This is a genomic window from Dongia sp. (genome assembly GCF_041906375.1).
Taxonomy (GTDB): Bacteria; Pseudomonadota; Alphaproteobacteria; order Dongiales; family Dongiaceae; genus Dongia.
This window is the reverse complement of sequence record NZ_JAYRJJ010000001.1, coordinates 1,370,253-1,426,209: the sequence shown is the minus strand read 5'-3', so window position 1 is coordinate 1,426,209 and position 55,957 is coordinate 1,370,253. Positions and strand designations below refer to the sequence as shown.

The window sequence follows — 55,957 nt, the reverse complement described above, 5'->3', positions numbered from 1 at the left end:
GATCGGCATCTTTCCATGTGTGTCGCAGGCCGCCATGATGGCGTTGACGGAGGCGTCGCAGGCGCGCTCGCTGGCCTCTCCATCCGTCGCATAATCGAGGATCAGCATGCCGGCATCGTAGTCGCCGCGCATAACGGTGCCGAAGCACTTGGTGAGCAGATCCTCATGGCTCCAGAGCGACGTGTTGTAGTCGAGCGGATTGGTGACAGAGGCAAAATTCGGCAGCTGCGCCTTGAGATCCGCGACTTGGTCGGAGCTGTGCGGATTGAGCGGCACGCCGAGCTCTTCCGCCAGATCCGCCGTCATCAGCCCGTCGCCACCTGAGCAGGTAAACACGGCGAGGCTCTTGCCCTTGGGCAGGCCGGCGATGGAGATGAGCTTCATCGTCTCGAGAAGATCCGGGATCGACTGCACCCGGATGACGCCCAGGCGCTCGAACAACGCGTCATACATGCGGTCGCTGCCGGCCAGGGACGAGGTGTGGCTCATGGCGAGCTGGCTGCCCAGTTCCGACTTGCCGGCCTTCAGGGCGATGAGCGGCTTGCCGTTCTGCAGGGCCTTGGCGGCGGCGCGACTGAAGGCTGCCACATCGCTGATCGCCTCGATATAGAGGCCGATCGCGGTCACTTTCGGATCTTCGGCCAGCGCATCGACAAAGTCGGCGACATTGAGCACCACCTGGTTGCCCGAGGTGATCACATAGGCGAACGGCACCGAGCGGTCGTTGCAGGTGAGATTGAGGGCGATATTGCCGCTCTGCGCCACCAGGGCGCAGCCGGTCTCGACCTTCTGCCCGTTATGGCCCGTCGGCCACAGCACGATGCCGTCGAGATAATTGAGGATGCCATAGCAATTGGGTCCCACGACGGCGAGATCCCCCGCCGCCTCAATGAGCTGCTTCTGCAGCCCGACGCCCTCGCCGCCCACTTCGGCAAAGCCCGCGGCGTAGCAAATGGCCCCACCGGCGCCGCGCGCGTTCAGTTCCTTCAGCATCTCGATCGTGGCTTCGCGCGGCACGGCGATGAAGGTCGCGTCCGGCGCCTCCGGCAGGCTCGCGATGGAGGGGTAGCATTTGCGCCCCCCCAGTTCCTCATACTTCGGATTGACCACCCAGACTTCGCCGGCAAAACCGGCCTGCGCGCAGCGGCGGATCGAATCCGCCATCGCCTGGCCGCCGATGATGCACACATGGCGCGGCTTCAAGAGGCGCCGGATGTTCTGCTGACGCTTGCTAAGGATATTCATCTAGGGGGATTCCAATTCCGTCGTGATCCGCTAGAAGTGCTGATACCAAACCTGATGGGCTTGAGACAAGTCGCCACAGACTTGATGAAATCCGACACAGCCGGGAGCGCCAGCATGCAGCACGACATCCTCATCCGCCATGGCCAGGTCATCGACGGCACCGGGGCCAAGCGCTTCCAGGCCGATCTGGCGGTGGACGGCGACCGCATCACGGCCATCGGCAACCTCGCGTCCCATCGCGGCCGCACCGAGATCGACGCCACCGGCTGCATCGTGGCGCCCGGCTTCATCGACGCCCACGCCCATGACGACATCGCCCTCCTGGCCGAGCCCGACATGCCATCCAAGGTCAGCCAAGGGTGCACCACCGTTGTCGTCGGCAATTGCGGCTTCAGCGCCGCCCCGCTCACCCCGCGCGCTTCCTACCCCCTGGATTTCCTGCTCGGCGACGAAAGCTATTACCGCTTCCCGCGCCTGGCCGATTATTTCGCAGCCCTCGAGCAGACTCCGGCCGCGGTGAATTCAGCGGCCCTGGTCGGCCATTCCGTGCTGCGCGTCGAATGCATGAAGGAACTCGACCGCCCGGCGTCGGAATCCGAGATCGCCGCCATGGCCCAGCGCCTGAAAGAAGCCCTGGCCGATGGGGGCCTCGGCTTCTCGACCGGCCTCGAATATCCCAGCAACAAGGCGGCCGACACCCGCGAAGTCGCGGCCCTCGCCCGCCTCGCCGGGGAAGCCGGCGCCGTCTTCACCACCCACGCGCGGAACTACGACCATCACTTCCGCGAAGCCCTCACCGAGGCCATCGAGATCGGCCGGATGGCCGAGGTGCCGGTGGTGCTGTCCCACCACCAGGGCGATGGGCCGGAGAATATCGGCCATACCGCCTGGTCGCTGCCGATGATCGACGAAGCCCGCTTGAGCCAGAAGGTGGGCCTCGACGTCTACCCTTACAACGCCGCCGCCACGATCATTGACCCGGCCTTCGTCATTTCGGCGTCCCGCATCCTCATCAGTTCCTCCCAGCCGCACCCGGAAATGGCCGGGCGCGAGCTTGACGACATAGCCGCCGAATGGGGTGTCGACCGCGACACCGCCGCGCTCCGGCTCATTCCCGGTGGGGCCATCTATTTCTGCCAGGACGAGGCGGACGTGCAGCGCATCCTCGCCTACCCGCCCACCATGATCGGCAGCGACGGCTTGCCCGGCGGGGAAATCAACCACCCCCGGCTTTGGGGCAGCTTTCCCCGAGTTCTGGGTCACTACAGCCGCGAACTCGGGCTTTTTGACCTTGAAACCGCCATCCATAAAATGACCGGGCTCACCGCCAACCGCTTTGGCATCATCGATCGCGGCAAACTGGCTGCGGGCGCGTTTGCCGATGTCACAGTCTTCGATCCGGCGACGGTGATCGATCGCGCGACGTTCACCGCGCCCAGCGAGCCCAGCCTCGGCATTCGATTTGTGCTTGTAAATGGGGCCTTGGTGTGGCGCGACGGGCATGCCACAGGGGCGCGGCCAGGACGCCCCTTGCCGCGCCGCGCCTCGGTTCCGTCACAATCGTTAAGCGCGCCTCAACCATTGTCGATCGCGAACTTTTGACGGAAACGCACACCTTTGTGCCGCCTTCGTATTGGCGACTCATTAACTCTCGTTCTATATCTTGATGGTGCTGCGCAAGAAGAAATTTGACGCAGCCTTGACCCCCAAGCGACGATCCAGAAGCGACCGGCACGGCAATGGACTTTTTGAAGGTCAGCAAGCACGCTATGCGTTCGATGATGTCATCGGACAGCTTGCGCGCGAACCTGGTCAGCCGGCGCAAGGTCCTGTTCGGCCTCGGCGGAGCGGCTTGTGCCGCAGGGGCGATCGGCTTCGGCCTGCCCCTCCTCAGCGCCCCGGTCCGGTCCAGCGCCCAGGAACTCAGCTATTTCCGCGTCGGCGCCGGTGCGCCGGGCACGCCCATCTATGAAATGGCCGGCCTCATTGGCGGCGCCATCAGCAACCCCCCAGGCGCCCGGACCTGCGAGGAAGGCGGCTCCTGCGGCATTCCCGGCATGATCGGCCTCGCCCAGACCAGTTCCGGCTCGGTCGACAATCTCAGCCAGCTGCGCGGTAAGATGATCGAATCCGCCGTCGCCCAGGCCGACATCGCCTATCTCGCCTATACCGGCAAGGACGTCTTCAAGACGGCCGGCAAGGACACCGAACTCCGCGCCATCGCTGGCCTCGGCCGCCTCAACGTCAAGATCATCGTCGGTCCGCAATCGGCCGCCAAATCGGTCGCCGGCCTCAAGGGGCTGCGGGTCAATCTCGGCGCCGAGAAGAGCGACAACGCCATTACCGCGCGCCAGATGCTGGGCTTCCACGGCCTGACGCCAAAGCGCATCAAGCCGAGCTATCTGGATTTCCCGGCTGCGGCCGAGGCGCTGGCTGCCGGCAAGATCGACGCCATGATCGTGGTCGACGCCCTGGACAGCCGCGACGTGACACAGCTTGCCGCCTCGATGCCGCTGCGCTTCCTCCCCATCGAGGGCGAACCGGTCAACAAGATGATGAAGAGCTTCGGCTTCATCTCCAGCGGCATCATCAAGGCCGACACCTTCCGCAATGTGCCCGACACGCCGACCATCGAGTTGGTTGCCGTCTGGCTGGTACCGGCGACGCTCGACCCCAACACCGCCTATGAACTGACCCGCGCCGTCTGGCAGGAAGCGACCCGCAAGAACCTCGATCAGGTCTCAGCTGCCGGCAAGGCGCTGGACCTGCAGCTCGCCATTGCCGGCGTCAGCGTCCCCTTCCATGCCGGCGCACTCAAATATTACGACGAGCACGGCGTCACCCGTTTCCTCCCCGCCGCCTTGCGCGCCGATCCGGCAATCAAGACGAACTGAGCGGCGGCGCCCTTCTCCCGCGCCTCGCCTTAGCTCCGCACCAAGAGGTCGACCTGCGGCCCCCAGGTGTCGGAAAGGGCAAAGCCCGTTTGAAATGGATCGGCGCCGTCGACCCGCAATTGCTCTTTGCCATAGATCCAAACCTGCCCCGTGATCCGCGGGCGAATGGCAGGGTAGGTTCCGACCTTGGTCTCCTCAATGATCTCGGCCAGAAACTCGCCGCCGATAATCGAGGCGCTCATCCGCCTGTCGCTCGAGGATCTGGTCGTCACGCTCCCGGACCGAAGCACCATCGTGGCGCCGATTGAAATCGTGACCTTCCCCGCCTATGTGGAGGCGCTGGACATCGCACAGCGCATGAACAGCCGCCTGGCTGCGGAGCTGAATTGAAGACGACGGCCAGCCGCCAGCGGAAGTTCGAGGCGGCTGTGAAATCAGGCGACCACCTCGCCATGTCGGAGGCCAACAACGATTTCCACATGGCGATTGCCCTTGCCGGCCGCTCTGGCGCTAACCCCTACCCCACCACCTCGACCCTGATCCGAAAAACGCCGGGCTGGGGTTCCGAGCCATCGAGCAATTTGTTGCCCGTCACTTCGCAGAAATGCGCGAAGTCCTTGGGGGCGCCTGGGTCGGTGGCGTCGACTTCGAGGATGTCGCCGGGCTGCAATTCCTTGATGAGCTTGCGCGCCTTCAAGACCGGGATCGGGCATTTGAGGCCACGCGCGTCGAATTGGCGGATCATGCGTTCGCTCCTTCGGCAGCGGCGGCCTGCGTTTCGCGGCGCGCCTGCCAGGTTTCCAACAAGCTGGCACCGACGATGAGGATGCCGCCAACGATCTTGTGCCAGCCGAGATCTTCGCCGGCGAGCCAGGCGGCCGAGCCGACGCCGACCACGACTTCGGACGTCATCAGGATACTGGCGCGGCCCGGTGACAGGCGGCCGGCGCCCCACAGGCTCAGCACCATCGCCGGCACGACCCAGATGAAGGCGGCGGCGATGATCCAAGGCAGAGCACCGACGAGCATCGACAATGCCGGCCAAGCCACGGGCGCGTAATAGTCACCGATCAGCACAAAGACCAGCAGGCCGATGGGCAGGGCGCAGCCGAACTGGGCGATGCTCTTGTCGAGCACGGTGATCCCCGACCACATGCGCGCCGTCAGCAAGGCGACCGCCCAGCAGAGGCCGGCACCCAGCCCCATCCATTCCGCGAGATCCGACGGCCAGGGCCAGCGTCCGCCGACGCCTTGCAGCACGACAAGGCCCAGCAGCGCCAAGCCGATGCCGATCCAGCGCACCGGCGTGAGAGGCGTCTTCATAAAGATGCGCTCCAGAACGGTCGACCAGATCGGGCTCAAATAGAACAGCAATATGATGATGCTGACCTCTCCCAGCACCACGGCAACGGCGAAGAGGATGTTGCAGCAGGCGAGCGACCCGCCGCACAGAAGCACGCGCCAGCCGCCCTGGGCCAGTTCGCGCCGGCGGGTGAACAGGAAAGGCAGCAGCGGAATGAGCGGCACACCGTAGCAGAGGGCTCCGGCAAGGGCTGCCGGAATCCCCGCCCCTTCCACGGCGCGCAACGGGTACCACATCGATCCCCAGAAGATGGAGGAACCGATCATGGCGAGGCTCGGCCACAGGATACCGCCGCCGGGGACCGTCGAGCTGTGCGCCATCATCGCGTTACGCCACCTGCGCCCAGCCGGAAAGCCTTGCCGCCATTTCCTGTTCGGGGATGACGTCATAGGCGGCTTCATCGAGCACCACGACGCCGTCGAGCAGCAGTCTGGCGCGGACGTCTTCCAGGTCGGGATCGCCGAATGCCGCGGCAAGACCGCTGCGCAGGGCCGCCACATCCTCGATCGGGCGGTCCAGGCCGGTGATGTAGGGGAGGCACGGCGCCGGCGCCGTCTGGTCCAGCACGCGCAGCTCCTCCACTTCATCCGGCGCAACGGCGGACAGCAACGTCCAGCTCACGCAATCGACCGCGCAGAAATCGGCAAGGCCGTGCTTCACCATCCTGACCGACTGGCGATGCGCGCCGCTTTCCAGCGCTTCCCGCAGCAGGCCGTTGGCGACCCCTTGGCCCGCCAGATAATGCTTCAGCACATTGCAGCCGGATTGCGAATCCTTGCTGTTGAACGCCGCAATCCGGCCGCTGAGATCGCTGCCCTTCGTGGCCGGGTCGTCGGCCCGTACGATGATGAAGGAACGATAGGTGCTACCCTCGCAGCCCGGCGCAGAGAAACAGGGCGTCGCCAGATAGCGCACCCGCCCTTTGAGATGATGGGTCAGCGGATAGCCGCAGGTCTGCGCAAAGACCAGGTCGCGCGACAGCCACAGCGGATAGGGGTCGCGGGGGCGGGTCAACTGCTCCGGCAGGTTGGTCATGCCGGCCGCGGAGAAATGGCCGCGCAAGCCTTGCCAGAAGGCATCGGTCGCGTCCTTGAGTTCAGGGAAATCATACATCGGCAGGGCCGCAATCATGGTCTTTTGACTCGTCTGTTTGGGGCCCGCGCTAGAACGGCAGCGAATTGCCGCCGGTCCCGGGAAATTGCGGCAGCTTGTCGGGGATGTCGTAGTAATCGCCCTTATCGGCGACGAAGATATGGTGGCGCTGGCGCGGTTCGATCGGCATATCGAAGGCACCGGCAGCGATGGAAACCGCGTCGGCCCCGGTGCGTTCCCAGAACAGCGACGACCCGCAGCGATCGCAGAATCCGCGCCGGGCCTCGGTCGACGATTTGTACCAGGCCAGATGCTCGCCCCCCTTGAGCGTGATATCCGCCCATTTCGCCTTGGTATAGGCCGGGGCATGGCCATGCCAGCGGCGGCACTGGCCGCAATGGCAGACGCTGATGTCGCGCATCTTGCCGGTGACGGTGAAGTCGACGGCGCCGCACAGGCAATGGCCGTGATGCCGGGGCGCATTGGCAGAATCCGCCACCGGCGCCGCTGGCGCGATCGGCGCCGCATTCGCGGAGGAATGGGCGTATTGGGGCAAACGGTCGGCGATATCGTAGTAATCGCCCTTGAAGGCCACCCAGATATGTTTGCTGACCTTGATGCCGGTCGGTCCGTCCAGGCTGCCCATGGTTATGTCGAGATCGGTGCCGCCCACTTTGCGCCAGAACAGCTTCGATCCACAGGTGCCGCAGAAACCGCGCTCGGCCCCGTCGCTGGACCCATACCATTTCAGATGTTCGGTGCCGCTCAGCGTCACCCGGTTGAGCGGCGCCGAGGTATAGACCCCGAGGGCCCCGTGGCTGCGCCGGCACATGGCGCAATGGCAGGCGGCCGGCGTCGCGAGCGCGCCCGCGATCTCAAAGCTTACGGCGCCGCACAGGCAGCTTCCCCGGTGAATTTCCAGCGACATTAACCATCCTCCCGCACCCGGGCGAGCATAGCTGCGCCGGCAGGCCCAACCAAGCGCCTACGCATGCCGGCATAAGTATTTCTTCATTGCTGGTGTTATACAATTTGGTTACGAATAACCCTAGTAACCGAACGCCCATTGAGGCACATGTCCGCGCAATTTGAGACCCCAGGAGCAACGATCGCCGCGCCCTGGCGGGAAAACAAAGGCGAGATTGGCCGCCACGCCTATGAGGCCGATATCCCGACTTTGCTGCTGGCAGCTGGGATATACGCCGCCTTTTTCCTCACCACATGGTTCTATCATGCCCTGCCCTGGTGGGCGGTGCTGCCGCTGGGCGCCTCGATTGTCTGCCTGCATGGGTCGCTGCAGCATGAGGCGGTGCACGGCTATCCCTTCAAGTCGCGCCGGTTGACCCGCTGGATCACGGGGTGGTCCCTCTGGCTATGGATCCCCTACGACGTCTATGTGAAGACCCATACCAGGCATCACATCGACCAGGATCTCACCGATCCCTTCCTCGACCCGGAATCGAACTATCTGACTGAGGAGCAATGGGCGCAAATGTCGGGCCTGCACCGTGCGGTGCGGCAGGCGATGCGGACCCTGGCCGGGCGCATGCTGCTCGGCCCCGGCTATTACACCGTGGCCTCAATCCGCGAAGCGGCGCGGGATCTCACCTCGGGCGATCGCTACCGCATCGTGCCCTGGGTCTGGCACGTCTTCACGGTGGCCATCATCCTCACTTGGGTGATCGGCGTGTGCCATATTCCGCTCTGGGCCTATGTCCTCTTCTTCGCCTATCCGGGCACGTCGATGGCGCTGGTGCGCTCCTACGCCGAGCATCGTGCCGCCCCTGACGAGAAGACCCGCTCGATCATCTGCGAGGCCGGGGCCTTCTGGGGCTTCATGTTCCTCTACAACAATCTCCACGCCCTGCACCACGCCGAGCCGGCCCTGGCCTGGTACAAGCGCCCAGGCCGGTACCGGCAATTGAAAGCGCGGCTGCTGTCCGAGAATGGCGGCTACTTCATGCCGGGTTATGGAGCGATTGCCCGGGCCTATCTGTTCCGGCCCAAGGAACCGATCTTCCACCCGTTCAAAAAGGCCAGCTAATCGATTAGCTAATCGATTAGCTGGCTCCCTTTTACGCCGAAATAGGCCCGTCGAAGGGCAGCGAGCGCAGGCGCTTGCCGGTGGCGGCGAAGATCGCATTGCCGATCGACGGCGCCAGGGGCGGCAGGCCGGGTTCGCCGATGCCGGTCGGCGCCTCGGCCGATTTCACCAGATGCACCTCGACCGCCGGCATCTCCTTGATCCGGGTTGGTTCGTAATCGTCGAAATTGCTCTGCTCGACGACACCCTCCTTGAAGGTGACCCGGTTGCGCAGCACTGCCGACAGGGCAAAGCCGATGGCGCCTTCGACCTGGGCCGCAATCACGTCGGGGTTGATGGCGATACCGCAATCGACTGCGGCGGTGATCCTCTCCACCTTCAACCCATCACCGCCCACCGTGACCACGGCCACCATGGCGACATAGCTGCCGAAGGAATGGTGGAAGGCGATCCCCTGCCCGCTCCCCTTCGGCATCTGCTTGCCCCATTGGCCTTTTTCGGCAGCGAGTTTGAGGACGCCGGCTTCGCGGGAACCTTCCTTGAGATACGCCAAGCGGAAGGCGAGCGGGTCCTGGCCGGCCTTGTGCGCCAGCTCGTCCATGGTCGTTTCCATGACATGGGCCGTATGGCTGTGCCCGACCGAGCGCCACCACAGGACCGGGACCGGCGTCTTGGCGTTGTGCACATCCACCGCGAAATTCTCGATCGTATAGGGCGTGTCGGAAACACCCTCGACCGTGGTGGCGTCGACGCCGTCCTTGACCATCATGCCCTCGAACGGCGTACCGGCCAGGATCGATTTGGCGACGATGGCATGCTGCCAGCCGGCGATGCGGCCATCCCGCAGGCCGGCCTTGACCCGGTGCAGGGCCATCGGCCGATAGAAGCCCCCTTTGATGTCATCCTCACGGGACCACAGCAGGTGCACCGGCGCCTTGCCGCCGATGGCCTTGGCGATCTGTGCTGCCTCGACCGCCCAATCCGCCGCCGCATTGGCGCGCCTGCCGAAACTGCCGCCACCCAGCAGCGTGTGGATCCTGATCTTGTCCGGCGTCGTGCCCAGCACCTGGGCGACGCTGTAATCGTCGATGCTCTGGAACTGGCTGCCGCCCCAGATCTCGGCGCCGTCGGCGGTGAGCTCGATGACGCAGTTCATCGGCTCCATCGGCGCATGGGCGAGGAAGGGGAAGAGGAATTCCGCCTCATGGCTGTCGGCACCGCTGAGCCCCGCCACCGCATCGCCCCGGCGGGCGGCGGCGAGGCCCGGCTTGGCCGCCAGATCGCGATATTCGGCCACGATGGCGTCAGTCGAACGCTTCTCCGCCTGATCGAGATTCCAGGTGATCTTAAGCGCCTCCCGCCCGCGCATGGCGGCCCATGTATCCTTGGCGAGGACAGCGACGCCGCTCGGCACCTGTACCACCTCGACCACACCGGGCATCTTGCGCGTTTCGGCATCGTCGAAGGAGGCAACCGTGCCGCCGAATTGCGGTGGCCGCGCCACCATGGCGGTGAGCATGCCGGGCCGGCGGAAATCGATGGCGAAGGTCGCCGTGCCGGTGGTCTTGCTCTTGGAATCGAGGCGCGGCAGGCGCGCCCCGATATATTTCCAGTCTTTGGGATCCTTGAGAGCAACCTCAGTCGGGACCGGCTCCTGCATGGCGGCGTCGACCAGTTCACCCAAGCGCGCCGATTTGCCGGAGGCATGGGAGAGCAAGCCGTCCGAGATGGTGATCTCGGCCGCCGGAACATTCCATTTCCTGGCAGCAGCCGCCACGAACATGGCGCGCGCCGCGGCGCCGACCTGGCGCATCTGGGTCCAGGAATTGGCCATCGAGGTGCTGCCGCCAGTGCCGATATAGGAACCGAAAAACAGGTTGTTGAAAACCTTCGGATCGTTCGGCGCGTGGTCGAAGCCGACCTTCGACCAATCGGCGTCGAGCTCCTCGGCAACCAGTGTCGCAAGCCCGGTGCTGACGCCCTGCCCCATTTCAAGATGCTTCAACAGGACGGTGACGGTGTCGTCGCTGCTGATGCGCAGGAAGAGGTTCGGGTCGAACACGGCTTTCGGCGCCGCGGCCTCCCCCTCGGCCGCCGCAAAACGCCCGAACGGCACGAAACTGCCGAGGACGAAGGTACCGGCGGTAGCGACAGCGCCTTTAAGGAAGCTGCGGCGCGATGACGGCATATCGGCTTGACGTAAATTCATCATGGTGGACCTCCGTTAAGCCAAGGATTTCGCAGCTTCGTGGATGGCCTGGCGAATACGGACATAGGTGCCGCAGCGACAGATATTGCCTTCCATGCTGGCATTGATGTCGTCATCAGTCGGCGCCTGATTGACGCTGAGCAGATTGATGGCCGACATGATCTGGCCCGACTGGCAGTAACCGCATTGCACCACGTCGAGCTTCTGCCAGGCGGCCTGGACGGCAGCCGCGACCTTACCGGACAGGCCTTCGATCGTGACAATGTCACGCCCGGCAAGATCGCCGACCATGGTTGTGCAGGAACGGTACGCCTCGCCATCGACATGGACCGTGCAGGCGCCGCATTGCGCGGCGCCACAGCCGAACTTGGTGCCGGTCAATTCGAGGCGGTCACGGATCACCCATAGCAAGGGCATTTCCGGATCGACGTCGAGATCGTGAGTCTTGCCGTTGATCGTCAGTGTAATCATGAGACTCTCCCTTTGCGCTCGATCGCTTGGCTGTAAATCATTGCGGGCATTTGCTGCCACCGGCGAGCCATGTCTTCACGTGGTCGGCAAGCTCGGCGCGCGGCATCGCGATGGGTGTGCGACCCGCGCCGGGGTTCCAACCCCAGCCGACCAACTCGTCCTCGGCAAAATGCGCGACCATCTGTTCGGCATTGCGATTGCCGTTCCGCGCCGGGTCGCGCAGCTGGCGGCAGATCTCGCCGGATGAAAGACCCTGCCAGTTCTGCTCCAGCGGCGCCAAGGACCAGCCCGGCGCGCCGGGGACACCCGAGGTCGGATTGTTGCCGGACTGGCTGTGGCAGGTGGTGCAACGCATGCCGGTCACACCCATATTGTCCTCGCCCCGCACGACCAACGGCACATGCAGGCGCGCCATGTCGCCCTGGCGCGGCGATTGCACCTGATGGCAATTCAGGCACCTGGGATTTTCAAGAACGGTGACGATCTTGTCCCATGCGGCAAGACTCTGGGCAGACGTCGGCTGGGTGTCGCCATAACTGGTATTGAAATTGGCCTGCCAGATGAACAGGGCCATACCCATGATGATCGCGAGGGGAAAGAAGACGAGGTATCGAAAGGGGTATTGCGCAGAGCGCATCGACATCTCCCAAAACGGCAACTGGCTGAGGCTCCAAGTGCAACACAATTCCGCCCGGACATGAATGCCCGTTCGTGTCAGTTGGTTGCACAAAACTACAAACGGTGAAGCCCCCTCACCCCACCTTTGCAGGGTGAGGGGTTTACAGTCAGTGGCGATCGGCATCGCCTTCCGGCGCCAAGGGCCATGGCTCCAAGGTGACACCGTTGACCGTGTTGCCGCCTTGCGCGGCCTGGACGACATATTCCAGGAAACGGGCTGGGAAGTTGAGCGTGGGTTCGCTCAAGCTATTCAGCTTCTGCACCAGCTCGACCGGCAATTTGACGTCGAGAGCGCCGAGATTGTCGTCAAGCTGCGCCATGGTGCGCGCGCCTACGATCGGCGACGAGACGCCGGGACGCCCGAGCAGCCACGCAAGGGCCACGCGCGAGACACTGGTGCCGAGCGATTGTGCACCGTCAGCCAGCGCGTCGACGATATCGTAGGTCCGCTCGGTCAGAGCCGTCGTTACCCGCGTGCCGCGTCCGGGCTCGGCATTGCCGCCACGGCGGTATTTGCCGCTGAGAGCGCCGCCCTTGAGCGGCGACCAGGGCGTGATACCCAGACCCATCTCGCGCGCCATCGGCACCAGATCGCCTTCGACCGAACGCTCCAGCAGGGAATATTCGATCTGCAGGGCGACGAGTGGCGCCCAGCCACGGAAGCGTGCGATGGTCTGCGCCTCGGCGCATTTCCAGGCCGGGGTGTCGGAGAAGCCGATATAGCGTACCTTGCCACTCTCCACGAGATCGTCGAGGGCGCGCATGGTTTCCTCGATCGGGGTCAGCGGATCCCAGGCATGCATCCAGTAAAGGTCGATGTAATCGGTCTGCAGGCGGCGCAGCGAGTTTTCGCAGGCGGCGATGATGCTCTTGCGGTTGGCGCCGCCGCCATTGGGGTCGCCGCGATAGAGATTACCGAAAAATTTCGTCGCGATGACGGCCTTGGCGCGCTTGGCGGCATGTCTCCCCAGATGGTCGCCGATGATCTTTTCGGAATGGCCCTTGGTATAGACATTGGCCGTATCAATGAAATTGCCGCCGCGGTCGAGATAGGCGTCGAGGACTTTGGTCGATTCCTCGACCGGCGATCCCCAACCCCAATCTTCACCAAACGTCATGGTGCCGAGGCAAAAGGGCGATACGCGCAAGCCGGAACGGCCGAGCGTCACGTAATGATCAAGCGGCATGGTGCATCCTTCAAAGATGAGATGGAAGGTGCACGCATATGATCACAAGGACGCCCCGAGCTTTAATACCTGTTCCTGGCTGATGCTTGCATGATCCTGCTGAATTGCGGCCGACGCGCCGTCAGATTTGCTTCACGCCGCCTTCGGCCTTGCGGCGGGCGATGAAATCCTTCATGGCATCGTCGATGGCGGGGTCGATGGCCGGCTGTTCGTATTCGGCGAGCGCCTGCTTCCAAAGCGTGTTGGCGCGTTGGGCAGCATCCTGGGCGCCGGCAAGGCGCCAGGTTTCAAAATTGCGCCAGTCAGAGACGAGCGGCGAATAGAAGGCCGTCTCGTAACGCGCCAAGGTATGCGCCGCGCCGAAGAAATGGCCGCCGGGGCCGACTTCCTTCATCGCCTCGAAGCCGAGTGCATCTTCGGAGACGTCGAGCGGCAGCAGGAACTCGCTCATCGACTGGATCATTTCGGCATCGATGATCATTTTCTCGAACGACGCGACGAGGCCGCCTTCCATCCAGCCGGCACCATGCAGGATGAGATTGGCGTGCCCCATGACGGCACCCCAGAGCGACATTTCCGATTCATAGGCCGCCTGGGCATCCACCGCGTTGGAAGCGCAGGCGTTGCTTGAGCGATAAGGGAAGCCGTACTTGCGCGCGAGTTGGCCCCCAGCCATGGCGGCGCGCGTGTATTCCGGCGTGCCGAAAGCCGGGGCACCGGTCTTCATGTCGACATTCGAGGTGAAGCCGCCATAGACGCAGGGGACACCCGGATTGACCATCTGCGTGAAGGCAAGACCCGCCAGCGCCTCGGCATTGGCCTGCGCGAGCGCGCCGGCGATGGTGGCGGGCGCCATGGCGCCGGAGAGGGTGAAGGGCGTCAAGACGATAGGCTGCCCCGCCTTCGCCATCGCCTGCAGGCCCTGCAGCATCGGCGTGTCCAGGCGCAAGGGCGAGTTGCTGTTGATGATCGAAAAGACGCTCGGTTCCTTGGTCAGCTGCTCCTTGGAAATGCCGCGCGCCATCGCCATCAACTCGATGGCGTCTTCGATGCGCTCATTGCCCAGCGAGTAAGGATGCCAGACCTTGTCGGTCAATGTCGCCGCCATATAGAGCGCGTCAAGATGGCGGGTGCTCGGCGGCAGATCGGCGGGCTCGACCGGATAGCCGCCGAGGAACTGCACGGAATTCAGCGACTGCGCCAGGCGCACGAGGTTGCAGTAATCCTCGAAATTGCCGGGGCGGCGGCCCTTGTCGAGATCGGAGACATTGGGCGCCGAAGCGACCGAGCCGAAATTGATGTGGTTGGCGCCGAAGGTCAGATTGTGCGCCGGGTTGCGGGCATGCAGCGTGAAGGTCTTCGGCACCGTCTTGATCTTTTCCATGATCAAGGCCGGATCGAAGCGCACGCGCTGGGTGCCCGGCACGATCTCGGCGCCATTCTCCTTGAGAATGCGCAGCGCGTTCTCTTCGAGGAATTCGATACCGAGTTCAGAAAGGATGCGCAGCGAGGTCCGGTGAATCGCCTCGATCTGGTCGTCGCTCAGGACCCGGACGGGATCGTAATTGTTGCGGTGGTTGCGCCAGGGCAGCTGCTTCAGTCCCCGCGCCGATCTGGTATTGCGGCGACCGCGCGCTTCCCGCGCTGCTTCCCGTGACATGTTGGGCCTCGTTCAGGTGTTAACTTCTGACCCAAGCTAGCAAAGATAGGCGCATTCCGGTGTGTTGAAAGTCTCATAGGGCGCATTCCGGCTTATCATCGGGGGCGCACAATGGAAAACGGCGCCCCTGGGGCGCCGTTCTAAGTGAGCAGTTGCAGCAGTGGATGCCCGGGTCAAGCCCGGGCATGACGATTTGAGCGCATGACGGTATTCCGTTCCCCGTCATCCCCGGGCGAAGACCCGGGGATCCACTCTTGCCGATCGCTCCCTCAGTTCGCGGCGGCCACTTCCGGGGCGCCGACGCCTTCCTTGAGGTTGACCTTCTTGCTGGTCGTTTCGCCGGCCGTGATCACGATCTGCTCGCTGCCCCACATCTTGTTGCCGAGGCGAGCCACCGCGATGTAGCGGCCTTCGCGCAGCATGACGGTCGGGTCCGGCTTCTCGCTGCTGGTGACCAGCTCATAGACGCCGGGCGCATTCGGGCGCAGGCGCAGGATCTGCCAGTTGAGTGCCTCGGCCGTCGTCTTCTGCTTCTTCGGCTTGAGGGCCGTGAGCTTCACATAACCGGCATAGAGGTTGAGCGTGTATTTCAGCGACTGGCCGGGTTCGATCGGAATGACAAGGTCCGCCTTGGTCCCCTTGTAATGGGCGCGCACGACATAGGAACCGCCGGGCAGGCTGAACTGGCCGGTGGCCGATTTCTGCTCGGCTACCTTCTCGCCGGAATCGGTGCCGCCTTTTTCATAGGTATAGACTTCCCAAAGCACCGCTTCCTTGAGCGGGCTCTTGCCCTTGCTGAGCTTCATATTGATGGAAAGCTGAGCGGGCGGTCCTGCTTCGGGCTTCTTCGCAGCGGTCTTCTTGGTGGGATCGCCGAGAACCAGTGAGCGGGTCGTGGCCGACTTGCCGACGATGATCGCCTGGCTGCTCTCGACCTTGCCGAGCTTGGCCGTCACCAGATACTGACCGGGTTCGAGCTGCGCCATCAGGCGCGGGCCGTTGCCGGCAATCGTCGCCTTGGCGTCCGGCTTGCCGGTATCCTTGTTCACCTTGACGACCGACCAGGCGATCGGCCCCTTCACTTCCGGACCACCGGCGCTTTCGATCGCCAGCAAGGTCACGTCGGCGGCTTTCGCCGCGGTGAAGGAAACACCTAGAACGACGGCGAGACTGGCACAGAAAGCTGCCAGCGAAAGAATGAGTGAGCGCAAAGCCCGCCCTCCAGCTGTTGGAGCAATTTTTGGAGAAATAGTAGATACCCCATCGACTCCCACAGGGACAAGCGTCATGGACGGAAGCGGGGTGCCGGCTCCCGACTTGTCACAAGCCCTTGCAGAGGCCTGCTTTTTCTCCACCCGGGGATTGCGGGCCGAATGGCTTATCCGCCAAAGGTGCCGCCGGCCAGGAGGCTTGCCAGAAGGGCACCGCCTACCATCAGAAAGGCCGCCAGGGCCAAGGTTCCAAATGCTTTAATTCCAGCGAGGTGTTTCATTCTTCTAATCTTCGGAAAAGGCGTCGTTTTTGGTGAGCCGGTCAGTCGTTTCCAGCCGTGTTAAGGTTCAAGCGGGTAAGGATCAGCGGCGCTTTGCCAGGAAGGCCTCCATGTGGAACGCCATCTGTGGCGGCGAATAAGAATATTCTCTGCCGACAGGGCAGGCCCGCCGCGCCAGGCAACCGCGATCCCGGCATTCAGCGCCGGCCGACCCGTCGACATGACGGGCGCAGGTGAGATCATCGAGGCCGTTTGGCCCGAAAGCGCCGACTGGGCAGGATGTGAGGCAAGGCTGTGCAGCACATGTTGTGCACGGGCTCGGGAGCGCTGCACGCGGCGGCAGGTCGACGGCCTCGGCAAAGAGGAAGGCCGCCCGATAGGCGTGCCACAGGCCGTAGGTCGGGTGGATGAAGATACGCAACGGCGAGACATGCACGGCTTCCGCCCGCGCGGCCCAACGCTGGAACGGGTGGTAAGGCGGTCCGGAAAACGGATACAGCGCGCTGGCCCGGAAATGCTCGGCGATCGGGTCCAGCACATCCTGCGTCCACCGGTCCATCGGATCCGCAGAGTAGGCGGCAGCAGCACCGGATTCGGCGAAGGCCGGCCACATGGCGCCACCGATATTGCCGACGAGCAGAACCGCGCGCGGCGGGCGGCCGCTGGCCAAAAGCGGCACGCCATCGTCGCTTTCGGGCACAAAGCCGCCGCGCAGCGCCATTCCTTTGGCGGCTAAGGCATCTTTGAGCGCGGCGAGCATGGGCAGTCCTGGACCGGGAAGTTCCTTGCTCCTAAACTGCACGCGATTTTGTCAAAATGATGTCGAGGAAGCGCCGCCATGGACTCTGAATCCGTCAACTTCATCCGCATGGAAGACGGCACTTTCGAGGAATACCAGCTCCTCGACACGATCTATCAGAAGCTGAACCACGGCCTTGCCGAGAATGTCCTGGCGAACCTCAAAAAACTTGAGGGCGACAAAATGGGCTACAAGATCGACCGCTATCAGCACTCATTGCAGTCGGCCACCCGGGCCATGCGCGATGGTGCCGACGAGGAACTGGTGGTCTGCGCCCTCCTCCACGACATCGGCGACCTGCTGGCGCCGGAGAACCATTCCGAACTCGCCGCCGCCATCCTGCGCCCCTATGTGTCGGAGGAGAATTACTGGCTGGTGAAACATCACGGCATCTTCCAGGGCTATTACTTCTTCCACCATATCGGCCTCGACCGCTATGAACGCGAACGCTATCGCGGCCACCCGATGTTCGAGAAGACCGCCCTCTTCTGCCAGAACTACGACCAGAACAGTTTCGACCCCGAATACGACACCGCACCGATCGAGGTGTTCGAACCCATGGTCCAGCGCCTCTTCGCCAAGCCGCCCTTCGGCCGAGTCCGGGCGGACTGAAGCGAAACTTGCCGCCTCGGAGACGATCCGGTTACGCCCAGCGGCTGTGCCGGACGTCACATTTTTCTATTTTTTAATTACATAACAATAGTTTAACTGCAATACCGGCTGTGCCCCCCGTCACAGACGCCGGATGGCAATGCGGATACCTTCTCAGCATCGATCGAGGCGCAAACAGACCGCGCCGCAAGTCGACGGCATCAAGAGGTTTCACCATGTTCCGCATCATGAGCATCGCCACGCTGGTTTTGATCGCGCTGTGCTTCTTCATCGGCGCCGGCTTCGCCTTCGCCGACGAGGGCCCGGTGATGACCGACCGGGAAGCCGCACCGATCAATGACGCCTCGCGTCCGGTCGAGACGCTCTATGAGGAAAATCTGGCGCAGAATGACCGCCAGGGCGACGTCTATGATTTCAGCGATTATTTCGCCCAGCCGGGTACTGCGAGCAGCACGCCGACGGTCGATTCTGAAGAGATCGAGGAACCCGACCTCCACAGCTTTGAGAAGATGGATTGCTAGGGGCTAGGGATTCGGGCCGACTGACTAAGAATTTGTTTACAATCCACATGGCCTAATCGCATCAATTCCTTGGAGTCGATGCGGATATGTTTCCTACTTCGGTCCCGGACGGGCCAGACGCTATCTGGGGTCGCTGCGCCCCGCGCCTTGAAGCCGTCACGGCCACCTGCCGCCGATGAGCATTCCCATTCCGACCAGCAATCGGCAGGCCCTGCTGGTGGCGGGCGCCACGTTACTGGTGTTGCCGCTGCTCCTGCTGCTCTTCCCCAGTCTCCAATTCCTGCACCAGCAGGACAATTACCTGCCGCTGCATACCTTCCTGGAGTTCTTCGCGATCGCCGTCGCCATTCTGGTGACCGGGATCGGCTGGAATGCGACGCATGGCGATCATTCCGGCCATATGACGGTGCTGGGTGCCGGCTTCCTGGCGGTAGCGCTGCTCGATATCGGGCATACGCTCTCCTTCGCGGGCATGCCGGACTTTGTGAGCCCGTCAGGCGTCGAGAAAGCAATCTGGTTCTGGGTGATGGCACGCATCGCCGGCGCGGTGACGTTGCTGACGGTTGCCGTTGCCCCGGCGATCTGGCACGTCACCGCCCGCTTGCGATTATGCGCGACCCTGGCTTCGATCTGCTTCACGGCACTTGCCTATTATCTCATCCTCTTTCATCAGGAATCGCTGCCGCACACCTTCATCCCGGGCCAGGGGCTGACCGGGCTGAAGATCGCGATGGAGTACCTGGTCTGCGGCCTGTTCGTGACCGGCGCCCTGCTGGTATGGCTGCGTCCGATCAGCGGTTCGGCCTTTCGCGGCCCGGTGCTGCTCGCCGCCCTGCTGATCATGGTCGCCAGCGAAGCGGCCTTTACTCTCTACGCCGCGGCGCATGACGCCTTCAATCTGCTGGGACATCTCTACAAGGTCGCCGCCACCTATCTGGTCTATCGCGCAGTCTTCGTCGGCGCGGTCACGGCGCCCTATGTCAGCCTGCATCGGTCCGAGGAGAAATACCGGGAGATCCTTGAGCAGGCCGCCGACGGCATCATCCGGGTCAATTCCCACGGACGCATCATCGACGCCAATCATCGCGCCGAGATGATGACCGGCGTGACGCACAATGCCCTGCTCGGCCGCCGGATCGACACGCTGATCGCAAACTGGCTGCCGTCGCCGCAGCCCGGCGATGAACAGGGCGATACCATCTTGTGGGAAAGCGAGATGAACGCCGCTTCCGGCACCACTCTGCCTGTCGAAATCAACGCGCGTCGGCTGAAAACCGGTGAAATCCAGGCGATCATCCGCGACATCACCCAGCGCCATGCCGATGCGGCGCAGTTGCGGGCCGCGATCGAACACGCCGAGCAGGCCAGCCGCGCCAAGAGCCAGTTTCTCGCCAATATGAGCCATGAACTGAGGACGCCGCTCAATGCCATCCTGGGGTTTTCCGAGGTTCTGCAGAGCCAGATGTATGGACCGCTCGGCAATTCACACTATCTGGACTATGCCAATGACATCCATAAGAGCGGCAAGCATCTCTACAGCATCATTGCGGACCTGCTCGACATCGCGCGCATCGAAAGCGGCCATGTGAAACTGAACGAGGTGGAGATTGACGTCGCCACCGTCATCGGCGATTGCCTGCGGCTGGTGGAGCCGACGGCGCAGCATGTGAGACTGTCGGCAACGACCTCGCTCGGGGCGCTCACGATCCGCGCCGACGAGCGCTCGATCCGCCAGATCCTGATTAATCTGTTGTCCAACGCGATCAAGTTCACGCCCGAAGGCGGCACGATCGAGGTATCCAGCCAGGTGACGCCGGTCGGCGAAGTGGCGATCGAGGTGCGCGACAGCGGTATCGGCATCGCCGCTGCCGATCTACCGCGGATTACCGGCGCCTTCGTGCAGGTCGAAACCGCCTATTCGCGCAAGCACCAAGGCGTCGGCCTCGGCCTTGCCATCGCCAAGGCACTCACCGAATTGCATGGTGGCCGGCTGCAGATCGACAGCGAGCCCGGCAAGGGCACCAAAGTATCGGTCATTCTGCCGGGCTGGCGCATCGCGGCGCCATCCCTCGCCGCCTTGGGTTGATCGGTCAGGCGGCGACGCTGCCCAGTTGCACGCGCGGTGCGGCATTGGGCGTCGCCCGCTCGCGGCGCGGCGTCTTGCCGAAGAAATCCCGATAGCATTTCGAGAAATGCGAAGCCGAAACGAAGCCACAGGCCAGCGCCACGTCGATCACCGACATGTTGGTCTGCAGCAGCAGCAGGCGCGCCCGGTGCAGGCGCAATTCGACATAGTATCGCGCTGGCGAGCGATGCAGGTATTTGGCGAACAACCTCTCCATCTGCCGGCTGGAGAGGCCGGCCGCATCGGCCAGCTCCGCCCGGTCAAGCGGTTCTTCCAGATTGGCTTCCATCTGCTGGATGACCTGGATGAGCTTGGGGTGCCGCACGCCGAGGCGCGCCGTCAGCGCCATGCGCTGATGGTCGTGGCGGTCGCGAATACGCTCATGGATGAACTGTTCTGAAACCGCCGCCGCCAGTTCATGGCCGTGCTGCTGGGAAATCAGGTTGAGCATCATGTCGAGAGCCGCCGTGCCGCCTGAACAGGTGAAACGATTGCGGTCGATCTCGAAGAGTTCGGATGTCGTTTCGATCTCGGGGAAGTTCTCGGCAAAGCTGGCGAGGTTTTCCCAATGGATGGTGCAGCGATAGCCGTTGAGCATGTTGGCTTTGGCGAGGATATGCGCCCCGGTGCAAAGCGCCCCGATGTCGGCGCCTTGCCGGTCGGCACGCCGCAAATGGGCAAAGACGTTCTTGTCCTCGTAAAGATGGCCATCGACGCCGCTGCACAGCACGATGGTCTCGTATTTGACGATCAGCTCGACCGGGCCTTCGGGCGTCAGGGGGATGCCGTTCGAGGCGGCGACAGCCTTGCCGTCGGACGAGAAGAGATGCCAGCGATAGAGTTCCTTGCCGGCTACACGGTTGGCGAGCCGCAACGGTTCGACCGCCGAGGTAAAAGCGATCATCGAGAAGTTGGGCACCAGCAGGAAGGCGATTTCCTGGGGCAGTTTCACCGGCAAATCACCGAACACGTCAGCATTCCCCCTATTGAGTGAGTTCAGCGAAAATCGAAGCGAGGGAAATATCTTATTTCCGACATGTCGTCCACAGGCAAAATGGCGCGCATGCGACATTGATTGAACCTGTCGGTCAGGAAATCAGTCATTTCCGCCAATACGCCAATTTCTTGTAATGACGTACGAATAATAGCTGCAACCCTAGCGGCCCTGAGGTTTTGTGGGCGAAAATGTCAAAAGGCTATGAAATGTGGCAGCTTGACCCAGGGCGTTAACGCGACATTAGATGGCGCGCGATCGGCGGATTCGGGCGTGTTGCCCTGGCATCATCCGGCACCGTAAGAAGGCGCACGACCCCATTTGCGCGACAGCTTTTCGGGGAAACCCCCAAATCGGGATTGCTATGAAGCAGAACTATTCGATTTTCAGCCTGGTCCGGAACGCCCTCAGCTACCACCAGGGCTGGCAGGAGGCCTGGCGCAGCCCGGCGCCGAAGCCGGAATACGATGTCATCATCATCGGCGGCGGCGGCCATGGTTTGGCGACAGCCTATTACCTGGCCAAGGAACACGGCATCACCAATGTCGCTGTGGTGGAAAAGGGCTGGCTCGGCGGCGGCAATACCGGCCGCAACACGACCATCGTGCGATCGAACTATCTCTGGGATGAATCGGCGCATCTCTACGAACATTCGCTGAAACTGTTCGAAGGCCTGACGCAGGATCTCAACTACAACGTCATGTTCAGCCAGCGCGGCCTGATGAACCTCGCGCATACGCAGCATGACATGCAGGCCCTGCGCCGCCGCGTCTACGCCATCCAATTGAACGGCATCGACAGCGAAATCCTGACGCCGGAGCAGATCAAGGAAATGGTGCCGATCCTCGATTGTTCGGCGAAGGCACGCTATCCGATCATGGGCGCTTCGCTGCAGCGCCGCGGCGGTGTCGCCCGCCATGACGCCGTCGCCTGGGGCTTTGCCCGCAAGGCCGATGAGCGCGGCGTCGACATCCTGCAGAATACCGAAGTGACCGGGTTCAAGATCGTCAACGGTGTCGTGAAGGGCGTCGAGACGACACGCGGCTTCATCGGCGGCAAGAAGGTCGGCATTGTCGTGGCCGGCCATTCCGGCGTGATGGCGGGCCTGGCCGGCTTCCGCCTGCCGGTCGAGAGCCACCCGCTGCAGGCGCTCGTCTCCGAGCCGATCAAGCCAGTCCTCAACACGGTGGTCATGTCGCCGCAGGTCCACGTCTATGTCAGCCAGTCCGACAAGGGCGAATTGGTACTGGGGGCCGGCATCGACGCCTATACGTCCTACGCGCAGGTCGGTTCGCCCTTCATCATCGAGAACCAGCTCAACGCGCTGACGGACCTCTTCCCCTGCTTCGGCCGCCTGCGCATGCTGCGCCAGTGGGGCGGCATCGTCGACACCTGCCCCGACGCCTCGCCCATCATCGGCAAGACGCCGGTCGAGAACCTGTTCATCAACTGCGGCTGGGGTACCGGCGGCTTCAAGGCGACGCCGGGGTCCGGCAACGTCTTTGCGCACACCATCGCGCGCGGCGAGCCGCATCCCTTGGCCCTGCCGTTTGCGCTGGAGCGCTTCACGACGGGCTATCTCATCGACGAACACGGCGCCGCCGGCGTCGCGCACTAATTCAAGCAGACGAGACAATCAGATGCTTCTCATCTCCTGCCCCTATTGCGGTCCCCGCGACGAGCATGAGTTCGCTTACGGCCACGAGGCGCATATCGCGCGCCCGACGCTCGAACAGCAGAACACCATGACCGACGCCGAATGGGCCGATTACCTGTTCATGCGCAAGAACCCGAAGGGCGTCCATTTCGAACGCTGGGTGCACAGCCGCGGCTGCCGCCAATGGTTCAACGTCGCGCGCCATACGGTGACGCACGAAATCATCAAGGTTTACAAGATGGGCGAGCCTGCCCCGAAGCTGGAGCAGAAGTAACATGAGCGCGCAGAAGAACCGCGTCGCCACCGGTGGCCGCATCGACCGCTCGAAACCCGTCCGCTTCACCTTCGACGGCAAGACTTATTATGGCTATCAGGGCGACAGCCTGGCCTCCGCCCTCCTCGCCAATGGCGTGACGCTGGTCGGGCGGTCGTTCAAGTACCACCGTCCGCGCGGCATCCTGACCGCGGGTGCCGAAGAGCCCAATGCGCTGGTCGAAGTCGGTACCGGCGCCTATCGCGAACCCAACACGCGGGCGCCGCAGGTCGAACTCTATGACGGCCTCGTCACCACCAGCCAGAATCGCTGGCCGAGCCTCGATTTCGATATCGGCGCCATCAATTCCATCGGCAGCCGTTTCATTCCGTCGGGCTTCTATTACAAGACCTTCAAATGGCCGAAAGACGGCTGGATGTTCTATGAAAAGTTCATCCGCCGCGCTGCCGGTCTTGGCACCGGGTCGACCGAGACCGATCCCGATCGCTATGACAAGGTCTATGGCCATTGCGACGTGATGGTCGTCGGCGGCGGTCCCGCCGGTCTTGCCGCGGCCCTGGCTGCCGGCCGCGCCGGCGCGCGCGTCGTGCTCTGCGACGAGCAATCGGAACTGGGTGGCTCGCTGCTTTCCGAACGCGACCGCACCATCGACGGCAAGCCGGCGGCGGAATGGGTCGAGGCCGCGAAGGCCGAGCTCGCTTCGATGCCGGAAGTCCGCGTGCTGACCCGCACCACGGCGTTCGCCTATCTCGACGCCAACATGCTGAGCCTCGTCGAACGAGTGACCGATCATCTCGGCCCCACCGCGACCGGCCCGCGCCAGCGCCTGTGGCGCATCCGCGCCAAGGAAGTGATCCTGGCGACCGGCGCCATCGAACGGCCGCTGGTCTACAGCGACAATGACCGCCCGGGCTGCATGCTGGCCTCGGCCGCGCGCACCTATGTCAACCGCTATGGTGCGGCCCCCGGCCAGCGCGTCGTCATCATGACCAACAACGACACCGCTTATCAGGTGGCGCTCGACCTCAGCGCTGCCGGCGTGTCGGTTGCCGCGGTCGTCGATCTGCGCGCCAACCCGACCGGTGCATTGCCGCAGGCGGCCCGCGCCAAGGGCATCGAGGTCATCGACAATTCGGCGATCACCCAGGTCAAGGGCACCAAGCAGGTGCGCGAGGTCGAGGTCCAATCGCTGACCAGCGATGGCAACGGCGTGGTGGGTTCCGCCCGCCACCTCTATTGCGACACGGTGCTGAGCTCGGGCGGCTGGCAGCCGACCGTGCATCTCCATTCGCAGACCCGCGCCAAGGTCGTTTGGGATGATGGCATCCAGGCCTTCATCCCGGGTCCGATCATGCCGGGTCAGAACAATCGTTCGGTCGGTGCGGCGCGCGGTCTCTTCGGCCTTGATGCAGGCCTCAGGGAAGGCCATCAGGCCGGCGCCGAGGCGGCGGCCAAGTTCGGCTTCAGCAACGTCACCGGCAATGCGCCGAGCGCGGAGGCCGAACCGGAATCCCAGCCGCTGCGGTCGCTGTGGATCGTGCCGTCCAATGTGCCGGTGGGCCAGGGCGGCAAGCATTTCGTCGACTACCAGAACGACGTCACCGCCGCTGACGTGAAGCTGGCGCACCGCGAAGGCTATCAGTCGGTCGAGCATCTGAAGCGCTATACCACAATGGGCATGGCGACCGACCAGGGCAAGACCAGCAACGTCAATGCGCTGGCCATCATGGCGGGCCTCAAGAACGTCACGATCCCGGAAGTCGGCACCACGACTTTCCGCCCGCCCTACACGCCGGTCACCTTCGGCGTGTTCGCGGGTTCGGACAAGGGCGACTTCCTCGACCCCATCCGCAAGACGCCGCTGCATCAATGGCACGCTGATCATGGTGCGCCGTTCGAATGCGTCGGCCAATGGCACCGCGCCTGGTACTATCCCAAGGCCGGCGAGGACATGCACGCCGCCGTCAATCGCGAGGTGAAGGCGACCCGTGATTCCGTAGGCATCGTCGATGCCTCGACACTGGGCAAGATCGACATCCAGGGCCCCGACGCCGCCTGGTTCCTCAACATGGTCTATACCAACGCCTGGACCAAGCTGGAGCCCGGCAAATGCCGCTACGGCTTCATGTGCGGCGAAGACGGCATGGTGTTCGATGACGGCGTCACCAGCCGCATTTCGGAAAACCATTTCCACATGACCACCACCACCGGCGGCGCGCCCCGCGTGCTGAGCTGGCTGGAGGAATGGCACCAGTGCGAATGGCCGGACAAGAAGGTCTATTTCACCAGCGTCACCGAACAATGGGCGGTGATCGCACTCAACGGCCCGAACTCGCGTAAAGTTCTGGAGAAGGTCGTCGAAGGAACGGATCTTTCCGAAGAAGCCTTCCCCTTCATGACCTGGCGCGATTGCACCGTGGCCGGCGTCAAGGCCCGCATCTTCCGCATCAGCTTCACGGGCGAACTGTCCTACGAAGTCAACGTACCGCCGAGCTTTGCGCTGCATGTGTGGCGGGCACTGATGACGGCGGGTGAGGAATTCAACATCACCCCCTATGGCACCGAAGCGCTGCACGTGCTGCGCGCCGAGAAGGGCTTCGTCATCGTCGGCCAGGAAACCGACGGCACCATGACGCCGCAGGATCTGGGCTTCGAATGGATCATCGGCAAGGCCAAGCCCGACTTCATCGGCCGCCGCTCGCATCTCCGCTCGGACACCAAGCGGCCGGACCGCAAGCATCTCGTCGGTCTCCTCACCGAGAACCCGAAGGATGTGCTGGCCGAAGGCGCCCAGGTCGTCGAGCATGTCAAAGACAAGCCGCCGATGACCATGATCGGGCATGTGACGTCGAGCTATTGGAGCCCGAACGCCAATCGCTCGATCGCGATGGCGGTCATCAAGAACGGCCGCAACCGCATGGGCCAGACGGTCTACCTGCCCTATGAAGGCAAGGTGATCGCGGCCAAGATCACGAAACCGACCTTCCTTGAGGATGGAGCCCCCGCCAATGGCTGATGCCTATACCCGCCGCAGCGCGCTGCAGCATTTCGGCCTGACCGCCGCCGCCGCCAAAAGCGACGCTGCCGGCGCCGACCTCGTCATCGGCGAATCCGCCCACCGCGCCATCGTGAACATCCGTGGCGATGGCGGCGAGGCCTTCAAGGCCGCGGTCAAATCGGTGACCGGTGTCGACCTGCCGGTGACGCCGAACACGACCGCCAAGGCCGGCGATTTCCGCATCCTGTGGTTGGGTCCGACCGAATGGTGGGTCGTCACCACGGGCGGCACGGAAGAGAAGCTGGTGGCCGATCTGCGCCAAGCCTTCAACGGCCAGCATGCCGCCGTGATCGACGTTTCGGAAAGCCGCACCGTCATCACGCTGTCCGGGCCCGCCGCCCGCGACGTGCTGGCGCGTGGGTGCAGTCTCGATCTCCATCCGCGCGCCTTCGGCCCCGGCCAATGCGCGCAGACCGGCCTGACCAAGGCCAACATCATGCTGGACCAGATCGACGGGACGCCGAGCTTCGACGTCTATGTGCTGAAAAGCTTTGCCGATTATCTGTGGCAATGGCTGGGCCTCATCGGCCGCGACTTCAAATTCGCCATCCGCGCCCACTGACCTTCGGGCGAAATATGACGGAACGAGGGCCGCTGCAACAGCGGCCCTTTTTCTTTGTTGCTGCAGGGGCGAAGGAAAGCGCCGCATGAGGGGGACGCGTTAATAGGGGGCCTCGCGCGCGCTTGCCCATGTTATCCAATTGGGCAATTCGTGCAGAAATTACCCTCGCGTGTCCCCGATGACCCCGCCAACCACCAAGGCCCTCTATCGCGCCATGCTGTTCATGGCCTTCGGCGTGTTCTGGTTCTCCGTGCTGGACGCGGTGACCAAGCAGCTGACGGAGGGGTACGGCACCTGGCAGATCAGCGCCACCTCGCGCATCATCACCCTCGCCGTGATGACGGTCATGGTCCTGCAGCGCCATCGCAGCGTCTTGGTGCTGCGCAGCAGTTTCATCAAGACACACATGCTGCGCTCGCTGTTCATCGTCGCCACCACCTGGACCTTCTTTGAGTGCCTCCGCTACCTGGAACTTGCCGACGCCATCGCCATCGCCTTTGCGGCCCCGCTCTTCATCACCGCGATGTCCGGCCCGGTCCTGGGTGAAAATGTCGGCTGGCGCCGCTGGACGGCTGTCGTCGTCGGTTTTGTCGGTGTGATCGTGGCGGTTGAGCCGGGACGTCATGGCGTCAGCTGGGGCGCCCTGCTCGCCCTCATCGCCGCCATCACCTACGCCATCGGTCAGCTGTGGCTGAGGCCGCTTGCCGGGCGCGAACAGGGTCACAATATCGTCTTCTACGGCACGCTGTTCAGCGGCCTCATCGTCCTCGGCCCGGCCATTTATGAATGGAAGTGGCCGGTCAATGCCTTCGACTGGATGCTGTTCTTGGTGCAGGGCAGCTGCAGCACGCTCGGCCAGATCTGCATGGTGCGCGCCTTTCGCGTTGGCGAGGCCTCGCTGCTGGCTCCTTTGGAATATACCGCCCTCGTCTGGGCCGGGCTCTTCGGCTATCTCTTCTGGGGCGACCTGCCGACCCTGCAGGTCCTTGTCGGCGCCGTGATCATCATCGGCGCCAGCCTCTATATCGCGCGCCGCGAAGCCATCAAGCGCGGCGCAGCTTCATGACAGCTGGTGCACCAAAGCATCTCTCCGCCGCCGGCGCCATGTTCTTCATGGCGCTGGGCGTCCTGCTGTTCGGCGTCGCGGATGCCAGCGTCAAATGGCTGACCAGCGGCTACGGCACCTGGCAGATCCTGGCCGTCGGGCGCATGCCGGCATTGATCGTCGCCATCGGCCTCACCTGGCGCGCGACCGGCAGCCCGTTCAAGGTGAAGACCGCGCATTTCCGTTTCCATGCCATGCGCAGCATCCTCATCATGCTGACGGGCTACACGTTCTTTGAAGGGCTGCGGTTTCTGCCGCTCGTCGATTGCATCGCCATCGCCTTTGCCGCCCCGCTGTTCGTCACCGCTCTCTCCGGACCGCTGATCGGCGAAAGTGTGGGATTTCGGCGCTGGATGGCGGTCGGCGTCGGTTTTGTCGGCGTTGTCATCGCCCTCATCGCGGCGCCGCGCAGCGATGGCAGCTTCATCAGCCATCTCAATTTCGGCGCCGTCCTGGTGCTGATTTCGGCCTTCTTCTACTCCCTCACCCTCATCACGCTGCGGCGCATATCGGGCAAGGACAGTTCGCACAACATCCTGTTCCATACCTCGACCGCGACGCTGATCGTCGTCTGCCCGTTGGCTGCCATGGACTGGCATTGGCCGACCGGAGCCGACTGGGCCGTACTGCTGCTGCAGGGCGGCAGTTCGGCGGTGGCGCAACTGTGCATGATCAAGGCCTTCCGCAGCGGCGAAGCATCGATGCTGGCCCCGATCGAGTACACCGCTCTCATCTGGGCAGCTTTCTTCGGCTGGTCGATCTGGAACGAAATTCCGACCTTACAGACCCTGGCCGGTGCGGCGATCATCATCGCCGCCAACTTCTACATCGCCCAGCGCGAAGTGCACCATGCCAGGAAGAAGGATATCGTGCCGGAAAATCCCGTGCTCCCGGAATAGCAGGAGCTAAAAGCTCGGCGTCTCTTCGAAAGAGAGCATCTGGTAGATGGCGTCGAGATCGTGGACGCCGTCGGCCCAGAAATCGAGGTCGCGCAGACGCCCGTCGCGGACCGAATAGGCCCAGCCGTGGACGCTCAAAGGCTGGCCGGATTTCCAGGCGCTCTGCACGATGGTCGTGTGGCAGATGTTGCGCACCTGCTGGCGCACATTCATCTCGCACAGCATGTTGAGGCGCTTCTCGACATTGGGCTCCGCTTCCAGCATGTCGGAATTGGCGGAATAGATATCCTTGATTTGCCGCAGCCAGTTGTCGATGAGGCCAAGCTCGGTATTGCCCATGGCCGCCCGGACACCGCCGCAGCCGTAATGGCCGCAGACGATGATGTGCTCGACCTTCAGCACGTTGACCGCGAACTCGAGCACCGACAGGCAATTGGTGTCGATGTGATAGACGAGGTTGGCGATGTTACGGTGGACGAAAATCTCGCCCGGCGGCAGGTCGAGAATCTGGTTCGCCGGGACGCGTGCATCCGAACAGCCGATCCAGAAATATTTGGGCGCCTGCTGCTCGGCGAGGCGGTTGAAATAGTCGGGGTCCGCCGCGACCTGGCGTTCGGCCCACCTACGGTTGCGCTGGAAGATCTCGTTATGGGTCTTTTCGGACATGAGCTGGCCCTGGACGTGAAAATTGCCTGGGACTAGGCAGAATGCTGGACCTCGCATACCATGCCGCACTGCATCAGAACAATAGGACCAACTCGTCTCATGGCCGGCGCATCCTCCCCTAAAGGTATCAAATATCTGGTCGATTTCGGCCCGCTAGCGGTCTTTTTCGTGGCTTACAAGCTCGATGGCCTGATGACCGCCACCTTGGCCCTGGTGGTCGCCACGGTGATTGCCCTGGCGCTGGCCTATGCCGCCACGCGCCGCATTGCGTTGATGCCGCTCATCACCGCCATCGTCGTGGTCATTTTCGGCGGCCTCACCCTGTGGCTGCAGGACAAGACCTTCATCAAGATGAAGCCCACCATCGTGCAGGGGATATTTGCCATCGTCCTCTTCGGCGGCCTGATCCTGAAGCGCCCGACGCTGCAATATGTGATGGGCGAGGCCCTGAAACTCACCGACACCGGCTGGCGGCAACTGACCTTCCGCTTCGCCCTCTTCTTCACGTTCATGGCGATCCTCAACGAGATCGTCTGGCGCAACGTGTCCGAAGACCTTTGGATCGACTTCAAGGTGTTCGGCATTTTCGGCCTCACCATCCTCTTCAGCCTCAGCCAAATGCCGCTCATGAAGCGGCACATGGTCGAGACGACCGAGCAGGCCTGACCGGCCCCGTGACCGCCGCAGCCCTTATGGCCCTGCTGCCGGATATGAGTGCCGGCGCTGCCGCCTTGGTTTTCGGCACGGTCTTCCTCGCCGGCTTCCTGCGCGGCTTCACCGGATTCGGCTTCGCCCTCGCCGCCGTGCCGGTGATCACGCTGTTTGTCGAACCCGCCGCCGTCGTCCCTTCCATTCCGATCGTCGCCATGGTGGCGGGGGCCGAGCAATTGCGCCGCGCCTGGAAGACCGCCAATTGGCATGCAATTCAGCGCCTGCTAATTGGCGCCGTGCTGGGCGCCCCCTTTGGCGTCCTCGCCCTCACTTATCTGCCGGCCAATGCCATGCGTGTGATGATCGGCCTGGTCCTGCTTTTCGCCGTACTCGCCCTCTGGCGCGGCTACCGTTTCAAGCAACGACCAGCGACCAGCGCGCAGGTCGGCATCGGCTTTGCCTCTGGCCTCCTCAACGGCGCCACCGCCATGGGCGGGCCGCCGGTCATCCTCTTTTTCCTCGCCTCACCGGAAGGCGTTGCCATCGGCCGCGCCTCCCTGCTGGTCTATTTCTTCTTCATTTCCGCCTGGAGCATCGTCACGCAGACAGTCGCGGGACTGATCGACCTCAAGGTCGTGGTGCTGGCCCTGCTCATGATTCCCGTCATGGCCGTCGGCAATCTGATCGGCGATCGGCTGTTCGCCCGCGCCAAGGCGGGGACCTATCAGCGCATCGCGCTCGGTTTCCTGCTGCTGATCGCGGTTCTCGCCATCCTGCGCGCATTTCTTGGATGACATTGCCCCAAGGTGGACGGCTCATCCTGGAGTTGGTAGCCTTCGCAGCGTCATCAGGAGTGCATGCGTGACAGAGCGCAAGGACAGGATCATCGGGCCGGAAGGCAATATCTTGGGCGCCGGCGACAAGCTGCCTTGCGAGCTGGCCATGGCCCGCGCCAGCAATGAATCCCGCCAGGTCTATGATGCCTGGTACGCCCTCTGCCGCGGCGACCGATTGCCGAGCCTCGCGGATTGGGATGCGGCTGAGCTGGTGACGGAGCTGCAATCCAGCCTCCTGGTCGTCGAAATCCTGCCCGAGACGGAGAATTATCGCTACCTGCGCCTCGGCCCCAGGGCAGCAAAGCTCCGCGGTTACGACCCCACCGGCAAGACCGTCCGCGACATCTATCAAGGCGACGCACTCGACTTCGTTCTCGAGAATTACGCGCTCGCCATTGCCAATCCCAGCGGTATCGTCGACTTCTCCATCGACGTCGTACCCGACGCCCATTCGATGGAACTGGAGACCCTTTTTCTACCCCTGGCCGACGATCACAAGACGCCGAGCCATGTGCTGGTCTATGGCCACTACATTACGAAATGATCTCCGCGTGAGAACGTGACGTTCGCGCGTTCAAGGCACGATTGTCACGGCGGTGCCGTCCGGCACCAGGCGCCACACTTCCTCGATCTCGGCATCGTCGAGCGCTACACAGCCTAACGTCCAATCGACCTTCGGCGCGATCCTGAACGGGTAGTAGTTGGGCAAACCATGGATAAAGATATCGCCGCCCGTCGGCACGCCCAGCGCGGCGCTTGCCATCCGGTCCGCTGCATTCGGATAGCTGATGTGAAGAGCGAGGTGATAGGCGCTGTCGGCCTTGCGGAAATCGATCACGTAATGGCCCTCCGGCGTCCGCTGATCGCCTTCCTGCCGCTTGGCGCCCTCGGGATTTCCGCCTAGGGCAACTTGATAACTCCGGATGACAACACCCTCGCGGCGCAATTCAAGGCGCCGTTCCGACTTGTCGATGAAGACGAGATCAGCAACCTTCTCTTCAGCCCCACCAGCCATCGGGCAAAGGCAGATCGCGATAGAGATGGAGAAGGTGAAGATGCGCATGCGCCAGGGATAGGCGGCGCCTGTGGCTCGGTGATGGCGACATTGTGGCCGAAAATGGAAAGGGCGCCCCCCTTCATCAGATGAAACTGGGGCGCCCTTTCTACTTCTATGCTATCCGTTGATCAGACGTTGCTGTCCGGGGTCGCCGCCTTCTTCTTGGCGATGAACTCCTGCAGCGCCTCGTCGATCGCCGGATCGAGCGTCGGGGCCTCGTATTCCGACAGCATGCGCTTGTAGATCTTGTTGGCACGCTGGGCGGCGTCGAGGCCGCCTTCGGCTTCCCACTGCTCGAACGAGTTGTTGTCGGCGATGTTGGAGCGGTAGAACGCCGTCTCGAAATTGGCCTGGGTATGCGCGCAGCCCAGGAAATGGCTGCCCGGACCCACTTCGCGGATGGCGTCGAGCGCCTGGCCGTTCTCGGAGAGATCGATGCCTTTGGCCAGCGTCTGCATCATGCCGAGCTGGTCGGCATCCATGATGAACTTCTCGTAGCCGGCCGAGAGACCGCCTTCGAGCCAGCCCGCACCGTGCAGCACGAAGTTGGTGCCGGCCTGGAGGGTCGGCAGCAGCGTCTGGGCGCTCTCGTAAGCAGCCTGCGCATCGGCGATCTTCGAGCCGCAGAGCGAGCCGCCGGTCCGGAACGGAATGCCGAGGCGACGGGCGAGCTGTGCGGCGGCCAGCGACACCAGGGTCGGTTCCGGCGTGCCGAAGGTCGGCGCACCCGACTGCATGGAAATCGACGACGCGAACACGCCGAAGATGACCGGCGCACCCGGATTGTAGAGCTGCGAGGTGCCGGCACCTGCCAGCACTTCCGCGAGCACCTGTGCCAGCGTGCCCGCGGCGGTGACCGGGCTCATGGCGCCGGCGAGGATGAACGGCGTCGTGATGCAGGCCTGGTTGTTGCGCGCATAGACCTTCATGGCGCCCAGCATGGTGCCGTCCCAGACCATCGGCGAGTTGGCGTTGATGAGGCTGGTGATGACCGTGTTCTTGGCGACGAAATCGGCACCGAACAGGATCTTGGCCATCTCGACCGTATCCTCGGCGCGTTCCGGCGCCGTGACCGAGCCCATGAACGGCTTATCCGAGAGCTTCATATGGCTGTAGACCATGTCGAGGTGCCGCTTGTTCACCGGCAGATCGACCGGCTCGCACACCGTGCCACCCGAATGATGGATCGAGGGCGACATATAGGCGAGCTTCACGAAATTCTGGAAGTCGGCGATGGTCGCATAGCGGCGTCCATTGTCGAGGTCGCGCACGAAGGGCGGGCCATAGACCGGCGCGAAGACCGTGGCGTTGCCGCCGATCTGGACGTTCCGCTCCGGGTTGCGGGCATGCTGGATGTACTGCTTCGGCGCCGACTTCTGCACGATCGAGCGGGCCAGGCCGCGCGGGAAATGGATGCGCGTTCCCTTCACATCGGCGCCGGCCTTTTTCCACAATTCCAACGCTTCCGGCTCATCGCGGAACTCGATGCCGACTTCCTCGAGGATCGTGTCGGCATTGCGTTCGATGATGCTGAGGCCCTCTTCGTCCAGCACCGTCACCAGCGGGATGTTGCGCACGATATAAGGGTTCTGCACGATGGTCGGCTTCTGGCGCAGCGCGCGGCGGGCGTCCGCGCCGCCGCGGGTCCGGCGGCCGGTGACCGGCTGGCCTTCCACGGCTTCGGAAGTCGATGGTGAAGTGGACATTTTCAGGCGCCTTTCCCGTGAATCAAACTAATAGACCGATGACTTATTCGTCGCCCATATCGGCACCGGAAGGGCCTTTCCTCTAGCGAAAGTGCGACAACGCCTCACCTGATCCCGCCAAATGCGCCATTGCGGAATACGTTGATTTTGCGGCCCAATAGCGCGAATTATCCTGATTGCGCCATCGCGGGTCAAACCCCGCGATTCGCCTGGGCGGGCGAGGAAAACCACAGGGAAAACAGCCGCCTAGCCCCGCTATGGCAGGGTACTTGTCGCGCCGCATTTTGCTAATGTCGCAAACAGGCGGCAATCGCTTGGCGGCCCCGCCCTATAGTCTGGCAACAATACCACTTCGGAGTAGCGGGTTATGGCTGAATTTCCATCGAAGGCGCGGGTCGTCATCGTCGGTCTGGGCGGCATCGTGGGCGCCTCGGTTGCCCATCATCTGGTCGAGCGCGGCTGGGACGACATCGTCGGCATCGACAAGTCCGGCGTTCCCACCGATATCGGCTCGACCGCCCACGCCTCCGATTTCTGCTACATGACCAGCCACGACTTCCTGTCCTGCTGGTCGTCGCTCTACTCCATCGACTTCTACAGCAAGCTCGGCCATTACGAGCGCATCGGCGGGCTTGAAGTGGCCCGTGTCGGCGACGACGGCCGCATGGACGAAATCAAGCGCAAGGTCGCCTCCGCCAAGGCCTTCGGCACCCGCGCGCGCCTGGTGAGCCCGGCCGAGATCAAGAAGAAGTTCCCGCTCATCGAGGAAGACAAGGTCCAGGGCGGCCTCTGGGACCCCGATGCCGGCCTCGTCATCCCGCGCTCGCAGACCGTCGCCGGCAAGCTGGTCGAAAAGGCTGAAAGTCAGGGGAAGCTCAAGGTCTTCGCGTACACGGCTGCGAAGTCGCTGGTAATCGAGAATGGCCGCATCAAGGGCGTCGTCACCGACCGCAGCACCATCATGGCCGATTACGTCGTCGTCTGCGCCGGCCTCTGGGGCCGCCTCATCGCCGGCATGGCGGGCGAAGATCTGCCGGTGATGCCGGTCGACCATCCCTTGTGCTTCTTCGGGCCCTATAACGAGTTCGCGAATACCGGCAAGGAGATCGGCTGGCCGCTGCTGCGCGACCAGGGCAACTCCGCCTATATGCGCGATACCGGCGATCCCACCACGGCCGAAGGCGGCATGATCGAGTGGGGCTATTACGAAGAGAAGAACCCGCGCCTCGTCCACCCGCGCGACCTCCTCGAAAAGGAGCAGGCCCGCCTCTCGCCCTCGCAGCGCGACCTCGAGATGGACCAGATCCTCGAGCCGCTTGAGCGCGCGATCGAATTGACGCCGATCCTCGCCGAGCTCGGCTATGAGGAGAAGCGCTCCTTCAATGGCCTCTTGCAGGTGACGACCGATGGCGGCCCGTCGATCGGCGAAAGCCAGAAGGTGCGCGGCCTCTGGTATGCCGTGGGCATCTGGGTCAAGGACGGCCCCGGCATGGGCAAGCTGATCGCCGATTGGATGACCGATGGCCGCACGCCGATCGATCACAACCGCATCGACTTCGCCCGCTTCTACCCGCACATGCTGGAGGAGAAGTTCATCGAAGGCCGCTGCGGCGAAGCCGCGCGCAAGATCTACAACCCGGCGGTCCATCCGCGCGAACCCTATGACACCGGCCGCAACGTCAAGCGCTCGCCCTTCTACGAACGCGAAGTGGAACTCGGCGGCTATTTCATGGAACTCGGCGGCTGGGAACGTGCCCATGGCTACAAGGCCAACGAGCATCTCCTGGAAAAATACGGCGACCGCGTGCCGGTGCGCGCCAATGAATGGGACAACCGCCATTTCTGGCGCGTCTCCAATGCCGAGCACCTTGCGATGAGCGAGGATTGCGGCATCGTCAACCTCTCGCACTTTTACATGTTCGACGTCGAAGGCCCCGACCATGTCGACCTGATGGAATGGATCTGCGCCGCCAAGATCGGCGGCGACGCCAATATCGGCAAGGGCATCTACACCCACTTCCTCGATGACGAGGGCATGGTGCGCGCCGACTTGACCGTCATCCGCATGGCCGACCGCATCCGCGTCATCGACGGCGCCGATGCGGGCCCGCGCGACTTCCACTACATCCGCCGCATGGCCGAGGATAAGGGCTACAACGTCAAGGTCACCGACGTCGCCGCCCAATACGTCACCATCGGCATCTGGGGCCCCAACGCCCGCACGACCCTGCAGAAGGTCGTCGAGGACCCGGCCGGCTTAGAGCCCGCCGCCTTCCCCTTCGCCGCCATCAAGCAGATCAAGATCGGCGGCAAGCCGGTGACCGCCTTCCGCATCTCCTATGTCGGCGAGCAGGGCTGGGAATTGCACATGCGTTACGAAGACGGCCTCGCCGTCTGGGACGCCCTGCGCTCGACCGGTGTCATGGCCTTCGGCGTCGAGACCTACGCCAACAGCCGCCGCATGGAAAAGAGCCTCCGGCTGCAGAACGCCGATCTCCTGACCGAATACAACCTCATCGAGAGCGATTTGCAGCGCCCGAAGGTCAAGGAAGCCGACTTCCGCGGCAAGGCGGCGAACATCCGTCACCGTGCGCTGCCCAACCAGGTCGCGATGCTCTGTACACTGGTGATGACGGACAATATCGACAGCAAGGGTGTCGCCCGCTACCCCGTCGGCATCCTGCCGGTCATGGACCCGGAGACGAAGCAGACCCTGGTCGACGACCTCGGCCGCCGCTCCTTCACCACCTCCATCGCCTACGGCCCCACCATCGGCAAGAACATCGCGCTCGCTTACCTGCCCTGGTCCTACTGCCAGCAGGGCCGCAAGCTCATCGTCGAATATTTCGGCGAACAATACCCGGTCGAAGTCGCGGGTGTGGGCTACAAGCCCCTCTACGACCCGGAGAATCTGAAGCCGCGTACGTAATAGTCGACCGACCACAAACTTCAAGGCCCCGCTCTAACGGCTGGGGCCTTGGCCATTTTCAATCGAAAGGAATATTAACCTACGATTAATATATTTGAGATAGTCTGGTTTTTCGTAACCAGAGAGCAATCAGATGACTCACAATTCCGTCAACGCATCCTCAGGATTTAAGGTCTTCGTCGCTTTCTTCCTGATTTCTATCTCACCAATTTTAGCGTTGCTAATCGCTATGATTTTCTCGGTAGCTCCGCAGGATGCTGTCCGTTGCATGATGGTAACCGGAGCATTGGTTGCACTTGCTCGGGCAGCCCTTGCGCTGATGGCAACAGCCAGCAGCGCCGGAGCAAAGCGCCTTGAGTGCTTGCATAAATGGCTGACCGGACCTGACGCAGCTTCGATTGATAAGTTATTGGAGTTTGGATTAATCAGTTCAGCATTCGTCGCTGCTTGGGCCGGCTTCTCCTCATAAGCAGCGGCGCTCCAAAGGAAGCCAGAGAGTAAAGCGACGAGAGCGCTCGGTACATCTGATTGCGGGATATGATTCTTGCTTCCGTAACGGCAGTCTCGCCAGCCTAGCGCCTCATCGCCCGGGCACGAACATCCGCCGCAGCGTCTCGTCCTTCAGCTTGAAGTGATGGAACAAGGCGCCCAGCACATGCAGCACGATGAAGGCGATGAAGAGCGGCTTGCCGATCTCGTGGATCTCGCCGATCTCCTCATCAACATAGACCGCGAGCAAGCCCGTCACCGGCACGGCAATGAGGAGCAGATAGAAGATGCCGTGAATGGCCTTGGCGATGAGGAGCTGCGGGCCGCTGCCGATCGGCGCCGGTGCCCCTTGCGTCACGCGCAGGATCACGCGCAGGCCGACCAGCACCAGGATGGCGATGCCGACCCAGTAATGCGCGTCGGCGAGGAACTGCTCGCTCGCGTCCGGCGTCTCGCCATGTTCAAGCGCCTCGGCGACCTCGCCCATGCTTTCGCCGAAGATCAGCTGAAAGAGAACCAGGAGCGCGATCGTCCAATGCAGGAGAATCTGCAGCCCCGAATATCCCTGTCTCATACCCTGCGCCATGTTCCATCCCCTCTTCTATCAAGCCTTCCGGCGACTCGGAGTTGAGCCCGACTATCGCCGACACGCGCCCCATAACCTTACATAGCTTGCGGTTGTCTGTCGCCCCTGCACATTTTCCTGCGAACGGTCCGCAAGCCGGAAAGAGCTCCCAAATGACGGCTCCCACCTATCCCATCGAAACCCCGCGCCTTCTTGTCCGCCCCTTTGCCGATAAGGACCTTGCGGACATGATTGCGCTCTACGCCATCCCGGAAGTTCTGCGTTACCTCTATGTCGGGAAACGGCCGGATGCAGAGGTTGCGAAGTCGCTTGCCGAGCGGAAGGCAAAGACAGCGCTCAACACCGAGGGCGACAAGATGATCCTCGCCATCGAGGAGAAAGCCTCCGGCCAATTTGTCGGTGAGGTCGTGCTTGTGTGGCTCAGCGAAACGCATCGCTCGGCGGAAGCCGGCTTCATCATCCACCCCGCCTTCCAAGGGCAAGGCTTTGCGCGCGAGGCGATCCTGCCGCTGCTCCGCTTCGGCTTCGAGGTGATGAACTTCCACCGCATCATCGGCCGCTGCGACGGGCGCAACGCCGCCTCGGCCCGGTTGATGGCGAAGCTCGGCATGCGCCAGGAGGCACATCTCATCGAGAACGAGTTCATCAAAGGCGAATGGACCGACGAACTGGCCTTCGCCCTGCTCGACCGCGAATGGTGCGCCCTCCAGGGATGAAAAAATAGCGTGACGGCGATGCAACAGCGCATGGCTGGTGCGGCGCCGGCCGAGCCGGTTATGGGCTTACCTGGTAGCCACCTCGGCTAGGCCGGCAATTTTCCTTCCCATGCAGACAGTTGCCTCGTCCCTACTGCTCTTTGAATTTGCACTTGCGAACCATTCGCAATATTGATAGCCGGATGCCATCCGCTGAATTCACACTCCCCAGCGCGGGATAACCCCTTGCAGGCGATTGATATTCTGTCGTTTTCCGGTTAGACAGCGCAGCATCAGTGTTCAATGCTGCAACGCAAAACGGGCTTCCCCAGGCGGCCGCCCGACAGTTTTGGTGAAGAGAAGAGATCATGAGCAACCTGCTGCAGGCGGAAGTGACCGACGTCCACCACTGGACCGATCGCCTGTTCACCTTCAAGACCACCCGCGACCCCGCCTTCCGCTTCGCCAGCGGCCAGTTCACGATGATCGGCCTCGAAGTGAACGGCAAGCCGCTGCTGCGCGCCTATTCGATCGCAAGTGCTGCTTACGAGGACATGCTGGAATTCCTCAGCATCAAGGTGCCGGACGGGCCCCTCACCTCGCGCCTTCAGCATCTCAAAACCGGCGACAAGATCCTGGTCGGCCGCAAGGCCACCGGCACGCTGCTGCCGACCAATCTGCTGCCCGGCAAGCATCTCTATCTGCTCGGCACCGGCACAGGCCTCGCCCCCTTCCTCAGCCTGGTCAAGGACCCCGAAGTCTATGACCACTACGAGAAGATCGTCCTGGTCCATGGCGTGCGCCACATCAACGAGCTCGCCTATGCCGACTTCCTCGAAAAAGAACTGCCGGCGCATGAACTGATCGGCGATCTGGTGCGCGAGAAGATGATCTATTACCCGACCGTGACGCGCGAGCCGTTCAAGCATAACGGCCGCATCACGCATATCATCGAGAATGGCAAGCTGTTCTCGGATATCGGCCTGCCGCCGCTCAACGCGGCAGAGGACCGCATCATGCTGTGCGGCTCGCCCGCCATGCTGGCAGATCTCCGCCCGCTCTTTGAAGCGCGCGGCTTCTCCGAAGGCAGCGTCGCCCAGCCCGGCCACTATGTGATCGAAAAGGCCTTCGCCGAGCAGTAAGAACCGGTAAGAGATTAGTTTAACGCTTTTTCATCCTTCAGCGCTTCCTTCTGACGGATCAATTCGATCTGAGCCTTGATGGCTTCTGCCTCGGCCTTTGTCAGGCCTCCCTCGTCAGTGGCTTGCTTGATCTTGAGTGTCAGCAATTCCGCCGGGATAGAGGCAATCGTCTTCAGAATCTCGACCGGCAGGGTGACGGCCTGCAACACTTCGCTAGGCTTGTCGACCTCCAGGCCCGTCAGGACACCATCGGTCACGGCCATGTCGATACGTTTCTTCACCATAAACCCGCGACCGGTATCGGCGACAAACGTCTTCAATGGGTGCTGCGCCATAACGGTAACGGGTTCAGTATCGATAGCGACATCCGGAATGAGGCACGTCTCATTGCTTGGCGGCGCTGCGTCTTTCTGGATGCCTTCAATTAGTTCCTCCACCAGCCTTGCCGCTTCGGTATTCTTCTCGTCTTGCGCTTTCTTCAACTGCTCCTTTGCCCGAGCCAGTCGCACGTCATTCGCTTCTTGAACACGAAGGCCATTGGTGTTGAAAGCGAAAGACAACGTTACCGGGTCGGAGATACGAAAGAGAATACCTGCGTCCTTTACAGAGGACTCTGGAGCACCTTCTGAGACTTCATAGTCCTTAACCTGCTTGTCCGTGGTTTCGCTTATCCTATCCACGACAAAAGTAGCAGAGCGGCTTGATATAGCTCCGACCTTTGCGATGCTTGTATGCATGGCAGCCAGCAGCTTTTGCGCCTCGCTGTTCAGTTCCGACGCGCCGTCACCTTTCATTAGCTGTCCAGAAACACTCAGGTACTTGGTAATTGTGAATTTCTGCGCCAACTCATGACAGCGCAGCCGATTGTCCTCGACCTCGGACGCAGTGAGACCCTTGATGCCCAGTGGCATGCCTGAGCCGAATTGTACAACCGCCTTCGCTGCTTCCTTCACCAATTCGGCCAGCTTCTTCGCAATCTCCCCACTCTCGTCCTTCGAGGTAAGCTTGACGGATTGGAGAAGACCATTCGCACCGATGGTAAATTTGAACTCATCGCTCGAGACTGCTTCCGGCAGATATTCCAGCAGATAGCGCGCGGACGGATCCGGCAGCTGTTTAGTCTGTCCGATAGAGACTGAGACGACATAGTCCTGAAACTTCGGGTCCTGCTTCTCCTTGTCGCTCGCAGTCGCGATCGGTACGAAGTCTCCGCTGATCGTCACCGGCAGGACCGTCTTCGGCAGGAAATATGGGATGCCGCGCAGAGCGTCCTTCTTCGTTGGCGATTCCTTCAAATAAGGGTCCGAGAGAATTGCAGTCTGAGCCATGGGTGCTTGGCATGCCCCGGCCAGCAACGGAATGATAAGTGAGACAACCACCTTCGATGCCTTTGGCATGCCATCCCCCGTTGGTCTTTGTTGCAACCTCTGCGGTCACCTCTCTATTAGAAAGCCGCTTGCCGCGCGTATGCAATTTAAAAATGTGAGAATTTGCAAATTAACAATGATTAACTGCACCGGCAATATTGACGATTGTGTCACCGACGCGGATCGCCCGCACCGGGATGGCTGGCGTTGCCAGCAATTGGCGATAGAGCGGCGCGAAATCGCGCGACATCGCGGCGAAAAGCTCGTCATAGCTATCCAGCACAAAATAAGTTTCCTGGAAGGCATCGATCCGGAAATCCGTGCCCATGACGCGGGCCAGATCGAACTTGAGGCGCTGCGGCTTGGGCGAGGCGACGCTGAATTCCGTCTCGGTCGCCGAGGAGAGCATGCCGGCGCCATAGGCCTTGATGGCGCCATTTTCTTGGATCAGGCCGAACTCGACCATGTACCAGAAGAGCCGCGCCAGAATCTTGGTGGCGCCCATCGCCATCGCTTCGTCGCCCTTGCGGCCATATTCCTGCAGATAATCGGCAAAGATCGGCTGCGTCAGCAGCGGGACGTGGCCGAAGAAATCATGGAAGACGTCGGGCTCGACCAGATAGTCGATCTCATCTTCTTCACGGATCCAGACCGTCACCGGAAAGCGGCGGTGAGCCAGGTGACGGAAGAACGCATCGTCGGGAATGAGACCCGGCACCGCCACGATCTCCCAGCCAGTCAGTTGGCGCAGCCGCTTGCTTGCTTCTTCAAAATCGGGAATCCGATCGGCCGACATGTCGAGGTTCTTCATGCCGCTTAAAAATGCGCTCGCCGCAAAGCGCTTGGCGACTTCACTCTGGCGACGGAACAGCCGCCGCCAGAGATCATGTTCTGCCGCTGTGTACGCGCCCAAATCCTGAGCCATGCTGAAATCGGCAGCGCAGGTCGAATAATCGCCGCGCAGCTTTTCCTGCGTCGCCAGCCAATCCTGGGCCGAAGCAGGCTGCACCGTGGGCGGGGACTGAAGATCAAGCATGGCACGCTCCGACAAAATCCGATGCTCGATTGTGCGCTCTCTTCTCTGGTGTTTTTCGCCAAAGATCGCGCAAGATATTTACTTTTTGACGTAATTCCCTACCATCAGTCGATCTTGTGGAGATTTTCACTATGTCTGAGCTTGACACTATCGACCGCAAAATCCTGCGCATCCTGCAGCGCGAGGGCCGTATCGCCACCACGGACCTCGCGGAACAGGTTGGCCTCTCGCCCACGCCCTGCGCCCGGCGGCTGAAGCGGCTGGAGGATGACGGCTATATCCGCGGCTATCACGCCGTGCTCGATCCGAAGAAGGTCGGCTGCGGCCTGCAGGCCTTCATCAACATCCGCCTCGGCGATCATGCCGAAAAAACGGTCGCTGCCTTCCAGGCCGCCTTGCTGCGCCGGCCGGAAGTGGTTGCGGTTTACGCCATCACCGGCAATAGCGATTACCTCATTCACGTCATGGCCGCCGACCTCGATGCCCTGAGCGAATTCACCACCCGCACCCTGCTGCGCATGCCCGGCATCCGCGAGACGCAATCAAGCATCGTACTCTCGGTACTGAAGGCCGAGACGGCCGTGCCGCTAAACGCTGCCTGAGAAGCGGTCGCCAAGATAAACGTCGCACGCGGCATCGTCACGGGCCGAGCGCAGATAGCGCTTCCATGCCTGCTGCTCATGCCAGACGGCGCCCATCTCCCAGACGCAGAAGGTGCCGCGATGCATGCCCTCGAAGGTAAAGAGCGCGAAATCGGGATGCGCATCGCTCTTCTTCGCGTAGACGGATTCCCAGAGCTCGTTATTGCCGCGCCAGGAACTCACCAGCAGGAAATAGAATTCGCGCCCGCAACGATGGAGTATGACGAAGCCGAGATCGTCACCGAGATCGAGCGGCGCACAGCTCAGAAAGCGCTGCGCCAATTGATGAACGTCGCTGGGCACTGGTTCTTCAGCGGGCGCCAAATCGTACCATTTGAGGCGCGCCTTGCCGTGGCGGATCGTTCCGCGCGGTGTCACCAGCTTGTCGCAATGGCGATAATCGTCGTCGACGCCGTGCATGTCACTTCTCCTTGGCGGCCGCACATTTCGCCCGCACCAGCCGGTCGAGGCTGGCGAGGCCGCGGTCGTTGATGCCGAGGCCCAGCAGGTGTTCATGCGTGGTGTGGAGGTATTCCGCATTGCTGCCGACCGGCCCGCAGGCTCCGGCGATCATCTCCGCCGCATAGTCGAGCGAATGGGGTTTCAGATAGCGTTCGTTGGCGCGGTTGGCGACGAAGGTGATGCCGCGCAAGGGGCCGGCTGGTGACTTCAGATTGACCCAGCGCGGCCGGTAGCCGCCCGTCACCATTTCCCGCCGCCACAGGCCTTTGAGGTCATTCGCGAGGGTCGCCTCGTCGAGACGGAAGGCCATGCCGCGGCAGAGGCCCCCGCGATCGAGCGCCAGCATCAGGCCGGGGCATTCCTCCGTGCCGCGGAAGCGGCGCATGACCAGACAGAAGCGCCGGTGATAGCCGGTCAAGGTCGCAAGGCGGCTCTCGACCGATTGGAAGGCCGGCCGCCACAGCAGCGAGCCGTAGCCGAAAATCCAGATCGGCCCGTCCTGCTCGGCCAGGATAGCGTCCAGCGAAGCCTGGCGTTCTTCGTCGGTCAGCCAGCCGGGGGCGGGTGTATCCGGCCATTCTTGAGCGGGATCTGTGGCATTTTGCTCGGTCGACATCGGCTTCAGTTTAACCAATCTCTCGGCTTGAACCAGCATCCGGAAAGCCTTAGGTTGCACGTTATATAACAATCTCGTTATATGAAGAACAGGGCGCGAACACTGGCGCCGCAATTGGGACTTTGCCTGATGACCAACCGCTTCCTGCGCCTGCTGGCTGAAAAGCCGTTCCTGATGGCCGATGGTGCCACGGGCACCAATCTGTTTCAGGTGGGCCTTCAGGCCGGCGATGCGCCGGAGATGTGGAACTTCGAGCATGTCGACCGCATCGAAGCGCTGCATGAGGGTTTCGTCCGCGCCGGCGCCGACATCATCCTGACCAACAGCTTCGGCGGGACCAGATACCGCCTGAAACTCCACGGCGCGCAGGACCGCGTGACCGAGATCAACCGGCGCGCCGCCGAAATCGCCCGCCGCGTGGCCGACCGCAGCGGTCGCGATGTCGTCGTCGCGGGCTCCATGGGCCCGACCGGCGAGCTGCTGGAACCGCTGGGTTCGCTGACCGAGGCCGAAGCCATCGCCGCCTTCCGCGAGCAGGCCCTGGCGCTCAAGGCCGGCGGCGCCGACGTGCTGTGGATCGAGACCATGTCGGCCAAGGAGGAAGTGGCCGCGGCTGTGAAAGGCGCTGCGGCAGCGGATCTGCCGATCGTCACGACCATGAGCTTCGACACCAATGGCCGCACCATGATGGGCCTCAGCCCCGCCGATTTCGTCGAATTCGTCCATACGCTGGACCCCAAGCCGGTCGCCTATGGCGCCAATTGCGGCGTCGGCGCCTCGGACCTCACGGCCACCATCGTGCAGCTGTCGGCAGCGGCGCATCCGGGCGACATCATCATCGCCAAGGGCAATGCCGGCATCCCGTTCTTCGAGGGCGGCAAGATCAAGTATAACGGCACCCCGGATTTGATGGCCGATTACAGCCGCCTGGCCCGGGATTCCGGCGCCCGCATCGTCGGCGGCTGCTGCGGCACCTCGGCGGAACATCTCGCTCATATGCGCGGCGCCCTCAATTCCTATACCCCGGGTGAGAAGCCCAGTGTCGAGACCATCGTCGCCCGGCTGGGGCCGGTGACGGCCGGCGCCACCGCCCAGCTTGCCGGCGAGGACCCCGTCCAGGCGACCAAGCGGGCGCGACGCCGTGACCGCACATCGGCTGGCGACGTAGCGTTCTAATCCCGGTATAACCCTCCGATCGCCCGCCGCCCCACAGGCGCGCGGGCCCTTTTACGTTGGAATTTTTTCGATGACTTCTTTCACCACCCAGCTCAGCGACATTGCCGGTGCCGTGTTCAAGGAACAGGGGCTCGACCCGACCTTCGGCCAGGTGATCGTTTCCGGCCGGCCCGATTTGGGCCAGTTCCAGTGCAACGGCGCGCTGGCTGCCGCCAAGGCCGCCAAGTCGAACCCGCGCGCCATCGCCGAAAAGGTCGCCGAGGCATTGAAGGCCAATCCGGCCTTCCGTGATGTGTCGCTGGCAGGTCCCGGCTTCATCAATCTCAGCGTCACGGACGCGTATTTCGCCGCGGCGATGAACCGCGTCGCCGCAGACCCGCGCCTTGGCCAGCCGGTGAAAGCGAAACCCGAAGTCGTCGTGCTCGATTACGGCGGACCGAATATTGCCAAGCCCATGCATGTCGGCCATCTGCGCGCCGCCATCATCGGCGATTCCATCCGCCGCATCTTCAAGTTCGTCGGCGACGAGACCATCGGCGACGTGCATATGGGCGATTGGGGCCTGCAGATGGGCATGCTGATTTCGGAACTCGAAATCCGCCGCCCCGACCTCCCCTATTTCGACGCCAAATTCACTGGCCCCTATCCGCAGGAAAGCCCGGTCACACTGGCCGAGCTCGAGGAGATGTATCCGAAGGCGTCGGGCGATTGCAAAGCGGACCCGGCGCGGCTTGAACGGGCACGCCTGGCGACGGCCGAGCTGCAGGACGGCCGCCCCGGCTACCGCGCCGTCTGGCAGCACTTCTTCGACATCTCCGTCGCCGCGATGAAGCGCGACTATGGCAATCTCGGCGTCCATTTCGATCTGTGGAAGGGCGAAGCCTGTGTCAACGACCTCATCCCGCCGATGGTCGCGGAGATGCGGGAAAAGGGTATTGCCATCGAGGACAAGGGCGCCCTCATCGTTCCTGTGAAGGAAGAGACCGACAAGCAGGACATTCCGCCGCTGATCCTGATCAAGTCGGATGGCGCCGCGATGTATGCAACGACCGATCTTGCGACCATCGTCGACCGCGTCAATTGCCAGAACCCGGACCGCTCGATCTATGTGGTCGACCATCGCCAGGGCCTGCATTTCCTGCAGGTGTTCCGCGCCGCGATCAAGGCCGGCATCAACGGCAAGGGCAAGCTGTTTCATCTTGGCTACGGCACCATGAACGGTGTCGACGGCAAGCCATTCAAGACGCGTGCCGGCGGCGTCATGCGCCTCGACGACCTCATCCAGATGATGTCGGACGAAGCGATGAAGAAGCTCACGGAACACGGCCTCGGCAGCGACTATACCGAAGCCGAGCGGACGGACATCGCCAAGAAGGTCGGCGTCGCGGCGCTGAAATTCGCCGATCTCAGCAACAACCCGATCGCCAATTATGTCTTCGATCTCGACCGCTTCTCGCGCTTCGAAGGCAAGACGGGGCCCTATCTTCTCTACGCCGCCGTGCGGGTAAAATCGCTGCTGAAGAAGGCCGAAGCGCAAGGCGACAAGCCGGGCGCAATCCTGCTGCCGGAACCGGGCGAGCGCGACCTCATGCTGATGCTGGGGCAGATGCCGGATGCGGTGGATTCGGCCTATGCCGAACTGGCACCCAACCGCATCGCCGACTTCGCCTTCAACCTGGCGCAGACCTTCAGCTCCTATTACAGCGCCTTTCATATCCTCTCCGAACAGGATGTGGCGCGCCGCCGCTCACGCCTTGCCTTGGCCGAACTGGTGCTGAAGGAACTCGAGCTCTGCCTGGAGCTTCTGGGCATCGCGACGCCGGAGCGGATGTAATGTCCGCAACTCTCACCACGGAGCGCCTTGTGTTGCGCCCGTGGCGGGAGACGGACAAGGTACCCTTCGCGGCACTCAACAACGATCCGCGCGTCTATGCGACACTTGCCGGCCCGATGAGCCGCGATGACAGCGATGCGTTTGCCGATCGCATCGCTGCGCATATTGCCGAGCATCGCTGGGGTCTTTGGGCCGTCGAGGTTCCGGGTGTCGCTGACTTCATCGGCTTTACCGGTCTGTCGCGCCCGCGCTTCGAGGCGCATTTCACCCCTTGCGTCGAGATCGGCTGGCGCCTCGCTTTCGATCATTGGGGCAGGGGCTTTGCCACCGAGGCGGCACGCGCCGTGCTCGATTTCGGTTTCGGCACACTGAAGCTCCCGGAGATCGTGTCCTTCACCACGGTCGGCAATAAGCGATCCCGCGCTGTAATGGCGCGGCTTGGCTTCACCCATGATGCGCGCGACGATTTCGAGCACCCGATGCTGGCGGTCGATCATCCATTGCGGCGTCACGTTCTCTATCGGAAGCGCTGGGCGTAGGAAGGTCGGCTCGCAACTTGTTGCATCATGTGGGCGAGAACTATCGCGAGCAGCCCCCCACCCCCGCCGACGCATGTCGGCATTCGCCGACGGGGCCTCCCCCCTGAAGGTGGGAGGGCTTTAGGTTGAGGCTGGTCGATCAACCTCGCTTTAAACTCCTCCCACCTTCAGGGGGGAGGTTGGGTGGGGGGCCGATTTGAAAACTCTCACCAACCTCACCTCTCCCATCCCCATCGGGAATCGCTCGGGCAGCAAGCGGCCGTTTCGTCTCGGCCGCGACGTGGGGGGCTTCCTGCCGTCCCAGGAGGGGAACCCGGTCACCGCGTCGGGTCCAGCGGGGGCTAACGTATCCATCTGCAGCCCGAGGGGAGCGTCCTGTGACCCGGGACTCGCGGGGGATCGCTCATCCAACCGATCCGGGAGGCCGGTTGCAGCCACCGGCCCAGGCTGCCCCCGGTGGAAGGGAGGCGATATGGTCGGCCTGCGCCCCGAAACCGAGGCTTGCGCCGAAGACAACCGAGCGATTCCGGATGGGCACCGGAGGTAACATGTGCACCAGCATGCTAGCACCAAATTCCTAGATGTTTGTCAAGAACAAATAGGAAACTTATTTGAGAGAAATCGGCGATATGGCTTGGCGAGAGCCGTCACTTGGCGCTCCCCCCCCTCCCGGCCTCCCCTCTGAAGGTGGGAGGGGAGGAGAGTGAGGGTGTTGGGACGAGTGCGGTCGAGAGCCCTCCCACCTTTAGGGGGGAGGCCCGTCGTCGAATGCCGACATGCGTCGGCGGGGGTGGGGGGCTGGGAGCCGAGGCGCGTTTCGCCCGTTGCGGACCTTCGGCACCTGCCTCTATCGTCGGCGAATGCGGGCTCCAGAGGCTTTTGAAACTGAGCGTTTGCGTCTCCGGCCGATCCAACGATCGGATGCCGACAGCATTTTCCAATACGCCGGCGAGGCGGCACCGACGCACTTCATGACGTTTCGGCGCCATCGGGATATTGCCGACAGCCTGGCATTCGCGCAGCGGTGTGAAGATTGCTGGACGTCCGGCGCGGCCTTTCCCTGGGCCGTTACCGAGAAAACGTCCGGGCTTTTCCTAGGTACGCTGGAATTGCGGCTGTCACCACCCAAGGCCGATTTTGGCTACATCTTCGCGGAACAGTTCTGGGGAAACGGCTTCGCCACCGAAGCCGCGTCCGCCGTCGTCGCCTGGGCTATAGCGCAGCCCTTGATCCTGCGCATCTGGGCGACATGCCATCCCACCAACGCCGCGTCGGCTGCGGTCCTCCGGAAGGCCGGGCTCAGCTATGAAACGACCTTGGCGAATTGGGAAGCGCGCCCTCAACTGAATGAAGCCGCTGGGCCAAGCGACTGCTACGCGCTGACGAGGGCTGCGACGGGATAGTCGCCTTTCCATCCCGGACAATCGACATCTCCAACTTCGGGCGCCGTCGACGGCCTAAGTGGCCAGCGAGTCCAATTTGACATTTCGTCTAATTTAGACTATCTATCTCCACATGAGCCCCAAACTTGCAACTTCACCGGGCGCCCTCGCCCTGCACTTTCCGACGGCTGCCGCCATTGCAGCACTCCTGGCGCCACAGGCGGAAGTTGTTGTGCATGATCTTCGCACCGAGCGGGTGGCCGGAATTTGGAATGCGTTTTCGAAACGCAAGGTCGGCGATCCGTCGCATCTGGGGGACGATCCGGAACTCATTGGCGAGAAGGACGTCTATGGGCCTTACGAGAAAGCGGCCCCCGATGGCGGGCGCCTCAAATCGGTGAGTGCCATTCTGAAGGATGAGGCTGGCCGTCGCATCGGCCTACTCTGCATCAATTTCGATCTCGCCGTCTTCGACAACGCGATTGCCCTGCTCAGCGCTTTCACGCAGGCGGAGCAGCCGCGGCCCGAAGCGATCTTCGCCCAGGATTGGCGGGAACAGATCAATCTGGGCATCCGCGCCTTCCTGCAGGAGCGGCAACTGACCCTGAAGGCGCTCGACCGCGATGACCGCGTGGCGCTGGTGGGTGCCTTGGATGCCCGCAACTTTTTTGCCACGCGCAACGCCGCGCTGCATGTCGCCGAAGCTCTCGGCGTATCGCGCGCCACCATCTACAACCTGCTCGGCGATGCCCGCAGCATTTGAGGGAATGAGACCATGAGCATGCTGCCCGATTTCCGCCTCGAAACCTATCTCGGCAAATGGGAGTTCGCCTGCCGCTATCACATGACGGCGTCGGACATGCAGACTTTGAGCCTCAAGGAGCTGCTTGCCCTCGCCTCGCCCGAGGACCGTGCCACTTTCGAGGAACTGCCGCTGCATTACATCGAGCCCGCCGGCACCCCTGCCCTTCGTGCCGCCGTGGCGGCGACATATCAGGGCGTGCAGCCGGAAGACATCCTGGCCTTTGCCGGCGCCGAGGAAGGCATCTTCTGCGCCATGCATGCGCTGCTCGAGGCGCAAGATCATGCCATCGTCGTGACGCCCAATTACCAGTCGAGCGAGGAACTGCCCAAGGCGCTATGTGCCACGACCGGCGTCGCGCTCGATGCCGACAACAATTGGTCGCTGGACCTCGACAAGGTGAAGGCGGCGATCCGGCCCAATACCAAGCTGATCGCCGTCAACTTTCCGCACAACCCGACCGGCAAGGTGATCGACCGCGCGACCTTCGACGGTCTCGTTGCCCTGTGTCGCCAGCATGGCATCTGGCTCTTCTCCGACGAGGTCTATCGCGGCCTCGAACGGTCGCCCCAGCTCCGCCTCCCCTCGGCCGTCGAGGCGTATGAAAAGGGCCTGACACTCGGCGTCATGTCGAAGGCCTATGGCTTGCCGGGGCTGCGCGTGGGCTGGATCGCGGCGAAGGATCATGCCCTGCTCTACAAGATGGAACGGGTGAAGCATTACCTTTCCATCTGCAATGCCGGTCCCAGCGAGCATCTGGCGGTCATCGCGTTGAAGGCATCCGAGAAGATCATCGGCCGCAACCGCGATCTCATCGACCGCAACCTCGTGGCGGTCGACGCGTTCTTCGCCGAGTTCCCGGATCTCTTCGATTGGCGGCACCCGGATGGCGGCTGCATCGCATTCCCACGCTATCTGGGGAAGGACGGCGTCGAGACTTTCTGCCGCCGTCTGGTCGAAGAGGCCGGCATCGTGCTGTTGCCGGCCAGCCTCTACAACTCCGACCTCACACCAACGCCCGGCGATCGCTTCCGCATCGGCTTTGGGCGCACTCATGTGCCGGAAGGATTGGCGGCGATGCGGGCGTTCCTACGCGGCAACACCTGACCCTTAGGGTGTTTCAGGGTTTGGCGGAAATACCCCTCACCCCGCCCCTCTCCCCGCTACCGCGGGGCGAGGGAGTTTCGAGCGAGCCTTGCAACTAGCCCCTCGCCCCTCTGGGGAGAGGGGTTGGGGTGAGGGGTATGATGTGATTCTGCTTCCTCTTATGAGCTCAGCCTGTAGTCAGCGGCTCCGCTTTCAGCCATTACCAGCTCTGCGTTGGGGATATCGTTGCTACGCGCCTTCGCTTCGGCGGCGTCCGGTGCGAAGCCGTGATCGAGCCAGCGTTGGATCAGCCGGCGTTCGAGTTCCACGAGCGGTACAGAGAGGAACACGGTGAGATCGAAGAGAGGCTTCAGCGCCGCCCAGGGTTCCTGCTTCAGCAGCAGGTAATTGCCCTCGACCAGCAGGATGCGTTGGGTCGGTGTGACGATGCGCGCACCCGCGCGCGCCAGTTCCAGCGTGCGGTCGAAGACCGGCAGCGCCACGTCCGGCTCGTTCGCGCGCAATCTCAAGAGCAGATGATGGAAGCCGGCTGCATCGAAGGTATGCGGTGCCCCTTTGCGCGGCAGAGCGCCGCGCGCCTTGAGGATCGCATCGTCGAAATGATAGCCGTCCATCGGCACCACGGCCGCCGGGGAGCCTTCGAGATCGCGATTGAGACGATCGCAAAGTGTCTCGGCCAGCGTGCTCTTGCCCGCACCGGGTGGCCCGGCGATGCCCACCATGAAACGCCGGGCCGAGGCCGCCTTTTCCGTGATCAAGGCAGCGAGTGCGACCTTGTCGATGTCGCGCGTCTCGGTCAGAGCGGCTTCGCGATATTGCCGGCCGGCTGCGGCAGGCAGATGGAATGAATGCCGCCACCGCCGAAGGCCAGCTCGACCGCCGGCAATTGCACGATCTCGCGCTTCGGGTAAATGCGGGTGGCGATGTCATAGGCCCGCTTGTCGGCGGGTCCGTCCTCGAAGGCCGGCAGGATGACGGCGCCGTTCGGCAGATAGAAGTTCACATAGGACATGGCCAACCTGCGCCCTTCGGCGTCGAAACGGGGCCTCGGCTGTTCGACCTCGATAATCTCCAATTCGCGCCCGCTGGCGTCGCGCGTCTGGCGCAGGCGCTGCAGGTTGTCGGCGCAGACCTTGAAATTGGGATCGGCCGGATCGCTGCAGGAGGTGGCGAGGATGACGCCCGGCCGCACGAAGCGGGCTAGGTTTTCGACCTGGCCGCCACGCATGTCGTCCTGTAGCCCCTCGCCCAGCCAGATGATGTGGCGCACGCCCAGCATCTGGATGAGCTGTTCCTCGACCTGTTCCTTGGTCAGATTCGGATTTCTGTTCGGATTGAGCAGCACGGCCTCGCTCGCCAGCAAGGTGCTTTCGCCGTCGCTGTTGACGGCGCCGCCCTCAAGGATCAGCGCGCCGATATAGCGACGCATCTGGATCTGCGTGAGGAGTGCCTCGGCGACCGCGGCGTCGCGCTCGAAATCCTCGAAGCGGTGGCCCCAGGCGTTCCAGCCCCAGCTGACGCCGGCAACCTCGCCGCCGCCGCTGACAACGAAACTGGGCCCCATGTCGCGGATCCAGCAATCGTCATGGGCGAGCGAAATCTGGCTGACGCCGGAGCCGGTCACCAGCGAGACCTCGGCGACATTCTTGGGCTTGGCGATCATCGACACGGGTTCGAACTCGGCCACGGTATTGGCGAGTTCGGCGACGGTGTCGCGCGCGGCATCGAGATGCTCGCCCCAGCTTTCTGCGCGGGTCGGCCACGCCATCCAGCAACGGGCATGCGGTGCCCACTCGGCCGGAACGGTGAAGCCGTCATCGAAGGGTAAGGACATCCGCTCCCCTGGATATTGGTCCGATCACCGGCGCCCGCCAGCGTTTGACTTGCTGGCCCTTTTCCCACCGGTTTGGATCCGGCGGGGCCTCCGCAGCGCGGGATTTCGCGGGATACTGACTTACTTTTTCGTCAAAGGCAAATCGAGGCGAATGCTCAATTCCTTCAACCGCGCCGGCGGCACTTCGGTCGGCGCCTGCATGAGCAGATCCTCCGCCCGCTGGTTGAGCGGAAAAGCAATGACTTCACGGATATTCTTCTCTTCCGCCAGCAGCATGACAATGCGGTCGATGCCCGGGGCCGAGCCGCCGTGCGGCGGTGCGCCGTATTTGAAGGCATTCAGCATGCCGCCGAACTTCTCCTCGACGACCGAGGCCGGATAGCCGGCGATCTCGAACGCCTTGTACATGATTTCGGCGCGATGGTTCCGGATGGCGCCCGACGACAATTCGATGCCGTTGCAGACGATGTCGTACTGGAACGCATTGATCGTCAGCGGGTCCTTGTTGAGCAGCGCGTCGAGGCCGCCCTGCGGCATCGAGAACGGGTTGTGGCTGAACTCGATCTGATTGGTGTCTTCGTTGAGCTCATACATCGGGAAATCGACGATCCAGCAGAACTCGAACTTCTTCGGATCGATAAGGCCCAGCTCCTCGCCAAGACGCGTGCGGACGGCGCCGGCAAATTTGGCGGCGGCGAGTTTCTTGTCGCAGGAGAAGAAGACGGCATCGCCGTCCTTCAAGCCGGCCTGTTCCTTCAACTGCGCCAGGCGCGCCTCGTCGAGATTCTTGGCGATCGGACCCTTGGGGCCGGCCGCCTCGAAGATCACGTAGCCGAGACCCGCGGCACCGCCGGCCTTGGCCCAATCATTGAGCTTGTCGAAGAACGAGCGCGGCTTCGTGGCGGCACCGGGCGCCGGAATGGCGCGCACGACCGAGCCCGCCTCCACTGCCTTGGCAAAGATGCCGAAGCCGGAGCCACGGAAGACTTCGGTGACGTCGGTGATGCGGATCGGGTTCCTGAGATCCGGCTTGTCGGAGCCGTAGCGCAGCATCGATTCCTCATAGGGAATCTGCGGGAACGGCATCGGCGACACCACGCGGTCTTCGGCAAACTCTTCGAACACGCCATGGAGCACCGGCTCGATCGCCTGGAACACGTCTTCCTGGGTCACGAAGGACATCTCGAAATCGAGCTGGTAGAACTCGCCGGGGCTGCGGTCGGCGCGGCTGTCCTCGTCACGGAAGCAGGGGGCGATCTGGAAATAGCGGTCGAAGCCCGCCACCATGAGGAGCTGCTTGAACTGTTGCGGCGCCTGGGGCAGCGCGTAGAACTTGCCCGGATGCAGACGCGACGGCACCAGGAAGTCGCGGGCACCTTCCGGCGAGGACGAGGTCAGGATCGGCGTCTGGAACTCGGTGAAGCCTTGCGCGATCATGCGGCGGCGGAGGCTGGCGATGACATTGGCGCGCAGCAGGATGTTGCGATGCACCTTGTCGCGGCGCAGATCCAGGAAGCGGTGCTTCAGACGGATTTCCTCGCCGTAATCCTCTTCGCTGTTGACCTGCAGCGGCAACACCTCGGCGGTGCCCTGCACAGCATAGTCCTGGATGACGACTTCGATCTCGCCCGTGGGCATGCGCGGGTTGACCGTGTCGCCGGTACGGGCGACGACCTTGCCGGTCACCGTGACGACGCTCTCAAGGCGGGTCTGCTCGACCAGCTTGAAGATCGGGTTCGAGATGTCGAGCACGCATTGCGTCAGGCCGTAATGGTCCCGGAGATCGATGAACACCAGATTCCCGTGGTCGCGCTTGCGATGAATCCAGCCGGACAGGCGGACGGTCTCGCCCGTGTCTTTGGCACGCAATTGGCCGCAGGTATGGGAACGATAGGCATGCATCTTGGGAAGTCCTTGAAAACAGGCGGATTTTGCACGGAAACGGTGTTGGAATTCGGGGGCAAAAGACGCGGAAAGCGGCGGATTGTCAAGGGTTTCGGCAGTGGTCCATTTCAGCGGTCCCGCAATGCAAACGAGGCCCTTCCCTTGACTCGGCAGGTGTCGGTATAGCTTAACCTGATGAACATGGTCGCAGCAAAACAACAGCCCACGGTAATCGCCGACACCGCCACTTTGGCCGCTTTTTGCCAGCGGTTGTCGTCGGCGCCGTTTGTCACCATCGATACCGAATTCCTCCGGGACAAGACCTATTGGCCGGTCCTGTGTCTGGTGCAGTTGGCTGGCCCCGACGAGGCGGCCGCCATCGATGCCCTCGCTGAGGGCATTGATTTAGCACCGCTTTTTGAACTTCTTGCCAATCAGAGCGTGATCAAGGTGTTCCACGCCGCGAGGCAGGACGTGGAAATCTTCGTCCGCATGACCGGGAAGGTGCCCACCCCATTGGTCGACACCCAGGTCATTGCCATGGTCTGCGGATTCGGCGATGCGGCGAGCTATGAGACCCTGGCCACGAAGCTGGCCGGCGCCCGGATCGACAAATCCTCCCGCTTCACCGACTGGTCGCACCGGCCGCTGACCGAAAAGCAGCTGGCCTACGCCCTCTCGGACGTGACCTATCTCCGGACCGTCTACGAAAAGCTCCACGCCAAGGTGGAGAAGTCCGGCCGCGGGCATTGGGTCGCCGACGAAATGGCGATCCTCACCGACCCCAACACCTATCGGGCCAATCCGGAAAACGCCTGGATGCGCCTGAAGACCCGCAGCGACAAGCCGCGCTTCCTGGCGCTCCTCAAGGAGATCGCCGCCTGGCGCGAGCGCGAGGCGCAGGCCCGCGACCTGCCGCGCAACCGGCTGGTCAAGGACGAGACGCTGCTGGAGATCGCCGCCCACCCGCCCAAGGATGTCGGCGCCCTCTCCCGCTGCCGCGGCCTCTCGCGCAGCTTTGCCGAGGGCAAGCTCGGCGACGGGGTTCTGGCTGCCGTAAAACGCGGACTGGAATTGCCCGAAGCCGACGCACCCAAGCTCGACGCAAGGCAGGACATCCCCCCGGGACTGGGGCCGATCATCGAACTGCTGCGCGTGCTGCTGAAGTTCCATTGCGACGAATATGAAGTCGCCCAGAAGCTCATCGCCAATTCCGGCGATCTCGAAGCCCTGGCCGCCAACGATCACGCCGACATCCAGGCCCTCAAAGGCTGGCGCCGCGAGATCTTCGGCGAGGAAGCCTTGAAGCTGAAGCACGGCAAGCTGGCGCTGACCACGGCCGGCAAGAAGGTCAAGGTCATCACGCTCGATTAGAGCGCGCTCTCCAACTCGGCGATGCTGTCGATCACGACATGGGCGCCATGATCCATCAGATGCTCGCGGTGGCTGACGCCGGTCAGCACACCGATCGCCTTGCCGGCACCGCCGGCACGCGCCATGGCCATGTCATGCGGGCTGTCACCGACCACGGCGATCATCCCCGGCCGCAGGTTCACGTGACGCGCGAAGGCTTCCACCA

General features: G+C 62.8%; 54 protein-coding genes (2 of these 54 only partly in view). 28 read left to right on the top strand and 26 right to left on the bottom strand.

Annotated features, from left to right (window positions below; translation table 11 throughout):
* Positions 1-1,245: the 5' portion of an acetate--CoA ligase family protein gene (locus ACE3OA_RS06625; protein WP_374309156.1), read on the bottom strand. Its footprint begins 861 nt before the window's first position; the window shows 1,245 of its 2,106 coding nt (coding positions 1-1,245); it begins with the start codon at positions 1,243-1,245; its stop codon lies off the left edge, out of view.
* A 114-nt stretch (positions 1,246-1,359) separates the two neighbouring features.
* Between ACE3OA_RS06625 and ACE3OA_RS06620 the strand changes: the two genes are divergently transcribed.
* Positions 1,360-2,847, top strand: a complete 1,488-nt coding sequence (locus ACE3OA_RS06620) for an amidohydrolase family protein (protein ID WP_374309154.1) — start codon at positions 1,360-1,362, stop codon at positions 2,845-2,847.
* A gap of 167 nt (positions 2,848-3,014) precedes the next feature.
* The gene (locus ACE3OA_RS06615) at positions 3,015-4,139 is read left to right on the top strand and encodes a TAXI family TRAP transporter solute-binding subunit (RefSeq protein WP_374309152.1); all 1,125 of its coding nucleotides are present in this window, start codon (positions 3,015-3,017) and stop codon (positions 4,137-4,139) included.
* A 29-nt stretch (positions 4,140-4,168) separates the two neighbouring features.
* On the opposite strand, the gene ACE3OA_RS06610 is transcribed toward ACE3OA_RS06615, so the two are convergent.
* Positions 4,169-4,381 (bottom strand): proline racemase family protein, encoded by a 213-nt coding sequence (locus ACE3OA_RS06610; RefSeq protein WP_374309150.1) that lies wholly within the window; start codon positions 4,379-4,381, stop codon positions 4,169-4,171.
* On the opposite strand from ACE3OA_RS06610, the gene ACE3OA_RS06605 reads away from it, so the two are divergent.
* On the top strand, positions 4,338-4,529 hold the full coding sequence (locus tag ACE3OA_RS06605) for a hypothetical protein (protein ID WP_374309234.1): 192 nt from the start codon (positions 4,338-4,340) through the stop codon (positions 4,527-4,529). The two genes, ACE3OA_RS06610 and ACE3OA_RS06605, sit on opposite strands and share 44 nt — an antisense overlap.
* Before the next feature lie 127 nt (positions 4,530-4,656).
* Here ACE3OA_RS06605 and ACE3OA_RS06600 read toward each other — a convergent pair whose 3' ends face one another.
* Genes ACE3OA_RS06600 through ACE3OA_RS06585 form a run of 4 tightly spaced genes read right to left on the bottom strand, consistent with a single transcriptional unit; the run spans position 4,657 to position 7,522 of the window.
* Complete coding sequence (locus ACE3OA_RS06600; RefSeq protein ID WP_374309148.1) at positions 4,657-4,884, bottom strand: sulfurtransferase TusA family protein; 228 nt, start codon at positions 4,882-4,884, stop codon at positions 4,657-4,659.
* Positions 4,881-5,825, bottom strand: coding sequence for a DMT family transporter (locus ACE3OA_RS06595; RefSeq protein WP_374309146.1), 945 nt, complete (start codon positions 5,823-5,825; stop codon positions 4,881-4,883). The genes ACE3OA_RS06600 and ACE3OA_RS06595 overlap by 4 nt, the downstream gene beginning before the upstream one ends.
* 4 nt (positions 5,826-5,829) lie before the next feature.
* Positions 5,830-6,633, bottom strand: a complete 804-nt coding sequence (locus ACE3OA_RS06590; protein ID WP_374309143.1) for a phosphate/phosphite/phosphonate ABC transporter substrate-binding protein — start codon at positions 6,631-6,633, stop codon at positions 5,830-5,832.
* Between the two features lie 31 nt (positions 6,634-6,664).
* Positions 6,665-7,522 carry a GFA family protein gene (locus ACE3OA_RS06585; RefSeq protein WP_374309141.1) on the bottom strand — a complete coding sequence of 286 codons (858 nt, stop codon included), beginning with the start codon at positions 7,520-7,522 and terminating at the stop codon, positions 6,665-6,667.
* A 147-nt stretch (positions 7,523-7,669) separates the two neighbouring features.
* On the opposite strand from ACE3OA_RS06585, the gene ACE3OA_RS06580 reads away from it, so the two are divergent.
* The gene (locus ACE3OA_RS06580; RefSeq protein WP_374309139.1) at positions 7,670-8,638 is read left to right on the top strand and encodes a fatty acid desaturase; all 969 of its coding nucleotides are present in this window, start codon (positions 7,670-7,672) and stop codon (positions 8,636-8,638) included.
* Positions 8,639-8,669: 31 nt separating this feature from the next.
* Here ACE3OA_RS06580 and ACE3OA_RS06575 read toward each other — a convergent pair whose 3' ends face one another.
* The 7 genes from ACE3OA_RS06575 to ACE3OA_RS06545 all read right to left on the bottom strand — a co-directional run bounded on the left by ACE3OA_RS06575 (position 8,670) and on the right by ACE3OA_RS06545 (position 17,095).
* Positions 8,670-10,850: a molybdopterin cofactor-binding domain-containing protein gene (locus ACE3OA_RS06575; protein WP_374309137.1), complete on the bottom strand. Its 2,181-nt coding sequence runs from the start codon at positions 10,848-10,850 to the stop codon at positions 8,670-8,672.
* A 12-nt stretch (positions 10,851-10,862) separates the two neighbouring features.
* On the bottom strand, positions 10,863-11,318 hold the full coding sequence (locus ACE3OA_RS06570) for a (2Fe-2S)-binding protein (protein WP_374309135.1): 456 nt from the start codon (positions 11,316-11,318) through the stop codon (positions 10,863-10,865).
* A 37-nt stretch (positions 11,319-11,355) separates the two neighbouring features.
* Positions 11,356-11,955 carry a hypothetical protein gene (locus tag ACE3OA_RS06565; RefSeq protein WP_374309133.1) on the bottom strand — a complete coding sequence of 200 codons (600 nt, stop codon included), beginning with the start codon at positions 11,953-11,955 and terminating at the stop codon, positions 11,356-11,358.
* A 148-nt stretch (positions 11,956-12,103) separates the two neighbouring features.
* Positions 12,104-13,183, bottom strand: coding sequence for an aldo/keto reductase (locus ACE3OA_RS06560; protein WP_374309131.1), 1,080 nt, complete (start codon positions 13,181-13,183; stop codon positions 12,104-12,106).
* A 121-nt stretch (positions 13,184-13,304) separates the two neighbouring features.
* Entirely contained in the window at positions 13,305-14,843 is a 1,539-nt protein-coding gene (locus tag ACE3OA_RS06555) for a trimethylamine methyltransferase family protein (RefSeq protein ID WP_374309129.1), read from the bottom strand.
* Positions 14,844-15,112: 269 nt separating this feature from the next.
* Positions 15,113-16,054: a hypothetical protein gene (locus ACE3OA_RS06550; protein WP_374309127.1), complete on the bottom strand. Its 942-nt coding sequence runs from the start codon at positions 16,052-16,054 to the stop codon at positions 15,113-15,115.
* 363 nt (positions 16,055-16,417) lie between these two features.
* The gene (locus ACE3OA_RS06545) at positions 16,418-17,095 is read right to left on the bottom strand and encodes a ferredoxin (protein WP_374309125.1); all 678 of its coding nucleotides are present in this window, start codon (positions 17,093-17,095) and stop codon (positions 16,418-16,420) included.
* A gap of 78 nt (positions 17,096-17,173) precedes the next feature.
* Between ACE3OA_RS06545 and ACE3OA_RS06540 the strand changes: the two genes are divergently transcribed.
* From ACE3OA_RS06540 to ACE3OA_RS06530, 3 genes are all read left to right on the top strand, one after another.
* Complete coding sequence (locus ACE3OA_RS06540; protein ID WP_374309123.1) at positions 17,174-17,746, top strand: HD domain-containing protein; 573 nt, start codon at positions 17,174-17,176, stop codon at positions 17,744-17,746.
* A gap of 215 nt (positions 17,747-17,961) precedes the next feature.
* Positions 17,962-18,267, top strand: a complete 306-nt coding sequence (locus tag ACE3OA_RS06535) for a hypothetical protein (protein ID WP_374309121.1) — start codon at positions 17,962-17,964, stop codon at positions 18,265-18,267.
* 175 nt (positions 18,268-18,442) lie between these two features.
* The gene (locus ACE3OA_RS06530) at positions 18,443-20,353 is read left to right on the top strand and encodes an MASE3 domain-containing protein (protein WP_374309119.1); all 1,911 of its coding nucleotides are present in this window, start codon (positions 18,443-18,445) and stop codon (positions 20,351-20,353) included.
* Positions 20,354-20,357: 4 nt separating this feature from the next.
* Here ACE3OA_RS06530 and ACE3OA_RS06525 read toward each other — a convergent pair whose 3' ends face one another.
* Positions 20,358-21,362, bottom strand: coding sequence for a GlxA family transcriptional regulator (locus tag ACE3OA_RS06525; RefSeq protein WP_374309117.1), 1,005 nt, complete (start codon positions 21,360-21,362; stop codon positions 20,358-20,360).
* A 388-nt stretch (positions 21,363-21,750) separates the two neighbouring features.
* On the opposite strand from ACE3OA_RS06525, the gene ACE3OA_RS06520 reads away from it, so the two are divergent.
* The 6 genes from ACE3OA_RS06520 (at position 21,751) to ACE3OA_RS06495 (ending at position 28,941) form a co-directional block, all read left to right on the top strand.
* Positions 21,751-23,004: a sarcosine oxidase subunit beta family protein gene (locus tag ACE3OA_RS06520; protein ID WP_374309115.1), complete on the top strand. Its 1,254-nt coding sequence runs from the start codon at positions 21,751-21,753 to the stop codon at positions 23,002-23,004.
* Positions 23,005-23,026: 22 nt separating this feature from the next.
* Positions 23,027-23,317, top strand: a complete 291-nt coding sequence (locus ACE3OA_RS06515; RefSeq protein WP_374309113.1) for a sarcosine oxidase subunit delta — start codon at positions 23,027-23,029, stop codon at positions 23,315-23,317.
* Between the two features lies 1 nt (position 23,318).
* Positions 23,319-26,333: a sarcosine oxidase subunit alpha gene (locus ACE3OA_RS06510; RefSeq protein ID WP_374309111.1), complete on the top strand. Its 3,015-nt coding sequence runs from the start codon at positions 23,319-23,321 to the stop codon at positions 26,331-26,333.
* Positions 26,326-26,937, top strand: coding sequence for a sarcosine oxidase subunit gamma (locus tag ACE3OA_RS06505; protein ID WP_374309109.1), 612 nt, complete (start codon positions 26,326-26,328; stop codon positions 26,935-26,937). Before ACE3OA_RS06510 ends, ACE3OA_RS06505 begins: the two co-directional genes overlap by 8 nt.
* A 178-nt stretch (positions 26,938-27,115) precedes the next feature.
* Positions 27,116-28,003 carry a DMT family transporter gene (locus ACE3OA_RS06500; RefSeq protein WP_374309107.1) on the top strand — a complete coding sequence of 296 codons (888 nt, stop codon included), beginning with the start codon at positions 27,116-27,118 and terminating at the stop codon, positions 28,001-28,003.
* Positions 28,000-28,941 (top strand): DMT family transporter, encoded by a 942-nt coding sequence (locus tag ACE3OA_RS06495; protein WP_374309105.1) that lies wholly within the window; start codon positions 28,000-28,002, stop codon positions 28,939-28,941. The genes ACE3OA_RS06500 and ACE3OA_RS06495 overlap by 4 nt, the downstream gene beginning before the upstream one ends.
* Positions 28,942-28,947: 6 nt before the next feature.
* Here ACE3OA_RS06495 and can read toward each other — a convergent pair whose 3' ends face one another.
* Positions 28,948-29,607 (bottom strand): carbonate dehydratase, encoded by a 660-nt coding sequence (can, locus tag ACE3OA_RS06490; RefSeq protein ID WP_374309103.1) that lies wholly within the window; start codon positions 29,605-29,607, stop codon positions 28,948-28,950.
* A 99-nt stretch (positions 29,608-29,706) separates the two neighbouring features.
* Between can and ACE3OA_RS06485 the strand changes: the two genes are divergently transcribed.
* The 3 genes from ACE3OA_RS06485 (at position 29,707) to ACE3OA_RS06475 (ending at position 31,638) form a co-directional block, all read left to right on the top strand.
* Entirely contained in the window at positions 29,707-30,273 is a 567-nt protein-coding gene (locus ACE3OA_RS06485; RefSeq protein WP_374309101.1) for a septation protein A, read from the top strand.
* Positions 30,274-30,281: 8 nt separating this feature from the next.
* Positions 30,282-31,052: a sulfite exporter TauE/SafE family protein gene (locus ACE3OA_RS06480; RefSeq protein WP_374309099.1), complete on the top strand. Its 771-nt coding sequence runs from the start codon at positions 30,282-30,284 to the stop codon at positions 31,050-31,052.
* Positions 31,053-31,119: 67 nt separating this feature from the next.
* Positions 31,120-31,638, top strand: coding sequence for a PAS domain-containing protein (locus tag ACE3OA_RS06475; protein WP_374309097.1), 519 nt, complete (start codon positions 31,120-31,122; stop codon positions 31,636-31,638).
* Positions 31,639-31,668: 30 nt separating this feature from the next.
* Here ACE3OA_RS06475 and ACE3OA_RS06470 read toward each other — a convergent pair whose 3' ends face one another.
* Complete coding sequence (locus ACE3OA_RS06470) at positions 31,669-32,157, bottom strand: murein L,D-transpeptidase family protein (RefSeq protein WP_374309095.1); 489 nt, start codon at positions 32,155-32,157, stop codon at positions 31,669-31,671.
* A 122-nt stretch (positions 32,158-32,279) separates the two neighbouring features.
* Positions 32,280-33,857 carry a trimethylamine methyltransferase family protein gene (locus tag ACE3OA_RS06465; protein ID WP_374309093.1) on the bottom strand — a complete coding sequence of 526 codons (1,578 nt, stop codon included), beginning with the start codon at positions 33,855-33,857 and terminating at the stop codon, positions 32,280-32,282.
* 367 nt (positions 33,858-34,224) lie between these two features.
* Here ACE3OA_RS06465 and ACE3OA_RS06460 point away from each other — a divergent pair, with 367 nt between their 5' ends.
* Positions 34,225-36,786, top strand: coding sequence for an FAD-dependent oxidoreductase (locus ACE3OA_RS06460; protein WP_374309091.1), 2,562 nt, complete (start codon positions 34,225-34,227; stop codon positions 36,784-36,786).
* A 133-nt stretch (positions 36,787-36,919) separates the two neighbouring features.
* The gene (locus tag ACE3OA_RS06455; RefSeq protein ID WP_374309089.1) at positions 36,920-37,255 is read left to right on the top strand and encodes a hypothetical protein; all 336 of its coding nucleotides are present in this window, start codon (positions 36,920-36,922) and stop codon (positions 37,253-37,255) included.
* Between the two features lie 111 nt (positions 37,256-37,366).
* Here ACE3OA_RS06455 and ACE3OA_RS06450 read toward each other — a convergent pair whose 3' ends face one another.
* Positions 37,367-37,861, bottom strand: coding sequence for a cytochrome b (locus ACE3OA_RS06450; protein WP_374309087.1), 495 nt, complete (start codon positions 37,859-37,861; stop codon positions 37,367-37,369).
* A 152-nt stretch (positions 37,862-38,013) separates the two neighbouring features.
* Between ACE3OA_RS06450 and ACE3OA_RS06445 the strand changes: the two genes are divergently transcribed.
* Both ACE3OA_RS06445 and ACE3OA_RS06440 read left to right on the top strand, forming a co-directional pair.
* Positions 38,014-38,577: a GNAT family N-acetyltransferase gene (locus ACE3OA_RS06445; RefSeq protein ID WP_374309085.1), complete on the top strand. Its 564-nt coding sequence runs from the start codon at positions 38,014-38,016 to the stop codon at positions 38,575-38,577.
* 347 nt (positions 38,578-38,924) lie between these two features.
* Positions 38,925-39,698, top strand: coding sequence for a ferredoxin--NADP reductase (locus ACE3OA_RS06440; RefSeq protein ID WP_374309083.1), 774 nt, complete (start codon positions 38,925-38,927; stop codon positions 39,696-39,698).
* A 14-nt stretch (positions 39,699-39,712) separates the two neighbouring features.
* Here ACE3OA_RS06440 and ACE3OA_RS06435 read toward each other — a convergent pair whose 3' ends face one another.
* Both ACE3OA_RS06435 and phhA read right to left on the bottom strand, forming a co-directional pair.
* Complete coding sequence (locus tag ACE3OA_RS06435; protein ID WP_374309081.1) at positions 39,713-41,095, bottom strand: hypothetical protein; 1,383 nt, start codon at positions 41,093-41,095, stop codon at positions 39,713-39,715.
* A 100-nt stretch (positions 41,096-41,195) separates the two neighbouring features.
* Entirely contained in the window at positions 41,196-42,101 is a 906-nt protein-coding gene (gene phhA / locus ACE3OA_RS06430; RefSeq protein ID WP_374309079.1) for a phenylalanine 4-monooxygenase, read from the bottom strand.
* Positions 42,102-42,232: 131 nt separating this feature from the next.
* On the opposite strand from phhA, the gene ACE3OA_RS06425 reads away from it, so the two are divergent.
* Positions 42,233-42,703: an Lrp/AsnC family transcriptional regulator gene (locus ACE3OA_RS06425; protein ID WP_374309077.1), complete on the top strand. Its 471-nt coding sequence runs from the start codon at positions 42,233-42,235 to the stop codon at positions 42,701-42,703.
* On the opposite strand, the gene ACE3OA_RS06420 is transcribed toward ACE3OA_RS06425, so the two are convergent.
* Both ACE3OA_RS06420 and ACE3OA_RS06415 read right to left on the bottom strand, forming a co-directional pair.
* Entirely contained in the window at positions 42,689-43,162 is a 474-nt protein-coding gene (locus tag ACE3OA_RS06420) for a hypothetical protein (protein WP_374309075.1), read from the bottom strand. The genes ACE3OA_RS06425 and ACE3OA_RS06420 overlap by 15 nt on opposite strands.
* Position 43,163: 1 nt before the next feature.
* Positions 43,164-43,859 carry a gamma-glutamylcyclotransferase gene (locus ACE3OA_RS06415; protein WP_374309073.1) on the bottom strand — a complete coding sequence of 232 codons (696 nt, stop codon included), beginning with the start codon at positions 43,857-43,859 and terminating at the stop codon, positions 43,164-43,166.
* Between the two features lie 90 nt (positions 43,860-43,949).
* On the opposite strand from ACE3OA_RS06415, the gene bmt reads away from it, so the two are divergent.
* From bmt to ACE3OA_RS06385, 6 genes are all read left to right on the top strand, one after another.
* Positions 43,950-44,996: a betaine--homocysteine S-methyltransferase gene (bmt, locus tag ACE3OA_RS06410; RefSeq protein WP_374309071.1), complete on the top strand. Its 1,047-nt coding sequence runs from the start codon at positions 43,950-43,952 to the stop codon at positions 44,994-44,996.
* A gap of 70 nt (positions 44,997-45,066) precedes the next feature.
* A complete protein-coding gene (gene argS / locus ACE3OA_RS06405) occupies positions 45,067-46,830 on the top strand; it encodes an arginine--tRNA ligase (RefSeq protein ID WP_374309069.1) in 1,764 nt (587 codons plus the stop codon).
* Complete coding sequence (locus ACE3OA_RS06400; protein WP_374309067.1) at positions 46,830-47,369, top strand: GNAT family N-acetyltransferase; 540 nt, start codon at positions 46,830-46,832, stop codon at positions 47,367-47,369. The genes argS and ACE3OA_RS06400 overlap by 1 nt, the downstream gene beginning before the upstream one ends.
* 824 nt (positions 47,370-48,193) lie before the next feature.
* On the top strand, positions 48,194-48,772 hold the full coding sequence (locus tag ACE3OA_RS06395; RefSeq protein WP_374309065.1) for a GNAT family N-acetyltransferase: 579 nt from the start codon (positions 48,194-48,196) through the stop codon (positions 48,770-48,772).
* Between the two features lie 112 nt (positions 48,773-48,884).
* Positions 48,885-49,514 carry a transcriptional regulator gene (locus tag ACE3OA_RS06390; protein ID WP_374309063.1) on the top strand — a complete coding sequence of 210 codons (630 nt, stop codon included), beginning with the start codon at positions 48,885-48,887 and terminating at the stop codon, positions 49,512-49,514.
* A gap of 12 nt (positions 49,515-49,526) precedes the next feature.
* Positions 49,527-50,660 carry an aminotransferase class I/II-fold pyridoxal phosphate-dependent enzyme gene (locus ACE3OA_RS06385; protein WP_374309061.1) on the top strand — a complete coding sequence of 378 codons (1,134 nt, stop codon included), beginning with the start codon at positions 49,527-49,529 and terminating at the stop codon, positions 50,658-50,660.
* Positions 50,661-50,818: 158 nt separating this feature from the next.
* On the opposite strand, the gene ACE3OA_RS06380 is transcribed toward ACE3OA_RS06385, so the two are convergent.
* From ACE3OA_RS06380 to aspS, 3 genes are all read right to left on the bottom strand, one after another.
* The gene (locus ACE3OA_RS06380; RefSeq protein WP_374309059.1) at positions 50,819-51,418 is read right to left on the bottom strand and encodes a nucleoside triphosphate hydrolase; all 600 of its coding nucleotides are present in this window, start codon (positions 51,416-51,418) and stop codon (positions 50,819-50,821) included.
* Between the two features lie 38 nt (positions 51,419-51,456).
* Complete coding sequence (locus ACE3OA_RS06375; protein ID WP_374309057.1) at positions 51,457-52,494, bottom strand: agmatine/peptidylarginine deiminase; 1,038 nt, start codon at positions 52,492-52,494, stop codon at positions 51,457-51,459.
* 120 nt (positions 52,495-52,614) lie between these two features.
* A complete protein-coding gene (gene aspS, locus ACE3OA_RS06370) occupies positions 52,615-54,396 on the bottom strand; it encodes an aspartate--tRNA ligase (protein ID WP_374309055.1) in 1,782 nt (593 codons plus the stop codon).
* A 177-nt stretch (positions 54,397-54,573) separates the two neighbouring features.
* Here aspS and rnd point away from each other — a divergent pair, with 177 nt between their 5' ends.
* Positions 54,574-55,752 (top strand): ribonuclease D, encoded by a 1,179-nt coding sequence (gene rnd, locus ACE3OA_RS06365; protein ID WP_374309053.1) that lies wholly within the window; start codon positions 54,574-54,576, stop codon positions 55,750-55,752.
* Here the strand turns inward: rnd and ACE3OA_RS06360 are convergent.
* Positions 55,749-55,957 carry the 3' end of an HAD family hydrolase gene (locus tag ACE3OA_RS06360; RefSeq protein ID WP_374309051.1) on the bottom strand. The gene runs 505 nt beyond the window's last position, so the window shows 209 of its 714 coding nt (coding positions 506-714); its start codon lies beyond the right edge, outside the window; its stop codon occupies positions 55,749-55,751. The genes rnd and ACE3OA_RS06360 overlap by 4 nt on opposite strands.

Excerpts from the sequence above, each read along its gene's own strand:
- ACE3OA_RS06620 (WP_374309154.1), top strand. The coding sequence starts at position 1,360 with ATGCAGCACGACATCCTCATCCGCCATGGCCAGGTCATCGACGGCACC.
- ACE3OA_RS06615 (WP_374309152.1), top strand. The coding sequence starts at position 3,015 with ATGCGTTCGATGATGTCATCGGACAGCTTGCGCGCGAACCTGGTCAGC.
- ACE3OA_RS06605 (WP_374309234.1), top strand. The coding sequence starts at position 4,338 with ATGATCTCGGCCAGAAACTCGCCGCCGATAATCGAGGCGCTCATCCGC.
- ACE3OA_RS06610 (WP_374309150.1), bottom strand. The coding sequence starts at position 4,381 with ATGAGCGCCTCGATTATCGGCGGCGAGTTTCTGGCCGAGATCATTGAG.
- ACE3OA_RS06600 (WP_374309148.1), bottom strand. The coding sequence starts at position 4,884 with ATGATCCGCCAATTCGACGCGCGTGGCCTCAAATGCCCGATCCCGGTC.
- ACE3OA_RS06595 (WP_374309146.1), bottom strand. The coding sequence starts at position 5,825 with ATGATGGCGCACAGCTCGACGGTCCCCGGCGGCGGTATCCTGTGGCCG.
- ACE3OA_RS06590 (WP_374309143.1), bottom strand. The coding sequence starts at position 6,633 with ATGATTGCGGCCCTGCCGATGTATGATTTCCCTGAACTCAAGGACGCG.
- ACE3OA_RS06585 (WP_374309141.1), bottom strand. The coding sequence starts at position 7,522 with ATGTCGCTGGAAATTCACCGGGGAAGCTGCCTGTGCGGCGCCGTAAGC.
- ACE3OA_RS06580 (WP_374309139.1), top strand. The coding sequence starts at position 7,670 with ATGTCCGCGCAATTTGAGACCCCAGGAGCAACGATCGCCGCGCCCTGG.
- ACE3OA_RS06575 (WP_374309137.1), bottom strand. The coding sequence starts at position 10,850 with ATGATGAATTTACGTCAAGCCGATATGCCGTCATCGCGCCGCAGCTTC.
- ACE3OA_RS06570 (WP_374309135.1), bottom strand. The coding sequence starts at position 11,318 with ATGATTACACTGACGATCAACGGCAAGACTCACGATCTCGACGTCGAT.
- ACE3OA_RS06565 (WP_374309133.1), bottom strand. The coding sequence starts at position 11,955 with ATGCGCTCTGCGCAATACCCCTTTCGATACCTCGTCTTCTTTCCCCTC.
- ACE3OA_RS06560 (WP_374309131.1), bottom strand. The coding sequence starts at position 13,183 with ATGCCGCTTGATCATTACGTGACGCTCGGCCGTTCCGGCTTGCGCGTA.
- ACE3OA_RS06555 (WP_374309129.1), bottom strand. The coding sequence starts at position 14,843 with ATGTCACGGGAAGCAGCGCGGGAAGCGCGCGGTCGCCGCAATACCAGA.
- ACE3OA_RS06545 (WP_374309125.1), bottom strand. The coding sequence starts at position 17,095 with ATGCTCGCCGCGCTCAAAGATGCCTTAGCCGCCAAAGGAATGGCGCTG.
- ACE3OA_RS06540 (WP_374309123.1), top strand. The coding sequence starts at position 17,174 with ATGGACTCTGAATCCGTCAACTTCATCCGCATGGAAGACGGCACTTTC.
- ACE3OA_RS06535 (WP_374309121.1), top strand. The coding sequence starts at position 17,962 with ATGTTCCGCATCATGAGCATCGCCACGCTGGTTTTGATCGCGCTGTGC.
- ACE3OA_RS06530 (WP_374309119.1), top strand. The coding sequence starts at position 18,443 with ATGAGCATTCCCATTCCGACCAGCAATCGGCAGGCCCTGCTGGTGGCG.
- ACE3OA_RS06520 (WP_374309115.1), top strand. The coding sequence starts at position 21,751 with ATGAAGCAGAACTATTCGATTTTCAGCCTGGTCCGGAACGCCCTCAGC.
- ACE3OA_RS06515 (WP_374309113.1), top strand. The coding sequence starts at position 23,027 with ATGCTTCTCATCTCCTGCCCCTATTGCGGTCCCCGCGACGAGCATGAG.
- ACE3OA_RS06510 (WP_374309111.1), top strand. The coding sequence starts at position 23,319 with ATGAGCGCGCAGAAGAACCGCGTCGCCACCGGTGGCCGCATCGACCGC.
- ACE3OA_RS06505 (WP_374309109.1), top strand. The coding sequence starts at position 26,326 with ATGGCTGATGCCTATACCCGCCGCAGCGCGCTGCAGCATTTCGGCCTG.
- ACE3OA_RS06500 (WP_374309107.1), top strand. The coding sequence starts at position 27,116 with ATGACCCCGCCAACCACCAAGGCCCTCTATCGCGCCATGCTGTTCATG.
- ACE3OA_RS06495 (WP_374309105.1), top strand. The coding sequence starts at position 28,000 with ATGACAGCTGGTGCACCAAAGCATCTCTCCGCCGCCGGCGCCATGTTC.
- can (WP_374309103.1), bottom strand. The coding sequence starts at position 29,607 with ATGTCCGAAAAGACCCATAACGAGATCTTCCAGCGCAACCGTAGGTGG.
- ACE3OA_RS06485 (WP_374309101.1), top strand. The coding sequence starts at position 29,707 with ATGGCCGGCGCATCCTCCCCTAAAGGTATCAAATATCTGGTCGATTTC.
- ACE3OA_RS06470 (WP_374309095.1), bottom strand. The coding sequence starts at position 32,157 with ATGCGCATCTTCACCTTCTCCATCTCTATCGCGATCTGCCTTTGCCCG.
- ACE3OA_RS06465 (WP_374309093.1), bottom strand. The coding sequence starts at position 33,857 with ATGTCCACTTCACCATCGACTTCCGAAGCCGTGGAAGGCCAGCCGGTC.
- ACE3OA_RS06460 (WP_374309091.1), top strand. The coding sequence starts at position 34,225 with ATGGCTGAATTTCCATCGAAGGCGCGGGTCGTCATCGTCGGTCTGGGC.
- ACE3OA_RS06455 (WP_374309089.1), top strand. The coding sequence starts at position 36,920 with ATGACTCACAATTCCGTCAACGCATCCTCAGGATTTAAGGTCTTCGTC.
- ACE3OA_RS06450 (WP_374309087.1), bottom strand. The coding sequence starts at position 37,861 with ATGGCGCAGGGTATGAGACAGGGATATTCGGGGCTGCAGATTCTCCTG.
- ACE3OA_RS06445 (WP_374309085.1), top strand. The coding sequence starts at position 38,014 with ATGACGGCTCCCACCTATCCCATCGAAACCCCGCGCCTTCTTGTCCGC.
- ACE3OA_RS06440 (WP_374309083.1), top strand. The coding sequence starts at position 38,925 with ATGAGCAACCTGCTGCAGGCGGAAGTGACCGACGTCCACCACTGGACC.
- ACE3OA_RS06435 (WP_374309081.1), bottom strand. The coding sequence starts at position 41,095 with ATGCCAAAGGCATCGAAGGTGGTTGTCTCACTTATCATTCCGTTGCTG.
- phhA (WP_374309079.1), bottom strand. The coding sequence starts at position 42,101 with ATGCTTGATCTTCAGTCCCCGCCCACGGTGCAGCCTGCTTCGGCCCAG.
- ACE3OA_RS06425 (WP_374309077.1), top strand. The coding sequence starts at position 42,233 with ATGTCTGAGCTTGACACTATCGACCGCAAAATCCTGCGCATCCTGCAG.
- ACE3OA_RS06420 (WP_374309075.1), bottom strand. The coding sequence starts at position 43,162 with ATGCACGGCGTCGACGACGATTATCGCCATTGCGACAAGCTGGTGACA.
- ACE3OA_RS06415 (WP_374309073.1), bottom strand. The coding sequence starts at position 43,859 with ATGCTGGTTCAAGCCGAGAGATTGGTTAAACTGAAGCCGATGTCGACC.
- bmt (WP_374309071.1), top strand. The coding sequence starts at position 43,950 with ATGACCAACCGCTTCCTGCGCCTGCTGGCTGAAAAGCCGTTCCTGATG.
- argS (WP_374309069.1), top strand. The coding sequence starts at position 45,067 with ATGACTTCTTTCACCACCCAGCTCAGCGACATTGCCGGTGCCGTGTTC.
- ACE3OA_RS06400 (WP_374309067.1), top strand. The coding sequence starts at position 46,830 with ATGTCCGCAACTCTCACCACGGAGCGCCTTGTGTTGCGCCCGTGGCGG.
- ACE3OA_RS06390 (WP_374309063.1), top strand. The coding sequence starts at position 48,885 with ATGAGCCCCAAACTTGCAACTTCACCGGGCGCCCTCGCCCTGCACTTT.
- ACE3OA_RS06385 (WP_374309061.1), top strand. The coding sequence starts at position 49,527 with ATGAGCATGCTGCCCGATTTCCGCCTCGAAACCTATCTCGGCAAATGG.
- ACE3OA_RS06375 (WP_374309057.1), bottom strand. The coding sequence starts at position 52,494 with ATGTCCTTACCCTTCGATGACGGCTTCACCGTTCCGGCCGAGTGGGCA.
- aspS (WP_374309055.1), bottom strand. The coding sequence starts at position 54,396 with ATGCATGCCTATCGTTCCCATACCTGCGGCCAATTGCGTGCCAAAGAC.
- rnd (WP_374309053.1), top strand. The coding sequence starts at position 54,574 with ATGAACATGGTCGCAGCAAAACAACAGCCCACGGTAATCGCCGACACC.